Annotated in this window: 57 protein-coding genes (1 of these 57 only partly in view); 29 read left to right on the plus strand and 28 right to left on the minus strand. The window is 62.5% G+C overall.

Annotation, left to right across the window (positions count from 1 at the left end; all coding sequences use genetic code 11):
• Positions 1–63 precede the first annotated feature (63 nt).
• A complete protein-coding gene (locus ACF8RA_RS17290; protein WP_176682569.1) occupies positions 64–966 on the minus strand; it encodes a DMT family transporter in 903 nt (300 codons plus the stop codon).
• 185 nt (positions 967–1151) lie between these two features.
• Here ACF8RA_RS17290 and ACF8RA_RS17295 point away from each other — a divergent pair, with 185 nt between their 5' ends.
• Positions 1152–2027, plus strand: coding sequence for a helix-turn-helix domain-containing protein (locus ACF8RA_RS17295; RefSeq protein WP_176682568.1), 876 nt, complete (start codon positions 1152–1154; stop codon positions 2025–2027).
• A gap of 30 nt (positions 2028–2057) precedes the next feature.
• Here the strand turns inward: ACF8RA_RS17295 and ACF8RA_RS17300 are convergent, their stop codons facing one another.
• From ACF8RA_RS17300 to ACF8RA_RS17325, 6 genes are all read right to left on the minus strand, one after another.
• Positions 2058–4448 carry a TonB-dependent receptor gene (locus ACF8RA_RS17300; RefSeq protein ID WP_176682567.1) on the minus strand — a complete coding sequence of 797 codons (2391 nt, stop codon included), beginning with the start codon at positions 4446–4448 and terminating at the stop codon, positions 2058–2060.
• Positions 4449–4641: 193 nt separating this feature from the next.
• The gene (locus ACF8RA_RS17305) at positions 4642–5622 is read right to left on the minus strand and encodes a FecR domain-containing protein (protein ID WP_176682566.1); all 981 of its coding nucleotides are present in this window, start codon (positions 5620–5622) and stop codon (positions 4642–4644) included.
• Positions 5619–6194, minus strand: coding sequence for an RNA polymerase sigma factor (locus ACF8RA_RS17310; protein WP_108191314.1), 576 nt, complete (start codon positions 6192–6194; stop codon positions 5619–5621). Before ACF8RA_RS17310 ends, ACF8RA_RS17305 begins: the two co-directional genes overlap by 4 nt.
• A gap of 5 nt (positions 6195–6199) precedes the next feature.
• Positions 6200–6526, minus strand: a complete 327-nt coding sequence (locus tag ACF8RA_RS17315; protein WP_176682564.1) for a DUF3325 domain-containing protein — start codon at positions 6524–6526, stop codon at positions 6200–6202.
• On the minus strand, positions 6526–8103 hold the full coding sequence (locus tag ACF8RA_RS17320) for a PepSY domain-containing protein (RefSeq protein WP_176682563.1): 1578 nt from the start codon (positions 8101–8103) through the stop codon (positions 6526–6528). Before ACF8RA_RS17320 ends, ACF8RA_RS17315 begins: the two co-directional genes overlap by 1 nt.
• Positions 8100–8405, minus strand: a complete 306-nt coding sequence (locus ACF8RA_RS17325; RefSeq protein WP_176682562.1) for a DUF3649 domain-containing protein — start codon at positions 8403–8405, stop codon at positions 8100–8102. The genes ACF8RA_RS17320 and ACF8RA_RS17325 overlap by 4 nt, the downstream gene beginning before the upstream one ends.
• A gap of 256 nt (positions 8406–8661) precedes the next feature.
• Between ACF8RA_RS17325 and ACF8RA_RS17330 the strand changes: the two genes are divergently transcribed.
• Positions 8662–9009 carry an HPF/RaiA family ribosome-associated protein gene (locus ACF8RA_RS17330; protein WP_176682561.1) on the plus strand — a complete coding sequence of 116 codons (348 nt, stop codon included), beginning with the start codon at positions 8662–8664 and terminating at the stop codon, positions 9007–9009.
• A 55-nt stretch (positions 9010–9064) separates the two neighbouring features.
• On the opposite strand, the gene ACF8RA_RS17335 is transcribed toward ACF8RA_RS17330, so the two are convergent.
• Together ACF8RA_RS17335 and ACF8RA_RS17340 are read right to left on the minus strand one after the other, a co-directional pair.
• Positions 9065–9478, minus strand: a complete 414-nt coding sequence (locus ACF8RA_RS17335) for a response regulator (RefSeq protein WP_176682560.1) — start codon at positions 9476–9478, stop codon at positions 9065–9067.
• A 22-nt stretch (positions 9479–9500) separates the two neighbouring features.
• Positions 9501–9671, minus strand: coding sequence for a Flp family type IVb pilin (locus tag ACF8RA_RS17340; RefSeq protein ID WP_176682559.1), 171 nt, complete (start codon positions 9669–9671; stop codon positions 9501–9503).
• Between the two features lie 293 nt (positions 9672–9964).
• Here ACF8RA_RS17340 and cpaB point away from each other — a divergent pair, with 293 nt between their 5' ends.
• From cpaB to ACF8RA_RS17380, 8 genes are read left to right on the plus strand one after another with little or no spacing between them, the layout of a single operon-like run.
• Positions 9965–10918 (plus strand): Flp pilus assembly protein CpaB, encoded by a 954-nt coding sequence (gene cpaB, locus ACF8RA_RS17345; protein ID WP_392519384.1) that lies wholly within the window; start codon positions 9965–9967, stop codon positions 10916–10918.
• Positions 10919–10936: 18 nt separating this feature from the next.
• Positions 10937–12175 (plus strand): type II and III secretion system protein family protein, encoded by a 1239-nt coding sequence (locus ACF8RA_RS17350; RefSeq protein ID WP_392519385.1) that lies wholly within the window; start codon positions 10937–10939, stop codon positions 12173–12175.
• The gene (locus ACF8RA_RS17355; protein WP_176682556.1) at positions 12172–13362 is read left to right on the plus strand and encodes a pilus assembly protein; all 1191 of its coding nucleotides are present in this window, start codon (positions 12172–12174) and stop codon (positions 13360–13362) included. Before ACF8RA_RS17350 ends, ACF8RA_RS17355 begins: the two co-directional genes overlap by 4 nt.
• Positions 13359–14615 carry a CpaF family protein gene (locus ACF8RA_RS17360; RefSeq protein WP_176682555.1) on the plus strand — a complete coding sequence of 419 codons (1257 nt, stop codon included), beginning with the start codon at positions 13359–13361 and terminating at the stop codon, positions 14613–14615. Before ACF8RA_RS17355 ends, ACF8RA_RS17360 begins: the two co-directional genes overlap by 4 nt.
• Positions 14612–15493, plus strand: a complete 882-nt coding sequence (locus ACF8RA_RS17365) for a type II secretion system F family protein (protein WP_392462149.1) — start codon at positions 14612–14614, stop codon at positions 15491–15493. The genes ACF8RA_RS17360 and ACF8RA_RS17365 overlap by 4 nt, the downstream gene beginning before the upstream one ends.
• Positions 15494–15495: 2 nt before the next feature.
• Entirely contained in the window at positions 15496–16383 is an 888-nt protein-coding gene (locus ACF8RA_RS17370) for a type II secretion system F family protein (protein ID WP_176682553.1), read from the plus strand.
• Positions 16384–16393: 10 nt separating this feature from the next.
• Positions 16394–17095, plus strand: coding sequence for a tetratricopeptide repeat protein (locus ACF8RA_RS17375; protein WP_176682552.1), 702 nt, complete (start codon positions 16394–16396; stop codon positions 17093–17095).
• Between the two features lie 15 nt (positions 17096–17110).
• Positions 17111–17374, plus strand: a complete 264-nt coding sequence (locus ACF8RA_RS17380; RefSeq protein WP_176682551.1) for a DUF3613 domain-containing protein — start codon at positions 17111–17113, stop codon at positions 17372–17374.
• Positions 17375–17444: 70 nt separating this feature from the next.
• Here the strand turns inward: ACF8RA_RS17380 and ACF8RA_RS17385 are convergent, their stop codons facing one another.
• A complete protein-coding gene (locus tag ACF8RA_RS17385; protein ID WP_392462150.1) occupies positions 17445–17867 on the minus strand; it encodes a prepilin peptidase in 423 nt (140 codons plus the stop codon).
• A gap of 75 nt (positions 17868–17942) precedes the next feature.
• Here ACF8RA_RS17385 and ACF8RA_RS17390 point away from each other — a divergent pair, with 75 nt between their 5' ends.
• Entirely contained in the window at positions 17943–18386 is a 444-nt protein-coding gene (locus tag ACF8RA_RS17390) for a TadE/TadG family type IV pilus assembly protein (protein WP_392519386.1), read from the plus strand.
• Entirely contained in the window at positions 18383–21028 is a 2646-nt protein-coding gene (locus ACF8RA_RS17395; protein WP_392519387.1) for an ATP-binding protein, read from the plus strand. The genes ACF8RA_RS17390 and ACF8RA_RS17395 overlap by 4 nt, the downstream gene beginning before the upstream one ends.
• On the opposite strand, the gene ACF8RA_RS17400 is transcribed toward ACF8RA_RS17395, so the two are convergent.
• Positions 21013–22968, minus strand: a complete 1956-nt coding sequence (locus tag ACF8RA_RS17400) for a TadG family pilus assembly protein (protein WP_392519388.1) — start codon at positions 22966–22968, stop codon at positions 21013–21015. The two genes, ACF8RA_RS17395 and ACF8RA_RS17400, sit on opposite strands and share 16 nt — an antisense overlap.
• Before the next feature lie 143 nt (positions 22969–23111).
• On the opposite strand from ACF8RA_RS17400, the gene ACF8RA_RS17405 reads away from it, so the two are divergent.
• Positions 23112–23402, plus strand: coding sequence for a DUF3509 domain-containing protein (locus ACF8RA_RS17405; protein ID WP_176682547.1), 291 nt, complete (start codon positions 23112–23114; stop codon positions 23400–23402).
• 3 nt (positions 23403–23405) lie between these two features.
• Here ACF8RA_RS17405 and ACF8RA_RS17410 read toward each other — a convergent pair whose 3' ends face one another.
• The gene (locus ACF8RA_RS17410; RefSeq protein WP_003251685.1) at positions 23406–23876 is read right to left on the minus strand and encodes a phosphate-starvation-inducible protein PsiE; all 471 of its coding nucleotides are present in this window, start codon (positions 23874–23876) and stop codon (positions 23406–23408) included.
• A gap of 449 nt (positions 23877–24325) precedes the next feature.
• On the opposite strand from ACF8RA_RS17410, the gene ACF8RA_RS17415 reads away from it, so the two are divergent.
• The 3 genes from ACF8RA_RS17415 to ACF8RA_RS17425 all read left to right on the plus strand — a co-directional run bounded on the left by ACF8RA_RS17415 (position 24326) and on the right by ACF8RA_RS17425 (position 25634).
• Positions 24326–24568 carry a hypothetical protein gene (locus ACF8RA_RS17415; RefSeq protein ID WP_176682546.1) on the plus strand — a complete coding sequence of 81 codons (243 nt, stop codon included), beginning with the start codon at positions 24326–24328 and terminating at the stop codon, positions 24566–24568.
• Positions 24569–24730: 162 nt separating this feature from the next.
• On the plus strand, positions 24731–24994 hold the full coding sequence (locus ACF8RA_RS17420) for a DUF3077 domain-containing protein (RefSeq protein ID WP_176682545.1): 264 nt from the start codon (positions 24731–24733) through the stop codon (positions 24992–24994).
• A 376-nt stretch (positions 24995–25370) separates the two neighbouring features.
• On the plus strand, positions 25371–25634 hold the full coding sequence (locus tag ACF8RA_RS17425) for a YebG family protein (RefSeq protein ID WP_176682544.1): 264 nt from the start codon (positions 25371–25373) through the stop codon (positions 25632–25634).
• 57 nt (positions 25635–25691) lie between these two features.
• Here ACF8RA_RS17425 and ACF8RA_RS17430 read toward each other — a convergent pair whose 3' ends face one another.
• Positions 25692–26711 carry a Glu/Leu/Phe/Val dehydrogenase gene (locus ACF8RA_RS17430; RefSeq protein WP_176682543.1) on the minus strand — a complete coding sequence of 340 codons (1020 nt, stop codon included), beginning with the start codon at positions 26709–26711 and terminating at the stop codon, positions 25692–25694.
• Positions 26712–26835: 124 nt separating this feature from the next.
• Between ACF8RA_RS17430 and ACF8RA_RS17435 the strand changes: the two genes are divergently transcribed.
• Positions 26836–27642 (plus strand): SirB1 family protein, encoded by an 807-nt coding sequence (locus ACF8RA_RS17435; RefSeq protein ID WP_392488677.1) that lies wholly within the window; start codon positions 26836–26838, stop codon positions 27640–27642.
• Here the strand turns inward: ACF8RA_RS17435 and maiA are convergent.
• The 3 genes from maiA to hmgA are packed head-to-tail and all read right to left on the minus strand — an operon-like array spanning position 27636 to position 30878.
• A complete protein-coding gene (gene maiA, locus ACF8RA_RS17440) occupies positions 27636–28268 on the minus strand; it encodes a maleylacetoacetate isomerase (protein ID WP_392519389.1) in 633 nt (210 codons plus the stop codon). The two genes, ACF8RA_RS17435 and maiA, sit on opposite strands and share 7 nt — an antisense overlap.
• Positions 28269–28280: 12 nt before the next feature.
• Entirely contained in the window at positions 28281–29573 is a 1293-nt protein-coding gene (gene fahA / locus ACF8RA_RS17445) for a fumarylacetoacetase (RefSeq protein WP_176682540.1), read from the minus strand.
• Positions 29574–29576: 3 nt separating this feature from the next.
• Complete coding sequence (hmgA, locus tag ACF8RA_RS17450; RefSeq protein WP_019436969.1) at positions 29577–30878, minus strand: homogentisate 1,2-dioxygenase; 1302 nt, start codon at positions 30876–30878, stop codon at positions 29577–29579.
• A gap of 112 nt (positions 30879–30990) precedes the next feature.
• Here hmgA and ACF8RA_RS17455 point away from each other — a divergent pair, with 112 nt between their 5' ends.
• Positions 30991–31824, plus strand: coding sequence for an IclR family transcriptional regulator (locus ACF8RA_RS17455; protein WP_176682538.1), 834 nt, complete (start codon positions 30991–30993; stop codon positions 31822–31824).
• Here the strand turns inward: ACF8RA_RS17455 and ACF8RA_RS17460 are convergent.
• From ACF8RA_RS17460 to ACF8RA_RS17475, 4 genes are all read right to left on the minus strand, one after another.
• Positions 31755–34979 (minus strand): hypothetical protein, encoded by a 3225-nt coding sequence (locus ACF8RA_RS17460; protein WP_392519390.1) that lies wholly within the window; start codon positions 34977–34979, stop codon positions 31755–31757. The genes ACF8RA_RS17455 and ACF8RA_RS17460 overlap by 70 nt on opposite strands.
• A 391-nt stretch (positions 34980–35370) precedes the next feature.
• Positions 35371–36276 carry an alpha/beta fold hydrolase gene (locus ACF8RA_RS17465; RefSeq protein ID WP_252459620.1) on the minus strand — a complete coding sequence of 302 codons (906 nt, stop codon included), beginning with the start codon at positions 36274–36276 and terminating at the stop codon, positions 35371–35373.
• Between the two features lie 176 nt (positions 36277–36452).
• Entirely contained in the window at positions 36453–37139 is a 687-nt protein-coding gene (locus tag ACF8RA_RS17470) for an LrgB family protein (protein ID WP_392519391.1), read from the minus strand.
• Complete coding sequence (locus ACF8RA_RS17475; protein ID WP_101196255.1) at positions 37129–37515, minus strand: CidA/LrgA family protein; 387 nt, start codon at positions 37513–37515, stop codon at positions 37129–37131. The genes ACF8RA_RS17470 and ACF8RA_RS17475 overlap by 11 nt, the downstream gene beginning before the upstream one ends.
• A gap of 97 nt (positions 37516–37612) precedes the next feature.
• On the opposite strand from ACF8RA_RS17475, the gene ACF8RA_RS17480 reads away from it, so the two are divergent.
• Positions 37613–38494: a LysR family transcriptional regulator gene (locus ACF8RA_RS17480; protein WP_392519392.1), complete on the plus strand. Its 882-nt coding sequence runs from the start codon at positions 37613–37615 to the stop codon at positions 38492–38494.
• A 21-nt stretch (positions 38495–38515) separates the two neighbouring features.
• Here the strand turns inward: ACF8RA_RS17480 and ACF8RA_RS17485 are convergent, their stop codons facing one another.
• Complete coding sequence (locus ACF8RA_RS17485; RefSeq protein WP_392519393.1) at positions 38516–38971, minus strand: flavodoxin; 456 nt, start codon at positions 38969–38971, stop codon at positions 38516–38518.
• Positions 38972–39086: 115 nt separating this feature from the next.
• Here ACF8RA_RS17485 and ACF8RA_RS17490 point away from each other — a divergent pair, with 115 nt between their 5' ends.
• Both ACF8RA_RS17490 and ACF8RA_RS17495 read left to right on the plus strand, forming a co-directional pair.
• Entirely contained in the window at positions 39087–39515 is a 429-nt protein-coding gene (locus ACF8RA_RS17490) for a PAS domain-containing protein (protein ID WP_176682531.1), read from the plus strand.
• Positions 39516–39574: 59 nt separating this feature from the next.
• Positions 39575–40192 (plus strand): hypothetical protein, encoded by a 618-nt coding sequence (locus ACF8RA_RS17495; protein ID WP_392514577.1) that lies wholly within the window; start codon positions 39575–39577, stop codon positions 40190–40192.
• Here ACF8RA_RS17495 and ACF8RA_RS17500 read toward each other — a convergent pair.
• Positions 40177–41112, minus strand: a complete 936-nt coding sequence (locus tag ACF8RA_RS17500) for a MerR family transcriptional regulator (protein ID WP_392519394.1) — start codon at positions 41110–41112, stop codon at positions 40177–40179. The genes ACF8RA_RS17495 and ACF8RA_RS17500 overlap by 16 nt on opposite strands.
• A 219-nt stretch (positions 41113–41331) precedes the next feature.
• Between ACF8RA_RS17500 and ACF8RA_RS17505 the strand changes: the two genes are divergently transcribed.
• From ACF8RA_RS17505 to ACF8RA_RS17520, 4 genes are read left to right on the plus strand one after another with little or no spacing between them, the layout of a single operon-like run.
• Positions 41332–41892 (plus strand): antibiotic biosynthesis monooxygenase, encoded by a 561-nt coding sequence (locus ACF8RA_RS17505; protein WP_176682528.1) that lies wholly within the window; start codon positions 41332–41334, stop codon positions 41890–41892.
• Between the two features lie 33 nt (positions 41893–41925).
• Complete coding sequence (gene folM, locus ACF8RA_RS17510) at positions 41926–42663, plus strand: dihydromonapterin reductase (protein WP_176682527.1); 738 nt, start codon at positions 41926–41928, stop codon at positions 42661–42663.
• Positions 42664–42672: 9 nt separating this feature from the next.
• Positions 42673–42969, plus strand: a complete 297-nt coding sequence (locus tag ACF8RA_RS17515) for a DUF1244 domain-containing protein (protein ID WP_010955294.1) — start codon at positions 42673–42675, stop codon at positions 42967–42969.
• Complete coding sequence (locus tag ACF8RA_RS17520) at positions 42962–43303, plus strand: HopJ type III effector protein (RefSeq protein WP_003251646.1); 342 nt, start codon at positions 42962–42964, stop codon at positions 43301–43303. The genes ACF8RA_RS17515 and ACF8RA_RS17520 overlap by 8 nt, the downstream gene beginning before the upstream one ends.
• Positions 43304–43347: 44 nt before the next feature.
• Here the strand turns inward: ACF8RA_RS17520 and ACF8RA_RS17525 are convergent, their stop codons facing one another.
• Positions 43348–44256, minus strand: a complete 909-nt coding sequence (locus tag ACF8RA_RS17525; RefSeq protein WP_176682525.1) for an alpha/beta fold hydrolase — start codon at positions 44254–44256, stop codon at positions 43348–43350.
• 143 nt (positions 44257–44399) lie between these two features.
• The gene (fabV, locus tag ACF8RA_RS17530; RefSeq protein WP_176682524.1) at positions 44400–45611 is read right to left on the minus strand and encodes an enoyl-ACP reductase FabV; all 1212 of its coding nucleotides are present in this window, start codon (positions 45609–45611) and stop codon (positions 44400–44402) included.
• A 301-nt stretch (positions 45612–45912) separates the two neighbouring features.
• Here fabV and ACF8RA_RS17535 point away from each other — a divergent pair, with 301 nt between their 5' ends.
• Complete coding sequence (locus tag ACF8RA_RS17535; RefSeq protein ID WP_392462180.1) at positions 45913–47091, plus strand: acetyl-CoA C-acetyltransferase; 1179 nt, start codon at positions 45913–45915, stop codon at positions 47089–47091.
• A gap of 436 nt (positions 47092–47527) precedes the next feature.
• On the opposite strand, the gene ACF8RA_RS17540 is transcribed toward ACF8RA_RS17535, so the two are convergent.
• Complete coding sequence (locus tag ACF8RA_RS17540) at positions 47528–48352, minus strand: 5-methyltetrahydropteroyltriglutamate--homocysteine methyltransferase (protein WP_176682522.1); 825 nt, start codon at positions 48350–48352, stop codon at positions 47528–47530.
• A 277-nt stretch (positions 48353–48629) separates the two neighbouring features.
• Here ACF8RA_RS17540 and ACF8RA_RS17545 point away from each other — a divergent pair, with 277 nt between their 5' ends.
• Positions 48630–50117, plus strand: a complete 1488-nt coding sequence (locus tag ACF8RA_RS17545) for a methylenetetrahydrofolate reductase C-terminal domain-containing protein (protein WP_392519395.1) — start codon at positions 48630–48632, stop codon at positions 50115–50117.
• On the opposite strand, the gene yjiA is transcribed toward ACF8RA_RS17545, so the two are convergent.
• The 3 genes from yjiA to ACF8RA_RS17560 form a co-directional block, all read right to left on the minus strand.
• Positions 50077–51054, minus strand: coding sequence for a GTPase (yjiA, locus tag ACF8RA_RS17550; protein WP_176682520.1), 978 nt, complete (start codon positions 51052–51054; stop codon positions 50077–50079). The two genes, ACF8RA_RS17545 and yjiA, sit on opposite strands and share 41 nt — an antisense overlap.
• A 77-nt stretch (positions 51055–51131) precedes the next feature.
• The gene (locus ACF8RA_RS17555) at positions 51132–51329 is read right to left on the minus strand and encodes a YbdD/YjiX family protein (protein WP_003251633.1); all 198 of its coding nucleotides are present in this window, start codon (positions 51327–51329) and stop codon (positions 51132–51134) included.
• Positions 51330–51346: 17 nt separating this feature from the next.
• Positions 51347–53413: a carbon starvation CstA family protein gene (locus ACF8RA_RS17560; RefSeq protein WP_176682519.1), complete on the minus strand. Its 2067-nt coding sequence runs from the start codon at positions 53411–53413 to the stop codon at positions 51347–51349.
• A 176-nt stretch (positions 53414–53589) separates the two neighbouring features.
• Here ACF8RA_RS17560 and ACF8RA_RS17565 point away from each other — a divergent pair, with 176 nt between their 5' ends.
• Positions 53590–53952, plus strand: a complete 363-nt coding sequence (locus ACF8RA_RS17565) for a PilZ domain-containing protein (RefSeq protein ID WP_176682518.1) — start codon at positions 53590–53592, stop codon at positions 53950–53952.
• Between the two features lie 263 nt (positions 53953–54215).
• Positions 54216–55440, plus strand: the 5' portion of a protein-coding gene (locus tag ACF8RA_RS17570; protein WP_392519396.1) for a nucleobase:cation symporter-2 family protein. The gene runs 293 nt beyond the window's last position; only the first 1225 of its 1518 coding nucleotides appear in the window; the start codon lies at positions 54216–54218; its stop codon lies beyond the right edge, outside the window.

A 55440-nucleotide genomic window follows, 5' to 3' on the forward strand; every position in this document is an offset into this window, starting at 1 on the left:
GGGTGTGCACTGCCCTGTAGGAGCGGGTTTACCCGCGAAAGGGCCGGCCCAGGCAACCATCATCTATTTGGCGACCACAACACCCTCAGCCCCCCTGGCCCGGGGCTTGCGAAACACCAGCACATTCCCCGCCATCACTGCCACCAAACCGAGCAAGGCCGGCGCCGTCCACTGATAACCCTCGGCCACCGCCGACACATTCAACGCCACCAACGGGAACAGCACCGTGCAGTAAGCTGCCCGCTCCGGCCCCATGCGCCCGACCAGGGTCAGGTAGGCAGTGAAGGCAATCACCGACCCCGGCACCACCAGGTACAGCAGCGAACCGATGTAGCGCGCGTTCCACTCCATGCTGAACGGTACGCCGCTGACCACACAGAACACCGCCAGCATCACCGCCCCATAGACCATGCCCCAGGCATTGGTCGTCATCGGCTTGAGGCCGGCCTTCTGCTGCATGCTCGACAGCATGTTGCCGGCCGAGAAGCACAGCGTGCCCAACAGGGCCAAGCCAAGGCCGTACAGGGTTTCGCGGCTGGCTGCGTGATGCGACAGCTCCGGCCAGAACAGCAGGCCCAGGCCAAGCAGGCCCAAGGCACCACCGCCAAGCACATTGGTGGCGATCTTCTGGCCGAAGAAAATTCGGGCGTTAAGCGCGTTCCACAGTGTGGCAGTTGAGAACACCACCGCGATCAGGCCGCTGGCGATCCACTGGCTGGCGCTGAGGAAGCAGATGAAGTTGACGCAGAAAAGGCACAGGCCCTGGGCCAGGCAGATCTGGTGGCCGCGGCGGTTCATGGGTTGCAACTGGCGGGTAATCAACAGGAAAGCAAACAGGATCAGGCCGGCCAGGGCGAAGCGGTAGACGATCGACACCGGGATCGCGACCACGCCTAGCTGGAGTTTCAGGGCGATCCAGGTGGTGCCCCAGATCAGGACGGTGAGCAGGTAGAGTGACAGGTTCATGGCGGCAGTTCCTTGGGCCTTTGGAAATCGGTGCCCGGCGCTTGGCGGGTATACCCGCCCCCACAGGGATGACCAGTGTTCTTTCGATCGGCCTCTGTCAGCTTGCATAAACTTGCGCTTTTCTTGCGCCGGTAGATGTCACTCGATCCAGTGCGCAGTAGGATGGCAGGCAAGAGGACCCGCCAATGACGCCACTCAACCAGCTGCAAGTGTTCAACGCCATGCATGCCTCGCCCCACGCCAGGCTGGAGCTGAGCGCGCACCTGGGTGACGGCTTGGCGGCGGCGTTGTGGAGCAACCGTGACGATGCCCGCGACTACCAGGCGCCCAGCCATCACACCCTGTCGTGCTACATCGCCGACGGCACCGGCACCTACCGCCGCCAGCGCCCGGCCGACAAAGGTGCACCCGACAAGCTGTGCGTGATGCCGGCCGGGCAGGAATCGAACTGGGTCGTCAATGGCGCGATCCGCCTGGCGCACCTGTATGTCAGCGAGGCGCAGTTCGCCTTGGGCTGTGTGCGTCTGCTCGACCGGGAACCGCGCGAGCTGCAACTGCAGGAAGCGACCTTTCTGGACGACCCGCAGCAAGCTGCACGCTTTCGTCAATTGATCCAGTTGGACTGGGACGAGCCCAGTGAGCGCCTGCTGGCCAGCAGCCTCGCGCACGAGATCGTTGACCATGCGCTGCTCAGCCAGGTCGGGTTGCGCCAAGGCCTGCGCCTGAAAGGCGGGCTGGCGCCAAACCTGCGCCGGCAAATGGTCGACTACATCGAGGCACACCTGGACCAGCCCATCACCCTGGGCGAGCTGGCGCTGCGCTGCAACCTGTCCGAATACCACTTTGCGCGCATGTTCCGCGCCAGTTTCGGGCTCCCGCCGCACCAGTATCTGCTGGCCCGGCGGCTGCACCGGGCGTGCCAGCTGTTGCGCCTGGGCGTGTTACCGCTGGGGGAGATTGCCTTGTTGTGCGGGTTTGCCAGTGCCAGCCATTTCAGCAACCGATTTCGACAGGCCCTGGGTGCCACACCTGGCGAATACCGCAGCGCCTTTGTCATCTGAAACCGGGTCCGCTCTGCAGCCCCCGATGACCTAGAACTCGAAGGTGCTCGACAAACTTACCTGCCGCGCATCGCCTACCGCCACAAAGTACTGGTTCACCGCCGAGCTGTAATAAACCTTGTCGAACAGGTTCTTCACGTTCAGCTGCAGGCGCACGTTGTGTTCGTCGAGTTTGGTTTCATAAGTGGCAAACGCATCGGCAACGGTATAGCTCGGCAGGTCGAAGGTGTTGGTCGAGTTACCAGAACGTTCGCCTACATAACGGGCGCCGGCACCGAAGCGCAGCCGGTCCCCCCCGAACAGGCTGCCAAAGTCATACACCGCCGACAGCGAGCCGCTGTGCCGGGCCACGTTCTGCAGGCGGTTGCCCTGAAGATCAGGGTCCTTGGTTACCTTGGCATCGGTCAGTGCATAACTGCCGATCAGGCTCCAGCGCTCGCTGAGCTGACCGGTCATGTCGAGCTCCACACCGCGTGAACTGACCTCACCCGCATTGCTGTAGACCGTCTCGCGTGTGATGGCGTCAATGTTCGAGACCAGTACATTGCGTTTGGTGATATCGAACAACGCCAGGGTGCCCGTGATGCGGCCCGGCATGTCGAGCTTGGCGCCCAGCTCCCACGACTTGCCCTCCTCAGGTGCCACCGAGGCGTCGAGCACAACATTGCCGGTCAGCGGCGCGATGGTCGAGTTGGGCTTGAACGACTCGCTGTAGCTGCCATAGAACGAGAGCTGGTCGTCCACTTTGTAGACGATACCGGCGTGGGGGACCCAGGCCTGGCCACTGATGTCGGTATTGGCCTTGAACGGGCGACCGCGGCCAGCGTACTGGTCGTACTGCTGAAAACGCGCACCAGCTACAAGGATCCAGTGCTCATCGAGGTGCAGCGCATCCTGCACGAACAGCGCATCGGTGCGCAGCTTGTCGGTCTGGTCGCTGTCGCTGGCGCGTACGTTGGAACCCTCCACTTCCTGTCCGTAGACCGGGTCCAGATAACTGAACGTGGACTGTGGTGTCTGGCGGATCAGGTCACCGCGAAAGATCTTGCGGTCTTCATGGTCGATGCCGAACAGCAGGTCATGCTGCATCCCCGCCAGCTCGACATTGCCATTGAGGCTCAGGGTCACGAACTGGTCACGGCTCATGGCATTGTGGGTGCCGTCGATGCTGCGTGTCAGCGTGCCTTGGGTTTCGTTGACGCCGGTCACGCGAATCTGGCTGGCATCGTAGGTCTCACGATTGAAGCTGTAGCCGAAGTGCAGCTTCCAGTCATCGGCCAACTGATGGTCGACTTCCAGGCGATACAGGTCGGAGCGCCCTTCCATGTCGTTGAACGGCTCGTCCAGGCGGCGCGTGGCGGGGATGTTCAGCGGGTGGCCGTTGTTGCCGAACGCGGTGCCACGGTCGAAGGGGTAGAGAAACTCACGGTGCTCGTAGGCCAGCACCACCTGGGTGTCTTCGCCCAGCCAGGCCAGCGACGGCGCCACCAGCGATTCGCGGTGCACGCCATAATTGCGCCAGTAGTCCTCGTCTTCGTGGTCGACGATCAGGCGGTAGGCGAAGTTGCTGTCACCCAGTGCGCCCGTGCTGTCGAGCCCGCCACCGCTGCCGTTCTTGCCGCTGCCATAGGTCGAGCCGCGCACAGTCAGGGCGTTGTACTGCTGCAACTGCGGACGCTTGCTGACCACGTTGATGACCCCACCCGGGTCCTGGATACCGTACAGCAACGAGGCAGGCCCCTTGAGCACTTCGACCCGTTCGGTGCTGGCGTTGAGGTTGCGACCCTGCACCACGGGCATGCCATCGCGCATGATCGAGCCGTCGCGGTTGTCGCCGAAGCCACGCTTCATCACCGTATCGGACGTGCCGCCGAAGTTGTTGCCCTGGGTAATGCCGCTGACGTTGGTCAGGGCGTCATCGAGGTTGCGCGGGGCCTGGTCGCGGATGACCTGTGCCGGTACCACGTTGATTGCCTGGGGGATGTCCTGGTTCGGCCCCTGCCCGCGCATGATCGAAGCGCTGGCCTGGGGCTGGTAACTGTAGTCGTCCAGCTGCGAGGTCACGGTGGTGGCCTGTAGGTTGAGGGCGGCGGAAGTGTCTACAGGTTCGAGGGTCAGGGTACGTGCGTCGACGCGGCGCCAGGCCAGCCCAACGTTGCCCAGCAGTTGTTGCAGCGCCTGCTCGGCGCTGAACCGACCATTCAGCGCTGGCGCTTGCACGCCCGGCAGTTCGAGGGTGTAGACCACGCTCTGGCCGGTGGTGCGGCTGAAGGCGTTCAGGGCCTGGGCCAAGGGTTGGGCCGGCTGGGCGAAGGTATAGGCCTGCAACTGCTCGGCAGCGCTTGCCAAGGGGGCGACAGCGAAGGCCGGGAGCGCAGCAAGGCCGAACCAGAGAGGAACGCAACGCGGGGAGAACTTCATGGACGCTGACCTGTGAGAGGGTGATTATTGCGAATCAATCGCACTTTCACTCATTACACGGATGCCACGTGCTGTTACCTCACCTGTGCCTGGAAATATTTTTGCTGTGCCGGCCTCTTCGCGGGTAAACCCGCTTCTACAGGGGGGTGGACGCTGTAGGCGGGTTCACCCGCGAAGAGGCCGGCACAGGCAACTACCGAATCAGGGTCAAACGCCCCAACACGGTCTGCCGTGAAAAACCCATCACCTTGCCCAGCGAATCCAGCGCCAGCAGCGGCTCGGCCACCGGAAAGCTGCCGCTGACCTTGCGCTGCCCCAGGTCACCATCGAGCAACAGGATGCGCCCTGGGTAATAACGCCCAAGGTCTTCGATCACCTGCGCCAGCGGCACCTGATAATAGTTCAGCCACCCTTGGCGCCAGGCCAGACGGTTGTCACTGTCCACCGCCAGGGTGTCGCTTACCCTGCCCGCGCTGTAGGTAGCCTGCTGGTTGGCAGTCAGTTCTCGCGCCAAAGTGCCCTGCGCGGGGCTGACGCCCACACGCCCGCTGCGTACCGTCACCTGGGCACCCTCGCCTTGCTCACGCACCTCGAACTGGGTGCCGAGCACCCGCACTTCGCCGCCGGCAGCTTCCACCAGGAACGGCTCACCGGTATGGGTAACCTCGAAGAACGCCGCGCCATGCAGCAACCGCACACGGCGCTCACCCTGGGCGAAATCGACCGCAATGGCGCTACCGGCATCAAGCGTCACCTGCGACTGGTCGGCCAAGGTCACCTGGCGAATCTGCCCGGCACTGCTGTAGTCCGCCTGCAGGTCCTGCAACCAGTACCCCGGGTGCCAACCACCAGCGACGCCCACGGCCAGCACCAGGCAGGCTGCCAACGCCAACCCTGCCACCCGCCGCCAGCCGCCACGCGCCGGTGGTCTGGCCATGGCATCGAGGTAGCGCTGCAGGGCGTCCTGCTCTTCGTCCGCCAGCCGCGCCGCCGGGGCGGCGCTTTTCTGCCACAGCACCTGGGCCTGTTCGTAGGCTGCGCGGTGCGCGGGGTCGGCCAGCAACCAGCGCTTGAATGCCGCCCCTTCGGCTTGCCCGGGTTGCCCGTTGATCCGGTTGAACCATTGCAGGGCAGCCTGAAACTGCGCCTCGGTGATCGGCGGTAAACGGCTCATCGACGGGCGCTCCCTGGCCGGCGTGGGGTGGACGCGGGCTCGGCAACACTCGCCTTGCACGCTTCAAGGGCGCGCATCATATGCTTTTCCACGGCGCTCTGTGACAGCTGCATGGCTTTGGCGATCTCGCTGTACTTGCAGCCGTGAATGCGGTTGAGCAGGAAGATCTGCCGGGTGCGCTCGGGCAAGGCACGCAAGGTGGCCTCGATACGCTGCAAGTCATGGTCGACCTCCACGGCCTGCTCAGGGGCCTGGGCCAGGCTCGCCTCGTTCACCGGCACAGCGGCTTCGGCCACGCGTTCGCGGCTACTTTCGCTGCGCAGGTGGTCTATGGCCAGGTTGCCCGCACAACGCAACAGGTAAGTGTCCAGCGCCTCGACCTTGACCTCGGGGCGACGCCAGAAACGCAGGAACAACTCCTGGACCAGGTCCGAAGCGGTGGCGCGGCAGCCGACCCGACGGCTTACCAGCGCCTCCATACGCGCACGCTGGGCCTGGAACACCTGAACGAAACGTGCACGTGCGCCTGCGCTGTCAGCGTGAGGCTCGATGATATCCCCTGGCTCACTCACGGGGGTCACACGGCAAACACGGCGAGCATCGGGCCCAGCACCACGCTGACGGCGGCCAGGCCCAGCAGCAGACGAGGCTGGTACGGCAGGCCGAACACCCACAGTGTTACCCCGGCCATCATCACCGCGGTCCACTCCACCAGGCCGAGGGCCCAGCCACGCTGGTGCACGCTGAGCACCAGCGACAGTATCAGCAGCAGCCAACCTGCGACACGCAACAGGTGCAAGTGGCGCGGGCGCGGCTTGCGCCCGAGCAAGTCGCTGAAGTGCTTTTCCATCGCCAGGCACAGGGCAACGAAGCCTGCAAAGGCGATCAGTGCGTTACCCAGCATCAGCTCGCCCCCACCGTTTCAATGCTCGGCTTTTTTGTCGCACGCGCGGCGCGCTTGGCTACGGGCGTGGGGCTGGCCAGCATCTTGCGGGCCAGCCAGGCCAGAAACAGGCCGGTCCCCAGGGCTGTCAGATCGAAGCCGGCCATGGCCCAGTCACCCTCCAGTACCGAATGGTTCAAGCCCCGGTCAGTCGTCAGGCCATTGAGCAACGGCAGCAGGGCGAAGGCCAGCGCACCCAGCGCCAGTTGCTCGCCCCAGGCCTTGCGCCCGCTACGCAGCACGGCGTGCACCAGCGACAAGCCCCAGACGATGAAGAAAGCATTCACTTCCCAGTCAGCCCGGCCTTCGACAGCCAAGGGCACCAGGCGGTTGGCCCAGAAGAAGCCCGCCACCGCCAGCAACAAGCCACTCATGCTGGCAATATTGAGCACCTCGACCAAACGCAGCTCACCTGGCATATGCCCGTTCCTGGCGTGCTTGAGCTGGCGCTTGCCCAGCCACATCACCAACCCGGTACCAATCACTGCAGTACCGGCCACGCCAAAGAAGAAATACAGCCAGCGCAGCCAAGGCCCGGCGAAGTTACCCATGTGCAGCCCGGCGAAACTGAAGGCGGTCATCATTACTCCGCTCTCTGGCTTGCCCTGGCTCAACAGCGCACCACTGGCCCCATCGAATGTCCAGTTGGCACTACGCCGATAGGCCACGTGGTCGGCTGCCGATTGGGTGAAGGTGACGCGGGCATTGCTGTCGCCCGGGTTCTGCACCTGGATGTTGCCGACACGCGCCCCCGGCTGCAGCTCCTGCACCTTGGCGTACAGGCTCGGCAGCGCTACCAGCGGCGTGGCCACCTGGGCCGCCTTGGGCGCATCGTTGCGGCCAAACAGGTCGTTGAAGTACTTGTCGGTGTCATTGCCGTAGCTGGCCATGATGCCCGCCGGCATCACCATGTACATGAACAGCACCAGGCTGCTGTAGCTGATCATCAGGTGGAACGGCAGCACCAGCACGCCGATGGCGTTGTGCCCGTCCAGCCAGGAACGCTGCCCCTTGCCAGGGCGGAAGGTGAAAAACTCCTTGAAGATCTTCTTGTGGGTAATGATGCCGGTGACCAACCCCAGCAGCATGATGAAAGCGCAGAACGTCGAGAGCCAACGGCCAACCGGGTAAGGCATCTGAAGCTGGAAGTGAAAGCGGTAGAAGAACTCACCACCGCGGCTGTCACGTGCTGCCACCGGCTGGCCGGTCTGGGTATCGAGGGTTTTTCTGACAAAGCCACGTGGGCCGCCGCTGGGGTCGCGGTAGCCCACACTCAAGGCGGCCTCCCGTTCGTTCGGCAGGCGAATGAACCAGGTACGCGAATGCCCTGCATTGTCCTGCAGGTAACGTTGAGCGACAGCCAGGCTATTGATCGGGTCCAGGGCATGGCTGCGCACTTCAGGCTGCGACCAATGAGTGATTTCTTCCTTGAAGTACGACAGCGTGCCGGTCAGGAAGATGGCGAACAACAGCCAGCCGAAGATCAGGCCAGTCCAGGTGTGCAGCCAGGCCATGGCCTGGCGGAAGCCTTCTTTCATGCGTTCTTCATCCAGTAGGCAACGCCGCTGATCAGGCCCAGCAGCAGGCTTGGCGCCAATACGCCCAACCAGGCGCGACAGGCGCTGCGGCAGGCAAAACACCAGATAAACGCCAGCAGGTAGAAGACGAATGACAGCAGCAGGCCGGTGAGCGTGGCATCGACCTTTGGCAGTGGGGCCAGCAAGGCAATACAGACGCTCGCGAGGGACGCCAGCAGGTAGCCACCCAGCAACGCGGCAAGGCTACGGGAGGTCACGGCCAGGCGATAGCTGAGGGGAAGGCCGGCGGTTTTGCGCGTCATGGCGGGGTCCGGGCGTTTTAAAGGCTGCAATAATAATGATTTCAATTCTCATAAGCAAAGCCCAGAATCCTCTCCCCGTTTGGCCACGATAGCGGCACGTCGCAGCCCGCCAATCTGCAACAAGAAATTTATTTTCCAAAAGGGCTTGAATTCGTCTCGCGCTTGCCTGACCTTAGAGTCAAGAGGCGCAGAAATTCCAAGGGTCTCAAGGACCTGAGCGCGTCTCCATGCGAGCAAGCTGAATAAGGATTGAATCATGCAAATCCAGGTCAACAGCAGCAACGATTTCGACGGTAACGCCCGGCTCGACCAGTGGGTCCGCAGCACACTGCAGAACTCGCTGGAACGTTACGAAGAAGACCTCACCCGCATCGAGGTTCACCTGCGCGACGAGAACGGCGTCAAGCCCGGACCGCATGACAAACGCTGCCAGATGGAGGCTCGCCCGAAAGGCCACCAACCGATTTCCGTGACCCACACCGCCACTTCGCTGGACCAGGCAGTCGACGGTGCCGCCACCAAGCTCAATCACGCGCTGGAACACTTCTACGGCAAGCTGCGCAGCAAGCGCGGCGTCTTGGAACTGAGTGACCCGGACGCCTGATCGCACCAATGAAAACGCCCGGCCAAGTGCCGGGCGTTTTCATTCAAGGCCTCCCTCAATTCACTATCCTCAGCTTGGGTACGGGGAACAGGTTCTCCAGTGTATTCAGCAAGCGCGCGTGATAAAGCGGCTTGCGGAAAAAATCCACCACCTGCAAGTGCAGTAATTCGCTGACGTCATCCAGCTCAGCCTGCCCGGACACGACAATCACTGGCAGGTGCTGGCGGGCCGTATGGTCGCGCATGCGCCTGATCAAACCGATACCACTTTCCTCCGGCATACGCAGGTCGGTGATGACCAGAGCAACGTCCGGATGACGGGTAAGTTGTTGCAAGGCAGCTTTTGCCGATGTCGCGGTCAAGCAAGCGAAGCCTTCGTTCTCGAGAAGTTCGGTCAGCTCCAGCAAAGCGTCCTGCTCGTCATCCACCAAGAGGATCTGCTGGCGCGGGAAAGCGTTCGAGTTCGACATGGCGTTGGCTCCTGCTCACCGGTCAAAGGGCATCTTTGATCGTGGTGAAGGTGGTGTTGACGGCCGTGGAGATGTCCCCGACGAAGGCGGCAAGCACCACTGCGACCATCGTCGCGATGACCGCATATTCGATACCGGACGCACCGTCCTTGCGATGCAGGAAGTTCATGCAGTGCAGAATGAACAGTTTCATGTCTCAGCTCCTTGCGGCACATGCCGGCGATTGCGATATCAAAGTGACACCCATTTGCCATCAAAGAATTGCCAAGCTGAGGCGGACTGCAAATGTATTAAAGGATTAATTACAAAGTATTAGCTCAAGAGGATTAACACCCGCAAAATTGCTAACTGTCTGTATTGCCTCGACTTAATCACACGCCCCCCAAAAAAAACCTCTCACGCATGGCAAATGGCGATGACTGCGCTACCGTTCTATAGCGAAATGATGACTTTTTGACATCAGTCGATGCGTGCAGGGAGGCCGAGATGAGCAGTCGCTTGACCCTATGCCTGGCTGCGTTCTTCCTGCTGGCAGCACTGTTGGCAGGCTACTGGGGTGTGGTGCTGAGCCGCCCTGCGACTGCGCCCGCACCGGCTACCCCTACGCCCCAACAACCGATTGCAGCCATCGCCCCACCGCCCACCACCCCACCGGAGCCACCGCGTACTGCCGTTGTCGTACTGCGCAAGGCTTTGCCAGCCAATACGCCGGTCACTCAAGACGATGTGCTGATCGAACGCCTGCAGGTTGCCCCCGCAGGGGCCTACCAGCAAACCGCGCAGGTAATCGGGCGCACCAGCGCCAGGCCGCTTGCAGCAGGCACCTGGCTGGATGAGTTCAGCTTCCAACCCGGCGGGCCGCTAGCGCGGATGATCCGCACCAGCGAGCGGGCCGTGGCAGTCGGAGTGGACGAAGTGGTCGGCGCCGCCGGCCAACTGCGCCCGGGCGACTACGTAGACGTATTGCTGTTCCTGCGTGAAGAGCCGAACAACCCGCAATCCTCCGCCCAGGTGGTGCTGCCGGCCTTGCGCGTACTCAGTGTTGGCGAGCAGACGGGCCTGGCCAACGACGGCCGCCCGGCGCAGACCGCCGAAGAGCAAAAGGCCCGGCGCGAACAAGCCAGCCTGAGCCATGGCATGGGGACGCGCACCGTGGCGCTGGCAGTGCCCGAGGCCTTGGTCAGCCGTTTGATGCTGGCTGCCCAGGCCGGTACGTTGCGCCTGGCCGTGCGCAGTGCCGATGAACAACGCCTGGCGCGGTACTGGAACGAACCCGATGCCAAACCGCAGGTCGACGCCGCCAACCGCGAACTCTACCGTTTCAGCCAGCTATCCCAGTCGCCGGTGGCCAACGCTGCCAGCCTGGCGACCAGTAAACCCAAACCCGCCATGCACATCATCCGTGGCGCACAGGCTGACGATACGAATAAAAACCCCTGACCTGGCAAGGATGCAGCGATGCGTAGTTCCTTTTTGAGACAAGCATGTTGTACCGGGCTGCTGGCCGTGCTGTTGCCCCAGGCCCAGGCATCCGGCAAAGCCTGCGAGGCGTTCAATCAACTGCCCTCGGTCATCGAGATAGACCAGGGCCTGCAGCAGGAACTGCGCCTGCCACTGGCGATCAGCCGGGTTGCCGTAGGCGAACCCAAGGTGGCTGATGTGCAGGCCAGCGGAGAGCGCGGCGTGGTGATCACCGCGGTGGGCCAGGGCAATACCACCCTGATGCTGTGGACAGCATGCGCCCCGTCACCGCACCGTGCCATGGTGTTCGTCAAAGGCCGGGCCAGTGCCGACATGGCGCAAGACAGCTTTTTGCCGTCGCAGGATGCGCAACTGATCAGCCAGGTGCAGGCCGACATCCGTTTCGTGGAAGTACGCCGCACCAAATACAAGGAGGCCGGTGCACGGCTGTTCTTCAAGGGGTCGAACAACAGCCTGATCGGCTCGCCGGGTACCGTACCCGGCACTTCCGTCACCCCCGGTTCGGTCCCGATCGCAACCCCATCTATCCCCCTCGACGACACCGTCTTCAACATCGTCTGGGGCGGCGGCAGCAGCCGCTTCCTGGCCATGATCAACGCTCTGGAAAACAGCGGCTTCGCTTATACCCTGGCGCGCCCGAGCCTGACCGTGCTCAGCGGCCAGACAGCAAGCTTCCTGGCAGGCGGTGAAATTCCGATCCCGGTGCCCAGCGCAGGCAGCGACAACGTATCGATCGAATACAAAGAGTTCGGCGTACGTCTGGCGCTGACACCAACCATCATTAGCCCAGGCAGGATCACACTCAAGGTGGCGCCAGAGGTCAGCGAACTGGACTACAACAACGTGGTAACCATCGCCGGCACACAGGTGCCGGGTTTGACGGTAAGGCGCACCGACACCAGCATTGCCCTGGCCGATGGCGAAAGTTTCATCATCAGCGGCCTGGTCAGCAACAACACGCGTTCCGCAGTAGACCGGCTACCCGGCCTGGGCAGCCTGCCGATACTGGGTGCGTTCTTCCGCAACTCGGCCATGCGCCGCGAAGAAACCGAACTGCTGATGATCGTCACTCCACACCTGGTCCAGCCCCTGGCGGCCAACGCACGGCTGCCAGAACTGCCGGGCGAGAACCTGCGCAACTACGACCCCAGCTGGGGGCGCCTGTTTTTCCTCGAGAACGGCAACTTCGATGGCAAGGGCGGATTATCCCAATGAACGAGAGCCTGAACCCCACCTTCCTCGCCATCACCCGCAACGAAGAGGACCTCCACTGGCTACAGGGCGCACTGGCGCCGCAAGGCCAGGTAATCGGGGCCAGTGCCGGCAGCCTCGACGAGTTGCTGGCACTGGTCAATGCCACCTACAGCAACCTGATGTTCATCGGCCTGGACCGCGAACAGCTGGTCAGCCAGTGCGCCTTGATCGAGGGGGTGCTGGAGGCCAGGCCGATGTTGGCAATCGTCGCCCTCGGCGATGGCATGGACAACCAACTGGTGCTGCATGCCATGCGCGCAGGCGCCCGCGACTTCGTCGCCTATGGCTCACGCGCCAGCGAGGTGGCCGGGCTGGTGCGGCGCCTGGGCAAGCGCATGCCGACGGTGGCCAGCAACCCCAGCCTTGGCGGGCTTACGGTGCTGTTCGGCATACAAGCCAATGCGGACGGGGCATTGCTCACCACCCACCTGGCTCGCGTGGTGCAGGAAAGCGGCCAGCAAACCCTGCTGCTGGACCTGGGCCTGCCGCGTGGCGACAGCCTGGCGCTACTCGGCCTGGAGGCTTCGTTCTTCTTCGGCGACGCCCTGCGCCACTTGCGCCGCCTCGACACCACACTGATCGACAGCGCATTCACGCGTGACAAGAAGGGCTTGCGCCTGCTGACCTACGCCGAGGCCGATGAACCGCTGCAACAAACCAGCGCCGCCGAGCTGTACATGCTGCTGAGCGCTTTGCGCCAGCACTTCCAGCACATTGTCGTGAACCTGACCGGGCATGCCGACAGCGAGGCCCTGCGCACGTTGGTGAGCCATTGCGACAAACTGATTGTCTACACCGACCAGAATATCCTCGACTGCCGGCGCAACCTTGAAGTGCTCGACCTGTGGCGTGACAACGGCATGAAGCTGGAACACGCCAGCTTGCTGGTCGACCGCTACCTGGGCAACGTTGCCCCCGACGCCGACACCCTGGCCAAACGTTACGGGCTGCCCTTGCTCAAGGCCATCCCTTGTAGCCCCGAAGTACGCCTGAACGTGAAAAACCAGGGCCTGAGCCTGTTCGAACTGGCCCCGCGTGAAAGCCTCACTCAAGCCCTGCGCAGCCTGGGTGAGCGCCTGGCACGGCGCTCGGAAAACCTCGCACCACCAGGCTTCACCTGGCTGCGTCGGCTTTGGGGCAACAAATGAGCAATGACCAACCCTTTGGTGGCCAGCAACACGCCTCGGGCGACCCCTACGCGCTAAAGCGTGCCCTGCACCGCTTTGCCATCGACGCCATCGAGGACAGCGGCCGCAACCTGCTGGAAGGCGCGCGGCCAGCGCTGACCCAGTTCGTGCTGGAGCAGGTGGGCGATTACGTCGCGCGCCTGCACCTGGCCATGTCGCGCTACGAAATGGAGCGCCTGGCCGAGGAGCTGGTGGATGAGCTGACCGGTTTCGGCCCGCTGGAAGTGTTGCTGCGTGACCCCACCGTCACGGAAATCCTGGTCAACGGCCCCCACCGGGTGTTCGTGGAGCGGGCGGGCCTGCTGCAACAGACCGACCTGCGCTTTATCGACGCTCACCATGTGGAACGGGTGATGCAGCGCATCCTCGCACCGCTCGGCCGACGCCTGGACGAATCCTCGCCAATGGTCGACGCGCGCATGCCCGACGGCAGCCGGGTGAATGCGATCATCCCACCTGTGGCATTGGACGGCCCGTGCCTGTCGATCCGCAAGTTCCGCCAGGACATGCTCAAGAGTGCCGACCTGCTGGCCACCCGCGCCATCGACCAGGCCATCTTCGACTTCTTCGAGCGCGCCGTGGGCAAACGTTGCAACATCCTGGTCAGTGGCGGTACCGGCACCGGCAAGACCACCCTGCTGAACATCCTCAGCCAGATGATCGCGCCCCGCGAACGCCTGGTGACCATCGAAGACGTCGCCGAACTGCAACTGCACCACCCCCATGTGGTGCGCCTGGAAACTCGCCCGCCGAATGCCGAAGGGCATGGCGAAATCAAGGCCAGCGAACTGATCCGCAACGCCCTGCGCATGCGCCCCGACCGCATCATTCTGGGCGAAATCCGCGGCAGCGAAGTGCTCGACGTGCTCACGGCGATGAACACCGGCCACGATGGTTCGATGAGCACGGTGCACGCCAACTCCGCGCAGGATGCGCTGCTGCGCCTGGAAACCCTGGTCGGCCTGAGCGGTCGGCAGATTGCCGAAAAGACCTTGCGGCAAATGGTCTGCGCGGCGCTGGATGTGGTGATCCAGCTGACCCGCCTGCCCGATGGTCGACGTTGCGTCAGCGAGGTGCTGGAAGTGATCGGCGTGCGCGATGAGGTGTACGTGACCAACACCCTGTTCCGCCTCGATCGGCGCGGCGGCGATACCTTTCTGCGCGAAGCACCTAACCCGGCGGGCAGCAAGCTGCGCGCAGAGGGCGTGCTGTGACCGGCCCCCTGCTGCTGGCGCTGTCCCCGCTGTTGATGGGCGTCGCCCTGCTGCTGTTGCGCCGCGGCCTGTACAAGCGGCAAGAAGAGCGCATCCTGCAACGCCTGGGGCGGGCGTTCAGCATCGTGCGCAATGGCACCGCCCGGCGCGAATGGCTCGACGCGCTGCTGCAGCGCGCTGGCTTGGGGGCTGGCGACATCGAGCCACAGCGCTGGTTGCTGGCGTGGCTGGGCGTGGTGGTGCTGGCGCTGATCACCGCCGGCTGGGTGGCCGCCTTGATGCTGCTGGTCGGCCTGCCAACCCTTGCGTACCTGATCCTGAGCTGGCAAAGCCGCCGGCAGATGCGGCAAATCGTCGACCAGTTGCCTAGCCTGCTGGACTACAGCGTGCGCAGCCTCAAGGCCGGCCGCACGCTCAATGATGCAGTGCTGGGCGGTATCGACAGTAGCCGCGATCCCCTGCGCTCAGCCATGGCGCGTGTGCGTCGCAACGTACAGTTGGGCGTGACGCTGGAGGATGCTGTGAGCGAGCTGGCCGAACTGCACAAACAGGACGAACTGCGGCTGTTCGCCCTCGGCTTGCGCATCAACCAGCGCTACGGCGGCAATGCCAGCGAGCTGATGGAAAACCTGATCAAACTGATCCGCGAGCGGGAACAAGGGGCGCGTCAGCTCAAGGCGATGACCGGCGAAACCCGCATCACCGCAATCATTCTAGGCTCGTTGCCGCTGGCGATGGTCGGTTACTTCCTGATGGCCAACCCGCATTACCTGCTGACCATGTGGCGGGACAGCAGCGGCCAGATGATGCTGTTGCTGGCCTTTGCCCTGCAGGTGCTCGGCTGCCTGGTGCTGTGGCGAATGATGAGGAGCCTGTGACCATGGCCTTGCTGATCTGCACTTTGTGCCTGTTCATCGCTGCCTGCCTGTTTGGCCTGCAGGCTGTTCGCCAATGGCGCGCACGAGTACTGGTGGCCCGACGGCTGCAAGGGCGGCTGACCCGCGACGAGCGCCTGGGGGACTGGTTGCACTGGCTGGGCAGCAGCCCGTGGGGGCAGCGCCTACAGAGATTTGACGGCGAAAGCCAGGCCCTGCTCGAACGTATCGGCTGGCGCCGCAGCCGCCAGCGTGCCCTGTTTGCCGCTGTTCAGCTGGGCCTGCCGCTGCTGGCCGTGGCAATGACGCTGCTGCTGCAACAGGTGTTCAAGGGCAGCGCCGCAGCCGGCTGGCTGGTCTGGCCATCGTGCGCGCTGGGCGTAGGTTACCTGCTGCCCAAGCGACTGCTGGCCGTGGCTGCGGCACGTCGCCAGCAGCGCATTGCAGAAGAAGTCAGCCTGCTGATCCCCTTGCTGCGGATTTTATTCGAGACCGGCCTGGCCGTTGAACAGGCACTGCGCGTGCTGAGCCAGGAAGGCCGGACGCTGATCCCGCACACCAGCGCAGAGTTGCGCCAAGTGCTGCAGCGGGTGGACTCAGGCATGGCGCTGGGCCCGGAGCTGGAAAAGGTCGCCCAGTTGCTGGCTGTGGATGAGTTCACCGATACCTGCGTGATCCTGCGCCAGTTGCTGACACAGGGCAGTGGCGCGATGAAGTCGTTGCAGGCACTGAAGGCGCTGCTCGACGACCGTCGCCTGACCCGCCTGCAAGAACGGGTGTCGATGATGTCGGCAAAGATGTCGGCAGTGATGATGGTGTTCCTGTTCCCGGCCTTGCTCATTGTCCTTGCCGGCCCGGGTTTCTCTGCATTGGCGCGGGCGTTAAGCCCATGAGGACTGATTGATGAAGACAATCCTGTTGTGCGCAAGCCTGGTGTTGTTGACCGGATGCGCCGGGCAGCAGCCGGAAGGCCTGCGCCAGTTGTTCGCTACCGCCAGTTGCAGCAAGCCAGACGCCGACCAGCAACTGTCACTGAACCTGGCAGACGAAATGCTCAACGACGGGCGCCCGCACGCCAGCCTTGCCCACTTGCAGCAACTGCCGGACACCTTCGAACAGGTTCGCCTGCGCAAGGCCAAAGTGTCACGGCTGCTTGGCCTCGGCGAAGCCGAGCCCTTGTACCGCAGCCTGCTTGGCGGTTGCCTGGCCGCCGAAGGCGAACATGGCCTGGGCCAATTGGCCTCAGCCCGGGGCGACGACGTCCAGGCCCTGCAGCACCTGCAACGCGCAGTACGGCTTGCGCCTACCGACGAACGGGTGCGCAACGACCTTGGCGTGGTCTTGATGAACCTGGGGCGCTATGAGCAAGCTCGCTTCGAGTTGCTGACGGCCATTGAACTGAAGGACGACAACACGCTGCCTGCGGTCAACCTGGTGACCTTGGCGCTGGTGCAGGACAACTGGCAACAGGCCACCGACCTGGTATACCGGCTGCAGCTCAAAGCTGGGCAGTTTGCCGAAGCCCAGGCGCGGGCCAGCAAGATCAAGGCCGGCGGCCGAGGCCCGATCGCGTCGACCAGGGCCCAGGACATGATGGTCAATTGATACGCGGAGGTGATCATGATCAGGTATGTGATGGTACTGGCCTGCTGCGTTGGCAGCGCGACGTTACTGGCCGAGGAAAACCCGCACCATCCCCCTCTGGACGAGACGGCGACCGAACGGCTGCTGCGCTTGCAGTCCAGCGGTGAGCAGGCATCCAGGCACCTGCAGGTGCAAACCGCGCGGGAGCGTGACCAGTCCATGCAGCGCTGGCTGGATACCTACAAGTACGAAATCCCCGACTTCTACCGCTGGACAAAGATGGCAGAGCGAAACAACTGACTCGCTGACTTAGCGGGGGCTCTGTGGGCTGGGCAATCGCCTACAGATTCTTTGCATACCTTGAAGATGTTTAGCCAACCCAGGCCAGCGAAACGGCAAAGCCTGCCAGCAAGCAAGGCGCAAACGGCCTTTTCTCCCCTGGCTGGCGTGACCTGCGCCGTACCATTTGCCATACAACCATTGCCACACCAGCGCCAATGAACGTGCCGAGTACGTGGTCCAGGCTGGTGGCCAGGGCAAGCGCGCCGAGCAGCTTGACGTCGCCAGCCCCGAACTGGCCGAGCATGTAGCCGGGCAGCGTCAGTAGCAGGACGATGACGAAAGCAAGCGCTGCATCGCTGCCCTGAGCACCTAGCCAACTGTGCCCGGTGGCCAGCAACCAGGCCAGCGCACAGGCAGCAACCCCCAGCGTCAGGACATTGGAAATCTGCCGCTCCCAGGCATCCTGCCCAGCGCACAAGACCAGCCAGACAAGCACTGCAAGGCTATGCATAGGCAAATGGCCATCCCTGTTCGACGATCGGTTCTATGCTGTTACTCAGGATTCATGGTCAGGGTAGACGCAATCATGAAAGCAGGCCCGGCAAAACGGCAAAAAGGCGCAGCGGCCATTGAGTTCGCGGCCGTATTCATGATCTTTTTCGCGGTGTTCTACGGCCTGGTCAGCTACACCCTGCCCATGCTAATGCTGCAGTCATTCAACCAGGCCAGCGCCGAAGCCGTGCGCCGCTGCGTGGCCCTGGACCCGGACAGCGCCAGCTACAGCGCCGATGTGCAGACCCTGGCCCACCAGGTCATCAGCCAACAGTTGCAGTGGATGCCCGCCGCGTTCGACTTCCAGCCCGCCAGTGATACCGAGGTGACCCTGGGCGCCGACAAATTGCTGACCGTGACCATCAACTACCCCAAAACGAAACTGAACAACGTGCTGCCTATGCTGGTACTGCCGCTGATCGGTGAGGTGCCGCGCCTGCCCGATCGCCTAAGGGCCGAAGCGAGCTTGCAGCTATGAGCGGCTTGTTCGATCGCTGGCTGGGTGACCAGGCCACCGCGCAGGTAGCGCCCACCCCGCAAGCGGTGGGGCTGCAACTCTGGCTGGATGACCTTGGGCATGTGTTGCGCCTGGCCGGTCCCCTGCGCACGGTGCTGCCTGCGAGTTCGCACAGTGCCCCCCGTGTGCATGACTACCTGCAACGGCACAGCTGGCTGGTACTTGAAGGCCCCCCTGCCGACTGGCAGGGGCAACCGCTGGACCTTGACTTCACGACCGTGCACGGCCCTGCCCTGCACACCCGCGGCTGGCTCCAGCGGCAGGGCGACGGCTGGCTGCTGCAGCTGTTCGATATCGGTGACCTGCTGGGGGAACTCGAGCAACAAGACCATCGCCTGACGCAACAGGCGCTGGCAGCGGCGCTTGGCCGCGCCCTACGTGACTGCGACGAAGAACGTCTGATGCTGACGGCCACCGAACAACTGAAGCGCCTGGCCGAGCACTGGCATGCCGGCTCCCTGCGCCTGATGCTGGCGGGCGATTGCGGCTGGTACACCTACACATGCAGCGACAACGACTGGCCCTGGGCCGATGACGAGCGCTTGCGACCCTGGCTGCAAACGCTACCGCCACGGGGTCGAGAAGTGGCTGCTGGAAACTCGCTGTTGCAGCCATCATGTGCCGGCTTGCCATTGCTGGCCGTGCCCTACCTGCACGGCCATACCGTGCAGGCCTGGTTGCTGTGCGCAGGCGCGCAACGGCCACCGGCGAGCGAAACGGTCGCGGCCCTGCTGCAAGCGCTGATCGAACCCCTGCTCAGTCGCCTGCGCCAGCACCAGTTGCGGGAACGTTCACGCCACCTGGATGAACTGCAACAGCAACTGGGGGCAGGCTGGTGGTCATGGCCACTGCAAGGGCCGCTGCAGTTCGACCCGGCGCTGGCCTTGCGCCTGGGCATACCGGCTGAGGCCACCGCCGAGCAATGGTTGGGCCGGGTGCACCCGGCCGATCGTGAAGCCGCACGCATGGCGTGGGAACAACTGCGCGCAGGCATTGCTTTGAACCTGAACCTGCGCCTGCTGCCAGCCAACAGCCTGGCAAGCCCGCGCTGGCTACAGTGGGCAGGCCAGTTGCAAGGCCATCAGGTTCAGGGGTTTGTGCTCGATATCAGCGCGTTGAAGGATCAGGAACTGCAGGCCGGAGCCGCGCGCGCCCGGCTCGAAAACCTGATCGCCAGCTCGCCCGCGGTGATTTACATCCAGCGCTATGCCGAAGGTGCACTGCACAGTGAATTTTTCAGCGCCAGCCTGATGCCATTGCTGGGCTGGCCCAGAGACAGTGACCTGGCGCGCCACCCTGCTCAGGCAGTGCATCCCGACGACCACCCGACGTGGCTCGAACGCACCCGCACCCTGCTGCGCGATGGCCAGGTGCGCAGCCGCTACCGCCTGCGCGATCACCTTGGCGCCTACCACTGGATACTGGACGAAGCCCGCCTGCTGCGTGACGACCTGGGCCAGCCTGTGGAGGCTGTGGGGCTGTGGCTGGACGTCAGCGAATTGACCGAAACGGCCGAGCGGGTGCGCCAAAGCGAAGAGCGCTACCGGGTGCTGGTAGAAGACTCGCCGGCCATGATCTGTCGCTATCGCCCAGACCTTGAGCTGCTGTTTGGCAACCACCCGCTTGCCGAACAGCTGGAATGCACGCCGCAACAATTGACGGGCATGAACCTCGGTCAGTGGCTGTCCGACAGCCAGCGAGCGGCCTTCCTCCAACGCCTCTCGATGTTGACGCCGACCCAGCCGTTGGCCAGTGCTGAAATCTGCCTGCAATTGCCCGGGCGCCGAACATCCTGGTGGGTGTGGGCCGAGCGTGGCCTGTTCGATGAGCACGGGCAGTTGCAGGAAGTGCAGGCGGTGGGACGCGACAACACAGCAGTACGCCACAGCCAGCAACAACTGCTACAAGGGGCCAAGATGGCCACGCTGGGCGAATTGGCTACGGGCTTCGTGCATGAAATCAACCAGCCGTTGACTACCATGCGCCTTGCGCTGGTCAATACTCTCAAGCGCCTGGAAAGTGGCGTGGTCGATGCCGAGTATGTGGCGGGCAAACTGCAGCGGATCGATGCCCAGGTCGATCGTATTGCGCGCTTGGTCGAGCATCTGCGCACCTATGGGCGCCGGTCCGAGGTCGAACAGCAAGTGTTCGCCGCCTGGGTAGCGGTGCAGGGTGCGCTGGGGTTGCTGGCTGAGGGGTTGGGCAGCAAAGGTGTAGCCTTGCATATCGAAGAGCCAGACCTGTGTCCGGAAGTACTGGGCCATGAGGACCAGCTCGAACAGGTCCTGATCAACCTGCTGGTCAATGCCCGTGACGCGCTGCTCGAACGGCGGGTTGCCAGGCCGCGGATCAGCGTGAGCCAGCGCGTCGAGGAAGGGCACCTGTGCCTGGTGGTGGAAGACAACGGCGGCGGCATCGAGCCACGCCTGCTCGAACGCATCTTCGAACCATTCTTTACCACCAAGGCCGCCGGAGCGGGCACCGGCTTAGGCTTGTCGGTAAGCCACAGTATCGTCGAGGCCATGGGCGGCAGGCTGGAAGCACACAACAGCAACGAAGGTGCGTGCTTCCAGGTTTGGTTGCCCGTCTACAGCGCCAACTGAGCACGGCCGCCGGAGCAACTGAGGTTGGCCCCGACCTCGGCATTGACCAGGTCTATGCCGAGGACCTTGAGTAACACATTGACCAAGGGGTCGAGCAACGGGCTGAGCAGATTTTTGATCAGGGGTTCGACGATGCCTTTGACGCCGCCAAGGACGTTGCCGACGATTACCAGTACTTCGCCGAGGCCACTGTTGGCAGTGGGCTTGTAGGCTTCCAGCTGTATTCCCAGCAGCGTGTCGGTGAGGCTGCCGACAACGTTGTTGTTGGCGGGTTGCATGCTCTGGTAAGCCGAGGGAAGGCCAATGTTCGGTGGCGTGCTGTTGGGGGCCTGGAATACCAGCGGGCGTTCGACCGCTCCGCTGCCCAGCACCGTGCTGTTGACGCGCAGGCCGAGACCGCCTGCGGCAAAAGGTATACGAGCCAGGCAAGTGCCGATACCCAAGATCTGGCTACAACGCTTGGTACCGATATCTACCAGCGGCAGCGGTTTGACCACAGTAGTGCCACCAGTGAAGAACGCATCCACCGACTCAAAACGCCCCACCGCCACCTTGGCGGCTGAACTCTGAGTCTGTGTCGTCAAACGCTTGGGTGAGCAACTGAAGGTTTCTGGCGATAACGGGTTGAGCCTCGTCGTCGCTTCTGCCACCTCAAGACCGATGTCCAGCGACAACTTATCCGGGACCAGGATTATATCGGTGACCGTACATGGCACGCCGACCAGGCATAGCACCGATTGCAATGTACTGGCGAGGTTCAGGCTGAGCAGATTGTTAAGCACACTGGTTATCGGCCCGACGAGGTCCAACACTGCATTGAGCAACCCAAGCACCGAGTTGAGCAAAGGCAAGTCCAACGAGATCATCGCCCGCACCTGAGCGGTATGCACCCGCAACTCATCTGTACGCGGGTCTCCCACCGCAGAAATCTGCTGGGGTTCGATCACCTTCAGCCGCACCCGACCATTGACCAGCCCCAGCACGTTGATTGGCAAGTCCACCGTTGCTGCACTTTCGCTGACCGCCAGCTGGATTACCCCCTGCACCAGTTGCAGCAACTGAATACTGGCATCCAGCCCGGCCTGCGCCGTGCCGTTCTGAATATCGAGCAAGTCCCCAAGTTGCAGCAGCGTACTGTTGCTGGCGCCCAGTGCCACCTTGCCCAGATTGGTTACCACATCTGCCGCCGCACCGCTCTGCTGCAGTACCTTTACCGCCGCTTGCAGCAACTGCGTAGCAGTGGCGTCGGCAGTGAGCAGTTGCTGATAGTCGCCTGCCTTGAGGTCAAGTTCGACGGCCAGTTGGTCAAGGTAGCTGAGCAGATTCAGCTGAGTACTGGCGATGCCTTGCCAGCCGGCCACATCAAGCTGAACCGCACCGCCCAGTGCGCTGAGCAGTGCATTTAGCAGAACCGACTGCCGCGAGTCGACGGTCGCCAGCGTGGTACGAATACTCAACATAGCCTGCGGCGGCAGGGGCGACGATGCCACCGCATGTGCATGCAAGGTTGTGGTCAACGGCAATCCACTGCCCTGCGCCAACGTGTAGACCCCCGCAGCAACACTGGTGGGCACCGTGTTGCTCACATCCACCCGGATGGCTTCATTGCGATCGTTGTCACTGGTGAAGGTACGCAAGCTGTTGGCGCCGGTCTGCAGGTACCCGCAACTGGCCGTGAGCGGGTTGCTGGCCGCATGGCCGTTGCGTGTGGCGGCAGTCCGGGCAATCACGGTGGCTTGGGGACCGCTGCCGGTACACACGGCAAACTGGCCTGCCGCCTCCAGCGCCGACATGTCGGCAATGCGCTGCAGCTTGCGCTGCTCAAGAAAAAGCCGGCCGCTGTCGATCACCACCAGCATGAACAACAAGGCCAGGCCCAAGGTAACCACCGCCATGAGGCCGATTGCGCCACGCTGGCGGGCTGCAGATGAGGGAACCACGGGCACTCCTTTGCCGGCCATTGGCCATGCGTCGCGGCTGCGATTCCAGGAGTGTAGTTGCGATAATGGCCAATTGCCTGCCAGGAACCAACCTGATGGTGGCCGGTCAACTTCAGCAGATACCTTTTTACAGGCACCCAGCCATGAACAACCCTTTCGACCGAATCAGTGCTGCATTCGCCCCCGAATACCGGGTCAACCTGAGCATTACCAACCTTGACGGCAGCATCATGCTAACCCTGTCCGACGACGCCGGCGTGGTCGCCAAGCGCCTCATCACCCAGGCCCAACGCAACGACCCGGTGCGCCTGCAACGGGTGATCGACAGCATCCGCCTGGGCCTTGCGATCGAACTCGGCCAGAACCCCATGCAAGTGCTGGCCGCGCTGACCCGTGACGTCCGTCACGAGCCGCGCCATTCCGTTGCCAACTGAGGGCTACTTGCCCTCCTCCACTGCCTTGCCGTTGGCGTCCAGCACCTTGGTCGAGGGGTAGCGGTACGAGGCGTAGCGCACCACCAGGATCGAGAACGCCAGCAGCAGGATGCCGCCGCACAGGTACAGCAGCCCTTCGTCCGGTGCCTTGTGGTGCGAAACATCGCCGATCAGCAGGCGAGTGAGCGCGGTGATTGCCACGTACAGCAGGAAGCGGATCGGCATGTGGTTGGTCTTGAAGTAGATCCCCACCATCGCCCCCAGCTCCAGGTAGATGAACAACAGCAGGATGTCATCGACACTGATCCCGCCCTTGCCCAGCATGTCCAGGAACGTCACCACCGCCGCGTAGGCGGTGATCGCGCCAATGCCGAACAGCGCCAGGTAATGGAACGCCTCGACGCAAAGGTTGCCCAGCGAGTCGGCCGAGCCGTGCAGGCCCTTGCGCAGTTTTTCTGCCCATTTGATGTTCACGATGTTCCATTCCCCGATACGTCTTTAAGGATGATGCGTCGCTGATGTGACGCTTGTGCCATGCAGTTAAAGGGCCAAGCCCCTGTCTTGGAAGGCGACCGATTGCCGCAAGGCACCTTGAGGCATGGTCCATTGCAGAAATGTACGGCCGTGCTTGGGGAAAAATCAGATTTAGCCCCTTCCTTGTAGGGCATTTCCCAAAGATACTCCCTGCCATTGTGGCGTTCGGGCATGCGCACTAGTCTGGGGTCGTCGCTGCCAGTCAGCGATCGGCTTTGACAGGCCGCCCTGAACTAACCACATGGCTTTGCCTTTATGGCAGCTGTCATGGGGCACCTCGTGTGCGCCGGCTTTTGGTTCTGTTCACCGGTCTGTCAACCCATGTACAGCTGCCGCCTCATTGTTTGACAGCAGGAGGTGGTGGCCCCAACTTTGAACAGGCCTTCACCATGCTGAAAGTAGTTCCCGATCCACCCCATAACCTCCATTCCCTCGAAGACACCCTGATCCAGGCCACCGACTACGCGTTGTGCGCAGCTACCGTGGTGCATCAGGCGTTGCTGCTTCAGCCCAAGTCACCGGTTTCGATCCTGATGATGACCTCGATGCATGAGCTGGAGGCGCTGCGGGCTCTGCTTGAGTCGGCACTGGTTCAGGTGCAGATGCCCGCTGAGCCCAGGACTTCGCACTAAGGCTGGTTAATGCGCCGGGAGGTCGGCCTCTTCGCGGGCTCGCCCGCTCCCACAGGATCACCACAGCCTCAAGACTTGCACAGTACCTGTGGGAGCCTGGGGGAGCGGGCATGCCCGCGAAAGGGTCGGCCAGGCACTAGAGAAACTTCAGGGGATTGAACAATGACAACAGAAGACACCCAATTCACCGTCGGCAAGACCACTTTCTATCAAGGCGAAAACAGCACCCATCCACTGTTCCGCATCGAGCCCGGCATCCCCTGCAGGGACGCCCGCGAGCAGTCGTCGGAATTGATGGGCTATGTGCGTGAATTGACCATTACTGGCCTAATGGAGGAGAAACCCATGATGATCTGGGCCGCCCATTATCTGAGTGCCATGGCCAAGGCGCTGATGGATGATGCCGAGTTGGGTATGAAGCCGTGAGGATTTCGCTTCAGGTTGGATGAAGGCCTCTATGTGTTTGCCGCAGCAGTTTCAGCGCCTGTGAGATCGAGCGCCGCCCGCGCGGCGCTCGATCTACTACATCTACAGCGCATGTCTTGAGCCAGACTGCTCTCCTTGCGATCACGTGCCTGACGCAAAACCCAGCCGTTAACGCCCCCGTAGGAGCGGGTTCACCCGCGAATAGGCCGGACCTGCCGGCCAATATCCCCCGACCATTCACCGTCGCAGCCGCCACCGCATTCGCCCGGTCTATGCCACGCTACAATTTCTGCTTGCGAACCAACCAGCATTGCCATTACTGTATATAGATACAGTAAACCGCAACACAACCAGCAAAAAGGCATAGAGGTGATGAATGGCCGTCGAAGTGGTGTACCGCAGCAGCCGCGACCCGGAGCGCTTGTTCATGGATAAGGCCGAAGCAGACCGTCACGACAAAATGCTCGAACTGGCCGAGCGCCTGGCCGAGGTGCTGCACAAGGCGGTGCCGTCGCTGACCGAGCAGCAGGTCGAGGAAGCCGGTATCTACATGGCGAAGAACCGCGATGTGTTCGCCCGGGCGTTCAAAAGCCAGCCGGATGCGTTGTCCGAGTTGCTTGAGGATGCTGCTGCCGAGTGATCTGGAGGAGTGGGAGCGGGTTTACCCGCGAAGTGGCCCACAACGCCATCATCACCTTCAGCCATACAACAACCGTTCCGCCAACATCTGCGCCACCCTTGCCGGCGAACGCTTCTCCGCCTGCGCATGGCCAAACACTTCGGTCAACCGTGAAGGGATACGCGCCAGGTGCGCAGTAATTGTGCCCTGGTCTTCGCCACGGTGGGTGAGTGCCACATAGATCAGCCCACCGGCATTGATCACGTAGTCAGGTGCATACAATATGCCGCGCGACTCCAGCTGGTCTGCCACCTGCAAGGTAGTCAGCTGGTTGTTGGCCGCCCCCGCCACTGCCGCACAACGCAGTTGCATCACGCTCTGCCCGTTCAGTACCGGGCCCACGCCGCAGGGTGCAAAGATATCGCAAGGGGTACTGATCAACGCATCGTTGGTCACCGGTTTGGCATCGAACTGCTCCATCGCCAGCCGCACCCGCCCCGGGTCCAGGTCGCTGACCAGCAGTTCCGCGCCCACCGCATGCAATTGCTCCGCCAGTGCATAACCGACATTGCCCAACCCCTGCACCGCTACCCGCAAGCCTCTCAGGTCATCGCTGCCCAGCCGGAACGAGGTTGTGGCACGTATGCCCGCGAACACCCCCATCGCCGCATGTGGCGATGGGTCGCCCGACGCCGTAGTGCTGGTCACGTAGGGAGTACTGTGGGCAATGCAGTCCATGTCCAAGGTCGAGGTGCCACTGTCCACGGCAATGATGAAGCGGCCATGGAAGGTATCGATGAAGCGGCCAAAGGCCTCGAACAGCGCGGCGCGGTTTTCCACATGCGGGTTGCGCATGATCACTGCTTTGCCACCCCCCATCGGCAAGCCGGCCAGTGCTGCCTTGTAGCTCATGCCCTGGGCCAGGCGAATAGCGTCGGTCATGGCGCTTTCGTCATCGGCGTAAGGCAGGTAACGACACCCACCCATGGCAGGGCCCAACTGCTCACTGTGGATTGCCACAACGGCTTTCAGGCCCGTAGACGGGTCATTGAACAGGTGCAGTGACTGGGTACGGGTGCTTTGCATCAGCGCGAACATCGACCGGCTCCCCTACGAGGTGCTCCTTCCAGTATAGGCACGGCCTCGGCGTTGACGCCGCCGCCGGACCACTGGACGAAACCACGCGCCACGGCTAATACTCAAACGTGTGTGGAGATGCCCCATGAAGCCACGTCAAGCCTGCCTGGCCTGCCTGGAACGCGAGCCTGTCGACCTGCTGGAAGCCGCATTGTGGATTGCCGCCGAGCACGACCCTGGTGTCGAGCCCGCGGCCAGCCTTGCTGCGCTGCACGACCTGCAGCGCGAGATAAGCGCCAACCTGCCGATGCTGCCGCTGTGCGAACTGGCCCAGCCACTGCTGCGCCAGCTTAATGCGCTGGGCTTTCAGCAGGATGAATACCACCCCTTGCGCCCGCATGCAGCGATGATGGACAAGGTATTGCAGCGCCGCCGCGGCCAACCACTGACCCTGGCCATCCTCGCTTTGGAACTGGCCAGGCGCCTGTCCATACCGCTGGAGGGTGTGGGCTTCCCTGGCCATTTCCTGCTGCGCGTGCCGGGTGCAGACCACCTGCTCGACCCCTGCGGCGGCCGGCGCCTGTACCCCAGCGACTGCCGCGAGTTGCTGGCGCGCCAGTTCGGCCCGCACCAGGCGCTGACAGCAGAGCATCTGCGCAGCGCCAGCCCGCTGCAGATGCTGCAACGCCTGTCACGCAACCTGCGCCAACTGCACATCAGTAACGACAACCACCTGGCGGCGTTGATCGATGCAGAGCGGATCATGCAGTTGGGCCCGGTGCAGGTGAGCGACTATATGACCCGCGCCTCGCTCTACCATCATCTGGATTGCCCGCAGGCCGAGCGCTTCGACCTGGAGCATGCGTTGCTACTGACGGAAGACCCGGTCCAGCGCCTGAAGCTGTCCGAGCGAATCGGCAAGCTTCCGGCGGCGAACCGTTCACTTCACTGAGCCGGGCTGTCCGGCTGCCGGGCGGGATGGGCCATGGCGAACGCCGGGTGCGCGGCCGCCAGTGCGGCAACCCGCAGGATGCGTGGGAAGCTGTCGAGGTCGATGTTGAAGCGTTCGGCCGCGTACAACTGCGGGATCAGGTACACATCCGCCAGCCCTGGTGTGTCGCCAAAGCAGAAACCGTGATCGCCAATCAGTTGTTCCACTGCCGCAAGCCCCTGGGTGATCCAGTGGCCGATCCACTGGTTGACCTGCCCTTCGTCCTGACCGGCCTGGCGCAGCCGGTTGAGCACGCTGACGTTGTGTAGCGGGTGAATGTCGCATCCAATGATGGCCGCCACCCCCCGTACCTTGGCCCGTGCCTCGGCTGTGACCGGCAGCAACGCAGGCTGTGGATAAACCTCTTCCAGGTACTCGATGATCGCCGGCGACTGCACCAGCACCTCACCACCATCGGTGCGCAAGGCCGGTACGCGGCCCTGCGGGTTGACGGCTACATAGCCCTCACCGCGCTGCTCACCCTGCAGCAGGTTGACCGGCAGGGACTGGTAAGCCAGCCCCTTCAGCGCCAGGGCAATGCGCACCCGGTAGGACGAGGTGGAACGGTAATAGGTGTACAGCTCCATACCCCTGCCTCCTCAGTTGGCTGCGATGACCGTGCCGCGGCATTCGCCGAAACCGATGCTGGCCACGCCATCACGTGTGCAGCGGGCACGCAGGATGATTTCGTCGCCGTCTTCAAGGAATTTGCGCACCTCGCCGCTGGCCAGCTCGATCGGCAGTTTGCCGCCTTCGGTGATCTCCAGCAGGCTACCGAACGATCCCGGCGTGGCACCCGACAGCGTGCCCGAACCGAACAAGTCACCCGGCTGCAGCTGGCAGCCGTTGACGCTGTGGTGCGCCACCAGCTGTGCCACGGTCCAGTACATGCTGCGGGTGTTGCTCAAGGTCAGACGGTGCGGGGCAATGCCCTGTTCGCGCATGCGCTCGGTCAGCAGCAGCACTTCGAGTTCGATATCGAATGCACCGCTGGCCTGGTCGCGCTTGTCCAGCAGGTACGACAGTGGCTGCGGGTCGCCTTCCGGGCGGGCCGGCTGGGCGCAGCGGAACGGCTCCAATGCTTCGGCGGTGACAACCCAGGGCGAAATGGTGGTGATGAAGCTTTTGGACAGGAACGGCCCCAGTGGCTGGTATTCCCAAGCCTGGATATCGCGCGCCGACCAGTCGTTGAGCAGGCACAGGCCGGCTACGTGCTCGGCGGCATCGCCTACCGGAATTGCCTGGCCCATGTCATTGCCCTGGCCAATCCAGATACCCAGTTCCAGTTCGTAGTCCAGACGAGCGCAAGGGCCGAAGCTAGGCTCGGTGTGCCCGGCCGGCAGGGTCTGGCCCTTGGGCCGGCGCACGTCGGTGCCGGACGGGCGGATGGTGGAGGCGCGGCCGTGATAACCGATCGGCACGTACTTGTAGTTGGGCAGCAGTGGGTTGTCGGGACGGAACAGTTTGCCCACGTTCTTCGCATGCTCGATACCAACGTAGAAATCGGTGTAGTCACCGATCTGCGCTGGCACGTGCAGCTGGCAGTCGCTGGCCGGGAGCAGCGCCGGCTTCAGGGCTGCCTGGTGTTCGCTGTGCTCGCCCAGCAGCACCTGCAAACGCTCGCGCAGGGCTACGCGGGCGTTGCGGCCCAAAGCGAAGAATGCGTTCAGAGCCCCGCCGCGGGTGGCTTCAACGGCGGCCTTGGCCGCCCCGTCGAACAGGCCGGCGGCCAGCACCGCCTCCAGGTCGAGGATCGCGTCGCCGATGGCTACGCCACAGCGCCTGGCTTCACCCGGCCGGCTGAAGATGCCCAATGGCAGGTTCTGCAGGGGGAAGTCGCTGTGCCCGTTGGCGTGCTCGACCCAGCTACGGGCATTGGCAGAGTGGTTCATGGATTATCTCCGGTTCGGGTTGAAGGTGCTCGGCAAGGTTGCCCAGCAACTATCGTAGTCGGCCTGCAATTGCGGGCATTCAAGGGCTTGCAGGCTCGGGCGCAACACTTGGCTGGTCTCGAACATGAAGGCCATGGTGTTGTCGATCTTGTGCGGCGCCAGGTCAGCGGCAATGGCCTTCTCACAGGTTTCGGCGTCGGGGCCATGGGCACTCATCACCCCGTGCAACGAGGCACCACCCGGCAGGAAGCCCTCGGCCTTGGCGTCGTAGGCGCCATTGATCAGGCCCATGAACTCGTTCATCAGGTTGCGGTGGAACCATGGCGGACGGAAGGTGTTCTCGGCCACCATCCAGCGGGGCGGGAAAATCACGAAGTCCATGTTGGCCATGCCATGCACGCTGGTTGGCGAGGTGAGCACGGTGAAGATCGAGGGGTCCGGGTGGTCGAAGCTGACGGTGCCGATGGTGTTGAAGCGGCGCAGGTCATACTTGTACGGCACGTTGCTGCCATGCCAGGCCACAACGTCCAGTGGCGAGTGCTGCAGCTCGCAGGCCCAGTGCTCACCCAGGAACTTCTGTACCAGTTGCACCGGGCCTTCGGCTTCTTCGTAGTGGGCCACAGGCGTGAGGAAGTCGCGGGGGTTGGCCAGCCCGTTGCTGCCGATCGGGCCCAGGTCCGGCAGGCGCAGCGGCGCACCGTGGTTTTCCGCGATATAGCCACGGGCCTGGCCGTCGAGCAGTTCGACGCGGAACTTCATGCCACGTGGGATCACCGCAATTTCCAACGGTTCGACCTCCATCACGCCCAGCTCGGTGGCGATACGCAAGCGGCCCTGTTCCGGCACCAGCAGTAGCTCACCGTCAGCGTTGAAGAACACCCGTTCCATGGACCGGTTGGCGCGGTAGATGTAGATGCTCACGCCAGCCGGTTTTTCCGCTGCGGCGTTGGCGACCATGGGCAGCCAACCTTCGATGAAATCGGTCGGTTCAGCAGGAATCGGCTGCGGGCTCCAGCGCAGGCGATTGGGGTTGATGCCACCCAGTGGCCCGCCGAGCGGCTGGCGCGCCAGACGCTCGAAGCGTGGGTGCAAGGCAGAAGGCCGAATGCGGTATAGCCAGGTACGGCGCAGCTCGCTGCGGGTCATGGTGAACGCCGTGCCCGACAGCAGCTCGGCATACAGGCCATACGGGGCCTTCTGCGGGGAGTTCTGCCCGACAGGCAGCGCCCCGGGCAATGCTTCGCTGGCGAATTCGTTGCCGAAGCCGCTCAGGTAGTGAAGGTCGGGCGACGTGTCGCGGTTCATCGATGCCTCCGGATTTTGTTTTTATCGTAATCAGATTACGAATAACGTAATTTGCTCCGCTCAAGGCGTCAAGCTATAAAGGCGACACGATAAATCCGGAACCTCCCCGCCCATGGCCAAAGCCAACTCCCCCACCGACACCGGCAAGCAGAAGGTCCGCTCGGCGGAAGTCGGCACCGATATCCTCAAGGCCCTCGCAGAACTCTCACCCTCGACTTCACTATCACGCCTGGCCGAGCACGTGCAGATGCCTGCAAGCAAAGTGCATCGCTACCTGCAGGCGCTGATTGCCAGTGGTTTTGCCGAACAGGATGCCGCCACCAACCATTATGGGCTGGGGCGTGAGGCACTGCGGGTGGGGCTGGCGGCGTTGGGCAGCATCGATGTGCTCAAGGTGGCGGCAATGCCGTTGTCGCAGTTGCGAGATGAACTCAACGAAAGTTGCTTCATCGCCGTGTGGGGTAATCAGGGGGCCACGGTGGTAAGCATCGAACCTGCCGTGCGCGCGGTCACCGTGGTGACCCAGATCGGTTCGGTGCTGCCATTGCTCAGTTCGTCCACCGGGCTGGTATTCGCCGCCTATCTGCCCGAGCGAGAAACCCAGGAGCTGCGCGACAGGGAACTGGCCGTTTTGCAACAAACCGCCAGTGACTACCACACACTGCTGGCCGGCATCCGCAAACAGGGCCTGCACCATGTGCATGGCCTGCTGATGCCGGGGGTGGATGCGCTGTCGGCGCCAGTATTCAACGCCATGGGGCAGATCGCCGCGGTGATGACCGTGGTCGGGCCGACGTCGATCTTCCATGCCGATGAACATGGGCCGGCGGCGCAGCGCCTGCTCACGGCCGCACGAACCGTGAGCTGGCGCATGGGTTACGCGGGCAACCCACACTGCGCTTCGACGTCTAGCGTTTCCTCCTCGACGAGCCAGAGCAGTTCCTGAGAGAAGCCATCATAAAGGGCGGGCGCCACCTCGCTCACCAAATCGCCGTAGTCATCGCATAGCCGCCCGATGACACGCGAGAATGCCGTGGGCTGCGATACCTCTGCCCGGGAAAGCACGGTGATGTATTTCTGCGCGGCACCGAACAGCCGTACCAAGCCCCCCGTGGAAGCCACCGTTCCTGCCACCCCCGCCGCGAACGACAGCAAGGCGGCAGAACGGTCGCCATCGCTCCATGCGATGGCCCCGGTGACGAAGGACCTGGCCGCACAGAACAGCCCGACGGCCATGGCCGCCGGTGGAAACGGCACCGTGAGGATGCCGGCCAGTACGATCCCCCACTCCACCACCACGGCCGAAATACGCTCGGCAGCGCCTGCGCTGTCTTCAGCGGCTTCGTTGATCATCCGCCTGATCCGCTTTTCAAGGTCCTGGACAGGATCCCCGATACGCCCGGTCTCCCCTATCGGCGCCCGCACGCCCCTGCCTCGGGCAACGGCGTCCAGCACCACCTCAATGCCATCTCCGGCGCGCAGTTGCTCTTCGATCAATGCGTTCATGCGCGACTGGCTCGATAACGGCACGCGGTCCTGGCAATAACCTGCCAAGTCGTGCTCACGCCAGGTCCTTGCCAGCTCACTGAGGGTCCGCAGAGTGGGCCCTTGCTCGATTTCTGGCAGATAGACCAGAGGCTCAAGTTCGCGGTCCCGAGCAGGTTTCAGCAGGTAGGCACCCTGGACGGGGCAATCGTCCATCCATAACGGATAAAGGTTGCACGCCGCGTCGATCGAGGTCCCGGAAAAGCTGTCGATCACTGACGCCAGCCACTGCGCATGGCGACCCGACAAGCTGCCCTGAAGTTTCTCGCTGAGCACGGCACGCCTGATCTTCAAAGCGAAGAGCATGCGATAACACTGCCTGAGCCTTTCATATTCAGGCCTGGAGCGGTCGAGTAACTGCGCTTTCGCTTCTTCGATGTACTTGTTGCCCAGGTCGGCAGCGCGGATGTAGCTCCCCAGCAGCGCCGGGCTCAGGTGCGAGATATCCTGGCCCGTAGCCGAGGTGATGCGGGCAAAGCCGGAAAAATTGTAATACGTGGGATACCCTTTGATGACGGTCTGCGTCAGTGTGCGAAAAGCATCCTCTTCCAGCGCTATCAATACCTGATCCGGGTTGATTGGGCCGCCGCGATTGCCCGGGTATGAATTGACCTTTTCCGTCACCTGTCGATGAGCGAAGGTGCGAAAGCTCGGCATCTTCATCAGCGACTGATACCTGGCCTGTGCCAGCTTGAGCAGTTGGTCGATATCAACCAGTGCCTGCTGCTCGGTACGACTGGCTTTGATGAACCAGCTTGGCGTGGTGGCCTGCTGATCCTCGATCAGGGCAGTGATCTTGCGCTTGGCCAGGGCATTGAGCACATCCGGCCACTGCTGCGACTTGACCGGCGCGAGCGTCACGCTGTGCATGGACCAGTCGGTGGGCAGCATCCCGACCTTGCGCAAATGGCGCTTGAGCGAATCATGCTGGGCCCGCGAGCATTGCCCCAGCAGGTACTCACTGCCTACCGGCAACAAGGTCCAGCTACCGATTTCGAGCGCCATTTTTTCGAGTGAGTCGAAAAGATGAAAATCGCCTCCCGGTGCCCCAGGGGCATAGAGCAGGTACTGATCGCCCTGTACCAGGCACAGCAGGTCCTTCAAGGGCGTTGGCGCACCATTGAGGCAAACCAGACCGGCGCTGATGCCATTGGCCTGCATTTCCCCCCGGCGTGCGTGGTGCAACAGATCGAACGCCGCCGGGTGAAAACCTTGATGACGAGCGGCCTGATTGGCCAGCGCCAGCCGCGCATCAAGAACCTCACACAGTGCGGCCATGGTCAACGTGTCGTCATAGAGCGTACGGATCTGTTTGACGTAGCTGACGCGCAAATCCAGTTTCTCGATCACCCGCTGGACAGAGGTGCCCCCCAACAATGAACGGTGCCGCTCACCCAGGACTTCGACCTTGAGCTGGCACCCGCTGTAGCCACCACTCAACGCCCAATCGAGCAGGGTGTGTTTCATCGCCTGCTCAGGGTCATCGACGTGACTGACTCGCAGCCGCACCTGCTCGGGGTCGATATTCAGCCCAAGGGCTTGCTTGACCTGTTTCTGGGCGAAGCTGCGCAGGTCGCGCCATTGCGCCAGACGCTCGGTGCAACGCTTCTCCTTCACCTGCAGATCATCTTCCAGTTGTCGATAGGCTTGCAGTTCATCGCCCTGCATGAACCGCCGCCATTCGGGCAGCAGGCTGGTGCGGTACGCTCGCACATGCCGCGTCGCACGTTTCTGCAGCGCAGCCACCAGAGGCTCAAGCCGGGCCGCACTGTCGAGCTGGGTGAGACGCCGGGCGTCATCGACCTTGATCCGCAGGCTGCGCCGGGTGGCTTCAAGCTGGATAGCCTGCAGATCACGGATGAAATACCTGTGAAGTGGCACCTGCAGCGGCACGAAATCGAGTGTCAAACCCTCCGTAGACAACGCCGCCCGCTCTTGCGAAGACAACAGCCAACGCAACGGGCTGCCTTCAGCAAAGGCAGGGGCGAGTTCACGGGCTGCGCGCGCGCGTTCAGTGTCGAACCAGCAACCGCTGGCCAGGCTGTAGATCAGGAAATCCGCAGGTGCGTCCGGGTTCTGTTCGAGGTCATGACTGCTGGCAACGACACCCGGCAAACGAAAACGCAAATCGCCGGCAACCAGGTGCACCTCATGCTTGTTTACGTCCCCGCCCTGCTCGAGGGCCTCGATACCGGCTTCCCAGGCCTTGAACGTAAGGGCCTTGAGGCGCGTTTCGGCAAACATCAGCTGGATCAAATGGGACGCCAGGGTAAGTGATTTCGAACTTAACCTGGACTGTTGCTCCCACCACTGGTCAAGAACCGCCTGCCTTTGCGGCACAAGCGACTCGACAACCGCCAACGGCAAACGCTTCTGCTCGGTGAACTGTTGTCGATGAGCCTCCGGGATCAGGCTGGCCAGTTGCGCAACCGTAGCCATCAGCTGTTGCAGCTCCTGGGCGTGAGCCATCATGGCCTTCACCTGTTCTTTCACAGAGCGTGCATCCGGGCACCCTTCACCGAAATTGGTGATACCAAGATTGAAATCGAAAGACATGAACTGCGCTCCAAAACAAGGGAGCAGCAGAGTGAACGGATGACAAAGGCAATAGCGCAGGGAAGCTTATCCAGCACTTGGCACTGTTGCCTGAAACGTAAAGGTGAATGTCGACAGAAGCTATTTTTCCAGACGGATCAAGCGCTTATTCTTAACTCACTGGCCGGCTTGAAGGGCTCTCCCCCCCGCTTTTCAAGCCTGCGAGGTTCACCGACGTAGATTTTGAAGCTCCTTGATCTGACGTCTCGATTGGCCGCTGCGGCTTGCAGCGGCCTTTTTTTTGGGCGACTGAAAATGCACGCTGCCTGTCACGTGGCCGTCGATATTTTCAGCGTCGATGAGACCGAGCGCCGCACGGACAGCGCTCTATTCCATTTGCGCAAAGGCCTCGTCATGACCACGCCACTTTCGGCGGGTAAAAGCTCAGCGGCCGCTCACGAAAGGCCAGGTAGTGGCGCAGTACCTGCACTGGCGCTTCCGTATGCGGGTAATGGCCAATGCCCAGTAACTGCACGGTGTCTGGCTCCGGCACCAGTTGCCGGTAGCGCTCAAGCATGTGCGCGCCGGAAAGCGGGTCGACAATGCCATTGATCAAGCGCAGCGGCACGCCTCTACATTGCATCGCCCCTACCCAGCGTTCGCGGTGCAACCTGCGCTCCGGCATGTAGCCCACCAGCTTGTGCAGGATGCGCGTGCCCCGGTTGGCAGCGATCAGGCTCCAGAAGTCATCCAGCGCGCTTTCACTGGGATGGGTGCAGGGGCCGTAGACCTGCATCACATTACGCACCAGGTCGTCACGCCCGAACGAGCGCCCGACCAGCCAGCCAAACCGGCTGAGCAGCAGCTTCTGGATCAGTAGCATGCGGCAGCTTTCGGGGAACAGCCCGCTGTTGAGGAACACACAGCTGCCAATGTCGGCACGCTGCTCATGGTGTCGCGCCAGCAGTTCCTGCGCGACGCTGCCACCGTAGTCGTGAGCCAACAGGTGTACCGGCTCTGTGACCTGCAGGTGGGCAAGCAATGCCTGCTGCAGGTCTGCTTGCTCCATCAGGCTGTAAGTGTGATCGACGGGCTTGTCCGAATCACCAAAGCCGAGCATGTCGCAAGCGATCACCCGGAAACGTTGGCTCAGAGGGCCCCACAGGTAGTGCCAGTCCCAACTGGCGGTGGGGAAACCGTGTAACAGAAGCAGAGGCTCTCCTTGCCCTGCGGTCCAGTAGCGGATGCTCTGGCCCCGGAAGATGAAACTCTGTGCCCGGGTACGCCAGACGCACAATGGAATCTCGGCCATAGGCATCAGAAGTGTCCCGGTGTTGTGGTGTTGGCGGAATAGGGCAAGGCTGCGTTCATTGCATGTCACCTCGGCACTTACATGTGCTCTCTATGTCGAGGCAAAGTCTAGCCAGCAGCCCATTGGCTGGAACTTGCGTTGCCAGCCAGCTTGATGACTGAGCGAGTCAGTGGCACGAACGGTCAGAGGAGCAAGGCCAACAAGGGGGCCGCGAACAGGTTGAGTAGCCCGGTCAGGACCATCACCAGGCCGGCCATCGAGCCTTCCTCACGGCCCACTTCCTGCGCCCGGCTGACCCCGGCACCATGCGCGCCAACACCGAACAGCGCACCTCGTGCCAGCGGCGTACGCAGCGGCAACCAACGCAACAGCACACCGCCGAACATGGCACCGAGCACGCCGGTGAACATCACGAACACCGCTGTCAGCTCTGGCACCCCACCCAGGTCATGGGCCATGGGCATGGCAAATGGCGTGGTGATCGAGCGCGGCACCAGCGACAGGCTGGTTGCGCTGTCCAGCGCCAACAGGTGCGCCAGCCCCCAGGAGCTGGCGATCGAGGCACTGCTGCCAGCGACCATGCCCATCATCAAGGCCGGCCAGTGGCGCGCCAGCATGGCCCGCTGCTGCCAGATCGGCACCGCGAAGGCTACGGTCACCGGGCCGAGCACGCTCATCAACCAGTGGGTGTTGCGCGCATACTCGGCATAGGCTGTATGCAGTGGCACGGCCACAGCCAGCAGCAACACCGGCACCAGGATCAACGGTGACAGCAGGTAGCGTTTGCTACGCCGGTACAACCAGCGGCTGCCCAGGTAAGCCAGCAAGGTCAAGGCCAACCAGAACAGCGGCATGGGTTCAAGGCTCATGGCGCAACCTCCAGCGGCACACCAGCTCAACGGTCATGGCGGTCACTATCATCACCATCAGCGTGCTCACGGCGATCACCAGCAAGATGCGCCAGCCCTCATCACGGATCAGTGAGCCATAGTCGAGCAGGCTCATCAGCGCCGGGATGAAGAACAACAGCATCTCAGCCATCAGCCAGCCAGCACCCAATTGCAGCATGGCCGGTTTGAGCACACCCGAAGCGAACAGTATCAACAGCAGTGCCAGGCCCATCACACCACCGGGGATCGGCCAGCCCAGCCAACTGGCAATCTGGCCACCAAGCAGGAACAGCGCACAGAGAACCGCCAGCTCGACAAGCAGGCGCAGGGCTTTTTTCAATAATGCAGGTTTCATGGCGGGGTTCCTCGACAGGCCCTCATTTTAAGATTTGGCTGCCTAGGCCAGAAGCGAATTGTTAGACTGCTCACCATTCCAAAATGGAATCCAAAGCATGGAATTCAAACAACTGCGCAGCTTCATCGAAGTGGTCCACCGCGGCGGTTTTACCCAGGCGGCACAGACCCTGCACATCAGTCAGTCGGCCGTGAGCAAGCAGGTGGCCCAGCTTGAGCAAGATGTGGGCCAGCCGCTGCTGGAGCGCCAGGCTTCGCAACTGCACTTGACCGCTGCCGGCCGCATCGTGCTGGAGCGTGGCGAAGCCTTGCTGCGTCAGCGCCAGGCGCTGCTCAACGAGCTGGACGATCTCAGCCAGATGGAGCGTGGCGAACTACGCCTGGGCTTGCCGATGCTTGGCAGCGACACGCTGTTCGCCGGCTTTTTCGCCGAGTACCGGCGGCGCCATCCGAACATCGCCATCCAACTGCTGGAAGGCGGCAGCCGCAGCATCGAACAGGCCGTCAGAAGTGGCGAACTGGAACTGGGCGGCTGTTTGACGCCCACCGACGAGGCATTCGACTACCAGCCCTTTTGCAACGAACGGCTGGATGCGTTGCTGCCGGCTGGCCATGCCTTGGCCGGCCTGGACGCCGTGGGCCTGGAGCAACTGGCCGATACACCGTTTCTGCTGTACCAGCGCAGTTTTGTGCTCAACGACCGGCTGCTGAAGGCATGCCAGCAGCAGGGCTTCACCCCCAAGGAAGGCGGGCGCAGCGGCCAGGCGGATTTTTTGGCGGCGCTGGTGGCAGCCGGCCAGGGCGTGGTGATGCTGCCCCGGGTGGTGGCAAAAGCGCTGGAACGCCCCGGGGTGGTGCGTGTGCCGTTGAATACGCAGGAGGATTTGCGTTGGGATATCGCGTTTATCTGGCGACGCGGCGCCTACCTGTCACGGGCAGCGCAGGCGTGGTTGGCCTTGTTGCGCGAGCCGCACAGCTAACACGCCTGCACAGGTGCCGGGTCAGGCGTTCAGTGCGCTCGCCAACTCAGCCAGCCAAGGCTCGGCATCCGCTTCCGGGGTCACCGTCTCGCTCGCATCCAGGCGCAGCATTGGCTGCACTTCGCGCACGCCCAGTTCGGCGAACAGCTCACGCATCTGCTCGCCACCACCGCAATAGGTATCGCCATAACTGGAGTCGCCCAGCGCGATCACCGCGCCAAGCAGGCCACGCCAGGCCGCGGGCAGTGTGTCACGAAGGGTGCTGTACAGCGGCACGAGGTTGTCCGGCAGCTCACCCATCCCGGTGGTCGAGGTCACGGCCAGCAAAGCGTCGGGGGCAAAACCCTGAAGATCCTGAAGGGTGGCACGCGCAGCATGCCAAGCCTCGAAACCCGCCGCCTTGAGCAGCGATTCAGCGTGACGGGCGACTTCTTCGGCGGTGCCATAGACCGAGCCGGAAATAATGGCGACTTTCATCGAGTAGAGGATTCCGAAACTGAGTGAAAACGTAGGATACTAGCATTCAACGCTGGCAAAAGGCCGCCCTTACCAAAGTCGCCATCTTCCGTTTTCCTTCACCTATGGCCCGGACATGATCAACGCGCAATTGCTGCAATCGATGGTCGATGCGTCCAATGACGGCATCGTGGTTGCCGAACAGGAAGGCGACGACACCATCCTGATCTACGTGAACGCCGCTTTCGAATGCCTAACTGGCTACAGCCGTGACGAGATTCTCTATCAGGATTGCCGGTTCCTGCAGGCTGACGACCGTGACCAGCTTGGCCGCGCACGCATCCGCAAGGCCATGGCCGAGGGCCGCCCATGTCGCGAAGTGCTGCGTAACTATCGCAAGGATGGCAGCGCCTTCTGGAACGAGTTGTCGATCACGCCGGTGAAGAGCGACTTTGACCAGCGCACTTACTTTATCGGCATCCAGAAAGACGTCAGCCGCCAGGTCGAACTGGAACGGGAGCTGGCAGAACTGCGCGCTCGTCCGAAACCCGACGAACGCGCCTGAACCAAGTCCGCCACGCACGGTCAATTCCGTTGAAGAAATCGCCACCACCGAGTTCGATCATGCAAGCAGACGCGCTCCTGACCCAGGACGAGCTGGATTTCATACAGAACATGCAGCATTCGCCGCAACTGAACCTGGCTGACACCATGTCGAGCCTGCTGGTCAATGGCGACCGCCGCATACAAAGCTTGCTCACCCGGTTGGTGGCTAACGAGCAGGTGACCTTGCAGGCCCAGTTCAACAACCAGCAAATCAGTTTCCCGCTGCAGTTGGTAGAGGACGAGTTCCACGCCCTGCACCTGCAACTGGGTTCACCGGAAATCTACGAAGACGGCCCCATGCTGCGCCCATGGCGCCTGGCGATGGACCAGCCGAGCGCACTGCTCGATGCCCATGACGAAACAAGCGGCCTGTGGGTACGCGAGATTTCCTTCAAGGGTGTGCTGCTGGAAGTCCGTGATTTGCCAGCAGCACCCGCCCGCTTCGCGCTGCGCTTCGCCCCGGGCGGCATCAACCCGATCGAACTGCATGGTGTGTTGGGCCGGCGCATCGGCTCGGACCTGGCTGCCTACGACCTCAGCCAAAGCCCAGCCGAAGAAATCGAACGCCTGCGCGACTACATCCTCCAGGCCCACCGTCAGGCCCACCCCGAGTTGCACACTCAGGTATCGAGCTGACGGGCCAGAAACTGCCGCAAGCGCTGGCGCATCACACTGCCCTGCGCGCCCAGGCAGGCTACAGGGCTGCCAGCCAGGCTGTCCTGTACCGCTTCAGCCGCTTCGCCGGCCAGTAACAACGGACACTCCAGCATCGACGCCAGGCGCTTGAAGTGCCGCGTGAGTTCTGCTGTGGGCGACTGATGGGAAAACAGCACCAGGGCGTCCGGCTTCAGCCGTTCGCAGACCAGCGCAAGCTCTTGCAGCGGCTGCCCGTTCGCCAACGGGATCACGCGAACTTCGTCGCTATCCAGGATCAGGCTGGTTACCAGCAACTCAAGCTCATGGCACTGCCCCGGCAATGGCGCCAATAGCACGGTGCGGTTACACGGTACACGGGCCAGCTGCAAGCGGGCGAAAACCCGACCGCGCAGGAACTGGTCATAGAACAGCCATTCGCTGGCCTGCCCGTAGCCGCCTTGCCGGACTACCATGTCATGCCACACTGGCATGAACACATCGGCGAACACCTGGTCCAGGGTGCTGGCCGCGAACACCTCGTCATAAAGGCGATTCAGGCCCGCCACGTCGAAGTGCTGTACCGCCAGGCGAATCTGGTTTTGCCAGCGCAGGCTAGTGTCCACCGCGCCGCCAGTCTGCCCGGAGAGGGCATCGCCGCGAGCCAGAATACTGCCGACCTTGCTGACCGCCACGCCGCGCTCCAGCCACCCGAGGATACGGCGGATTTCATCGATATCAGCCTGGGAATACAGGCGGTGACCACTGCCGGTACGGATGGGCTGGATCAGTCCATAACGGCGCTCCCAGGCGCGAAGGGTCACGGCGTTGACACCGGTCAAGCGTGACACTTCCCGAATCGGAAACAACTCCTGCTGCTCGAAGCTTGCATCGATCAACGGTTTACGTCCCTGTTCGTTCATCTGCACGAAGTACCCTGAGTGCGAAAAACTGGGCACATAGCTTACTACGACTGTGTCGGTCTGTTGGTGCCACCGTTTAACTGCCGATATTTGCCGAAGATCGCAACTGCGCGATAATGCGCGCCCGATTCTTGCATGCACGACTGCGTCGCCCATCACCCCGGGCCACACAGCCAAAGGGGCCAGCTACCCGCCAGCCCCGTTGCCAGGAGATACACGATGTCTACCCCACCCGTTACCCTCATGGTGTCGCGCCGCGCCGCCCATGGCCGCTACCAGGACCTGCTGGCCTGGCTGCACGAAGGCGAACAGCTGGCCACCGACTTCCCTGGCTACCTCGGCTCGGGCATCCTTGCCCCGCCTCAGGATAGCGACGAATTTCAGATCATCTTCCGCTTCAGCGACGAGCCGACCCTGCATGCCTGGGAACACTCCGCCTCTCGCCGCGCATGGTTACAACGCGGCAACGGCCTGTTCGAGCGCCCCAAAGAGGCGCGCGTCAGCGGTATCGACGACTGGTTCGGCACCAACAGGGTGCAAAAACCGCCACGCTGGAAGCAAGCCGTGGCCATCTGGCTGGCGTTTTTTCCAGTCTCGCTGGCCTTCAACCTGCTGTTCGGCCATTGGTTGACGGCGCTCGACCTCATACCCCGGGTACTGCTCAGCACCCTGGCCCTGACGCCGGTCATGGTGTACCTGTTCATCCCGCTGTCCACCCGCCTGCTAGCCAGTTGGCTGCAGGCCTCCCCACCCACTGCCGGCGCCTTGCGCAGCCGCTGAGGCCAGGCCATACAACAGGGAAACAGTTCGGGTATGCTGGGTGGCAACCAAAGGACAGACAAGTTGACCACCCCGAACATGAACAGCCCCATTCTCGTTACCGGAGCCAGCCAGCGCGTCGGGCTGGCCCTGGCCCTCGAACTGGCACAGGCCGGCCATACGGTGGTCAGTGCCAGCCGCAGCATCCAGCCGCAGGCAGCCCACCCCAACATCGTGCAGTTTCAGGCCGACCTGTGCCACGCGGGCGACCGCCAGGCGCTGATCGATCACCTGCACGATCGTTACGACGGACTGCGCGCCATCATCCACAACGCCTCACTATGGCTCGACGATAGCCTCGACAACCTCGAGACCATGTTCCGCCTGCACGTCGAAGCGCCCTACCACCTCAACCTGGCCCTGGGCGACCTGCTGGCCAAGGTGGAAAAGGCCGACATCATCCACATCTGCGACGAAACCTCTTCGCGCGGCAGTAAAAGCCACATCGGCTATGCCGCCACCAAGGCCGCGCTGCAGAACATGGTGCTGTCATTCGCCGAAAAATATGCGCCCACGGTGCATGTGAACGGTATCCTGCCCGGGCTGCTGATCCTCAAGGAAGGGGGGGACGAAGCCTACCGCCAGCAAACCCTGAAAAAGGCCCTGCTGGAGTTCGAACCCGGCGCCGGCCCGCTGATCGAGACCGTCAAGTACCTGCTCGCCAGCCAGTACAGCACCGGCAGCCAGGTGGTCATCAACGGTGGCCGCCACCTGAAGAACCGCATGACTTGAGAGAAGACCATGACCCCACAACAACAGCTTGAGCTCGAGGCGGCCGCATTCCGGCGCCTGGTTGAACACCTGCAAAAGCGCACCGATGTACAGAACATCGACCTGATGAACCTGTCCGGTTTCTGCCGCAACTGCCTGTCCAAGTGGTACAAGGCCGCCGCTGACGAGCGTCAGCTGGACCTGAGCCTGGATGATGCCCGCGAAGCGGTGTACGGCATGCCCTACGCCGAGTGGAAAGCCCAATACCAGAAAGAAGCCAGCGCCGAACAACAAGCGGCGTTCGAAAAAGGAAAACCTCGTGACTGATCTGAATACCCTGCGCGCAAGCCTGGCCAGCGGCCAACATGTATTTGCCGATACCTTGGCGTTCATTGCCGACAATTACAGCTACCAGCCGCAGGCCTTCAACAACGGCGGCGTGGAGAATGCGGCAGGGCAGAACGAAGGTTCGTGCAAAACCCTGGGCCTGGCCTTGCTTGAAGGGCTGAGCGACCAGGAAGCACTGCTGGCCTTCGGCGAGCACTACCGTGATGTGGTGGCCACGCCTGAGGGTAGCGACCATGGCAACATCCGTGCGCTGATCAAACACGGTCTGGCGGGTGTGAAGTTTGCTGCGCAGCCGCTTGCGCGCAAGGCTTGAGATAGCCGGGGCCGCTTTGCGGCCCCACTGTCCTGCGCCCACCATCAACCCATGATGGTGCCAGGCCCCCCACCTTCCAGCCTCCCCTGCCGCAACCACTGCAAGGCCACCGGCCACAGGTTTTCGCGAAACCGGTCATGGAAGAACGCGAAATGGCCAATTTCCTCGGCCGAGATATCCACAGGTGCAATGCGCAGGTGCTGGCGCTCGCCCCCCTGTAGATAACCCAATAAACGCTCGGTCGCCGCCACGGTCCCAAAAGGGTCGTCAGTCAGACTGATGGCCAGCGTCGCCGCACGCACCTGGGCGAACGGTAGCGCCGCCAACGCCCGCCCGCTGGGGCGGTGCTCATAACGTGGGGTGCGTGTGGTCCAGTCATGCACCACGCCGGCTGGCGTGTCTTCCAGCCAACCCAGGCGCTTGCCGGGAAAGTAGCCGAATACCCGGGTCAGTAGCGGCATGACCACATGCCACTTGCCGAACAGTTGCCAGCGCTGGCTGGCCGCGTAGTCGCGCCAGTAGGCGAACTGCGCGCCAACCATCACGACCCGTCGGATCTGGCCAGCCGACGGTGCCAGGCCTACTGCACAACCGCCGAAACTGTGCCCCACCACGTCCACCGGCTGACCTGGGAAATGCGCTGCCGCATGCGCCAGCATGGCTTCGAAATCCAGCCGGCCCCAGTCGCTCCAGGAGGCCTGGAAACCACGCAGCGACGCAGGCCGGGATTCGCCGATACCACGGTAGTCATAGGTCAGCACATCGCAGCCGTGGGCGAACAGGTAGTCGGCAAAGCGGGCGTAATAGCGGCAGCGTACCGAAGTGGCAGCGTTGATGATCACCAGCGGGCGCTGGGGGTCAGGTTGGGCGTGGCGCCAGCAGAAGCCGCCGAGGCGGTAGCCGTCGGCCGCGGGGTGGTGAAATGGGGTAGCGGGTTGGGTGAGGCTACTCATGGCGCATTCCCTGTCGTTGTGCGCCAAAACTAGCAAAGATTTTGTAGCCTGTACCGGCCTCTTCGCGGGTGAGCCCGCTCCTGCAGGGGGAGAACCTGTGGGAGCGGGCTTGCCCGCGAAGAGGCCGGTACAGGCTTACCCGATTACAGCTCGACGCAGTCGAACTTCACATCGGTGGCTACGTCTTCGTCGTAGTTGACGTCAGCGCGCTCGAAGCCGAACAGGTTGAGGAACTGCTTCTTGTAACCGGCGTAGTCGGTCAGCTCGAACAGGTTCTCGGTGGTCACCTTGGGCCACAGGGCCTTGCAAGCGTTCTGCACGTCGTCACGCAGCTCCCAGTCGTCCAGGCGCAGGCGACCCTTCTCGTCGACTTCTGCCGGCGCACCGTCGGTACGGTACATACGGTCGCGGTACATGCGGTCAAGCTGGTCCTGGGTGCCTTCGTGAACACCTTTCTCCTGCATGATCTTGAAGACCATCGACAGGTACAGTGGCATCACCGGGATGGCCGAGCTGGCCTGGGTAACCACCGACTTGAGCACCGCCACATTGGCGCCGCCTTTCACTTCACCGGCCAGCTTCTGGTTCAGACGCAGGGCAGTTTCGTCCAGGTCCTGCTTGGCCTGGCCCAGTGCACCGTGCCAGTAGATCGGCCAGGTGATATCGCTGCCGATATAGCTGAAGGCCACGGTGCGAGCGCCTTCGGCCAGTACATTGGCGCCAGCCAGCGCATCGATCCACAGCTGCCAGTCCTGGCCACCCATGACGGTGACGGTGTCGGCAATTTCCTGCTCGGTGGCCGGCTCGATGCTGGCCTCGATGATGGTGTCCTTGTTGGTGTCGATGGCGGTCGACTTGTACGGCTGGCCGATCGGCTTGAGTGCCGAGCGGATGACTTCACCCGTCTGCGGCAGCTTGCGCACGGGCGAAGCCAGCGAATAGATGACCAGGTCGACCTTGCCACCCATTTCGTTCTTGATCAGCTCGATGACCTTGGCGCGGGCTTCGTCGGAGAAGGCGTCACCGTTGATCGACTTGCTGTACAGGCCCTCGGCCTTGGCGAACTTGTCGAAGGCAGCAGCGTTGTACCAGCCAGCAGTGCCGGCCTTGGTCTCGGTGCCTGGTTTTTCGAAGAACACGCCCAGGGTGTCGGCCTTGAAGCCGAACGCCGCGGTGATGCGGGCTGCCAGGCCGTAGCCGCTGGAAGCACCGATGACCAGGACCTTCTTCGGGCCATCCTCGCGTACGCCCAGCTTGCGGGTGGCTTCGATCTGGTCACGGACGTTGAGCTCGCAGCCCTTCGGGTGAGTCGTGGTGCAGATGAAACCGCGAACCTTAGGATGAATGATGGCCAATGTCTGTACCTCGTCAGGTTTATGCCGGGGAAGCGCCGCTTGGGGCGATTCCGATTGATCAGAGGGTGAGACTACCCCCGCAGGTTATCCGACACATATTACGGGGTGATCAGAGGGATGCAAAACCAGAGTTCTTCTGTGCAGGAGGGACATGGCAGCACGAAATCCAGATTGGCGGGTTAAAACGTCCGCCTTCCATTTATTTGCTTTTCACATCAATCCGAAAGAAAAACAAACTTAACAAATAAGCCAAACCCGCCGATGCTGGCGGCACTACGCCCATTGCACGGAGAACAACAACATGAACGACGTGGTGATCGTCGCCGCAACCCGTACCGCCATCGGCAGCTTCCAGGGCGCCCTGGCCACAGTGCCTGCGGTCGACCTCGGCGCCGCCGTGATCAAGCAACTGCTGAAACAAACCGGGCTGGACCCGGCGCAGGTCGACGAAGTCATCCTCGGCCAAGTGCTCACTGCCGGTGCCGGTCAGAACCCGGCACGCCAGGCGGCGATCAAGGCTGGCCTGCCCTTCAGCGTACCGGCCCTGACCCTGAACAAGGTCTGCGGCTCGGGCCTCAAGGCCCTGCACCTGGCCGCCCAGGCGATTCGCTGCGGCGATGCCGAGGTGGTGATTGCCGGTGGTCAGGAGAACATGAGCCTTGCCCCCTACGTGATGCCCTCCGCCCGTACCGGGCAGCGCATGGGCCATGGCCAACTGATCGACAGCATGATCACGGACGGCTTGTGGGATGCCTTCAATGACTACCACATGGGCATCACTGCCGAAAACCTGGTGGACAAGTACGGTCTAACCCGTGAACAGCAGGATGCCTTCGCTGCCGAATCGCAGCGCAAGGCAATGGCGGCGATCGAGGCCGGCCGTTTCGACGCTGAAATCACCCCCATCGTGCTGCCGCAGAGAAAGGGAGAGCCCAAGGTTTTTGCCCGTGACGAGCAACCACGCCCGGACACCACCGCCGAGTCTCTGGGCAAACTGCGCCCGGCCTTCAAGAAGGACGGCAGCGTCACCGCAGGCAATGCTTCCAGCCTGAACGACGGCGCCGCCGCCGTGCTTTTGATGAGCGCCGCAAAGGCCGAGGCTTTGGGCCTGCCGGTGCTGGCGAAGATCGCCGCCTATGCCAGTGCCGGGGTAGACCCCGCGATCATGGGTATCGGTCCGGTTTCGGCGACCCAGCGTTGCCTGGACAAGGCCGGTTGGCAACTGGCCGAACTGGACCTGATCGAAGCCAACGAAGCCTTTGCCGCCCAGGCGCTGGCCGTGGGCAATGCGCTGGCATGGGATGCCGCACGGGTTAACGTCAATGGAGGGGCGATTGCCCTGGGCCATCCGATTGGTGCTTCCGGGTGCAGGGTGCTGGTGACCCTGCTGCACGAGATGATCAAGCGGGATGCCCAGAAAGGCCTGGCCACCTTGTGCATTGGTGGCGGGCAAGGGGTGGCGCTGGCCATCGAGCGCTGATTGATTCAAGCAGGCCCGGCCTCTTCGCGGGTGAACCCGCGCCTACACTGATCGGTGATGGACACACATCGGTGATCGGGCGCAGGCCGTTGTAGGAGCGGGTTTACCCGCGAAAGGGCCGGGCCTGCTGGCCAATCTCCACCAGCCATTCACCGTTGCATTCGCCACCGTATTCGCGGGTAAACCCGCTCCTACACTGATCGGTGATGGACACACATCGGTGATTGGGCGCAGGCCGTTGTAGGAGCGGGTTTACCCGCGAAAGGGCCGGGCCTGCTGGCCAATTTCCACCAGCCGTTCACTGTTGCAGCCGCCATCGTATTCGCGGGTAAACCCGCTCCTACACCGATCGGTGGTGGACACACATCGGTGATTGGGCGCAGGCCGTCGTAGGAGCGGGTTCACCCGCGAAGAGGCCGGCACAGGCAGCAACCGTTCAAGCCGCGGCTCGGTCCTGCTCCAGCGAAGCAGCCAGCACCGCCACTTCCTGGCACTTCTGCACGGCCAGATCCACTGGGCTCTCCAGCAGCGAACAGGCCGGCGCCAACCACAGCCGCTCCCCCAGGCGTTCATGGGCCTCGTGCAGCAGCCCCAGGGTCTTGCCCAGATCGCAAGGCAAGTCGTTGCGACCGTCGACCAGGCCCAGCGACAGTATCTTGTAAGCCGGCAGGCGGTCGAGAATGCTCTGGTATTGCTCAGGGGCTTGAACCAGATCGACGTGCAAGCCATCCACTGGCAGGTTGGCGGCCAGGCCGAGGTTGCCGTCAAGGCCACCGAAGTACGTGGCGATCAGCTTCTTCAACGGTGCGCGTTGCAGGATGTTGTAGACGCGTTCATAGGCATTTTTCCAGTCCTGGGGCAGCGCCTGGGCGAGGATGGGTTCATCGATCTGCACCCATTCAACGCCCAGGGCGGCCAGGCGGTTGAGGAGCTGGTCATACACGGGCAGCAGGCGGTCAAGCAGCTCCAGCTTGTCGAAGTCACCGCCCAGGGTCTGGCCCTGCCACAGGTAGGTCAAGGGGCCGATCACTACCGGCTTGACTGCATGGCCCAGAGCCTTGGCGTGCTCCACTTCTTCGAACAGTGGTTCCCAGTTCAGAACGAACGGCTGATCGCCTGCGCTAAGCACGTGGCTGTCCCAGGCGAAGTCGCCGACCGGCAGCAGCTCGATGCCAGCGTCTTTCTGCACCTGCCAGTGGCGGGCACGCAGCTCGCGGTCACGGCCGATGTGTGGAAAGCCCAGATTATGTGCCAGTGCCATGTCTTGTCCCTTCAGCATGCTTTAATGAATGAGGGAGATTCTCCGGCTGGCGGGGTGTTGAGACAAACTCATTAAATTTGAGATGAACCCAAGAAATCTTCATGATCATGATTGTGCAGTGGCTGTGCCGGCCCTTTCACGGGCAAGTCCTACACGGCTCTCATGATCTTCCCGGCCCCCATGTCTCATTCAGATCACCACCTTGCGCATCCGGACATGACCCGGCTCGCCTTCTGCCGCACAATGCCACCCTGACCACACCAGGTGCCCGGCCAACATGAGCCTGCTGAAAACCGCCCTGCGCGAAAAGAACTTCGTCTGCGTCATGGAGTTCGTCCCCAAACCTTCCGCAGAACGCTTTGCCGCCATGGAAGCGATCATGGCCCGTGCGCACCTGTGCGGCTGGCCTATGACCGTGGCCATCGGTGATCGTGTCGGCAGCCCGCTGGACATGTCACCGCTGGACGCCCTCGCCTCGTTCAGCAACCCGGTGCCTGCCCTGCCGCATTTTTCAGGCAAGGATCGCGAGCGCCACCACCTGCTCGCCCAACTGCAGCGCATGGAAGCCGCCGGCCTCGACCAGCTGTTACTGCTGACTGGCGACCGCCTGCCCGGCCATGAACCTGGCCAGCGCCCGGTGCGTTATCTGGAATCGGTCGCTGCCCTGCAGATTGCCCGCCAGGCTTGCCCGCACTGGCTGCTGGGCGCGGCGCTGAACCCGTTCAAGTACCACGAGGAAGAAGGCGGCGCCCAGTATTTCAAGGCCGAGAAAAAGCTGGCAGCGGGGGCTGACTTCTTCACCTTGCAGCTGGGCTTCGATGCCGCCAAGCACCAGGAAGCCATACACTGGATGCGCCGCCAGGCGTCACCCAAGCCCATGCTGGCCTGCCTCATGAGCCTCACCCACGGGCGCGCAGCGATGCTCGACCACGTGGCCGGCGTCACTGTCACGCTCTCCATGCGCGACATGCTCGAAGCGGAGACGGCGCAGTCCAAGGCCTTTGCCCAGGCGCGCAGTGTTGACCGTCTGGCCTTGCAGATTATCGGTACAAAGCTGATGGGTTACGCCGGTGTGCACCTGTCAGGGGTTCACACACTCGAACAGCTGCTGGCCCTCGAGGCCCGTATCGAGCACTGGCAAACCCAGGTTCAGTCAATGGAGCAATGGACACCGGCCTGGCACGCCAGCTGGCAGATGCCCGGCCTGCCAGCGGTAACCTTCCATCCGCCACAGGCGGGCTGGCGCCTGGGCGAGTCACGGGTCGATGCCTCATTCAAGGAAAAAGCCCGCTATCACCTGATGCATGGCATGCATTCACTGCTGTTCAGCCGGCGCAACGGCCTGAGCAAGGCCTTCGGTTGGGCAGTGCGCCAGCCTCTATGGGCAACACGCGTTGGCGCACAAGTGCTGCACACGCTCGAGCGCAGTGTGAAGCGCCCGCTGGTGGGTTGCGACACCTGCGGCCGTTGCCGCCTGGAAGACACCTTGTACACCTGCCCGGAAACCTGCCCTAAAGGCCTGGCCAATGGCCCCTGCGGCGGAACCGCCCTGAACCGCTGCGAGTTCGGCGACCGCGAGTGCATCCACAGCGTTAAATACCGCACCGCCAAAGCAGTGCGGCAAACCGCTGTGCTGACCGAACGCCTGATCCCGTGCATCGAGGTCGAAACCCGACACCGCAGCTCATGGCCGCAGTGGTTCGCAGGGCAGGCGCCCCAGCGGCTCAGCCCGCAGCCATTGCCTCGAAGCCAGCCCGAATCGTAGCCTCGGGCAGTTCATCGGCAATGAACACCATCACGCTCTCGCGCGCTTCGCCTGCGGCCCACTCGGCGTCCCAGTCGAAGCCATAAAGCTTGAGCACGCCCTGGAACACCAGCTTGCGCTCCTCGCCAGCAATGTTCAGCACGCCCTTGTAGCGCAGCAGCTGTTTGCCGTGGGTTTCCAGCAGCTCGTTCATGAAGCTGCTGAGGCGGTCGATATCCAGCGGGGCTTCGGTGCGCAGCACCATCGTGGAGATGCGGTCCGGGGTGGCAGGCTTGAGCACGGGTCGCAACATCGGTTTCAGGTTTACCCCAAGGTCAGGGTTGAGGTTGAAACCGCGCACATCCAGTAGTTCAGCCAGGTCGATACAGCCGTGTTCGACCACACGGATCGCAGCCCTGCTATTGATGCGGCCCAGGCGTTCGCGCAGGGCTTCAACCGCAGCTGGCTCGACCAGGTCGGTCTTGCTCAGCAGCAGACGGTCGGCAAAGCCGACCTGGGCCTGAGCGATGGTCTGGGTCAGGTGCAGTTCGGCATGCGCGGCATCGACGAGGGTGATGATGCCGTCGAGGATGTAGCGCTCACGCAGCTCCTCGTCGATGAAGAACGTTTGCGCTACCGGCGCCGGGTCGGCCAGGCCGGTGCACTCGATCACCAGGCGGTCGAAGGCAATCTCGCCGGCATCCAGACGTTCAAGCAGCAGGTACAGGGCGCGGGTCAAGTCGCCATGGATGCTGCAGCATACACAGCCGTTGGCCAAGGTCATTACCTGCACCGGCTGATCACCCAGCAGTTGGCTGTCGATGCCGGCCTCGCTGAATTCGTTTTCGATCACGGCGAGCTTCAGGCCATGCTCGGCCTTGAGCATGTGCCTGAGCAAGGTAGTCTTGCCGGCACCGAGGAAGCCAGTGAGGACGGTTACGGGAATGGGCGTCTGCACGCAAAATACTCCTGAATCTGAAAATGACTGTGGGAGCCGGTTACCCAGGCTCCCACAGGTTCACACGTACCGCAGGCTCAACAGCACTTGGGGCCGGATTTGCCACCGTAACGTGCTTCCTGGCGTTCGCGGAAGAACGCCTCGTAGCTCATCACCGGCTTGTCCGGATGCGTTTTCTGCATGTGTTCGACATAGTTGTCGTAGTCGGGCATGCCGACCATCAGGCGGGCTGCCTGCCCCAGGTATTTTCCCAGTCGACCCAGGTCGTTGAACATGATTGCAGTCCTCTCTATTACGCGTCAGGCAGCGCCTGGAACGGGGTTTCCTTGTCGCTGCGCTCCTTGCGGCCCAGGGCGACGTAGCCGACCTTGATGGCGAAGAACAGGATGCTGAAGACCACCAGCAGGAACAAGACCGTCAGGCCCGCGTTGGTGTAGGCGTTGAAGATCACGTGCTGCATCTGCCCGATGTCTTTGGCCGGGGCCAGTACCTGGCCGGCGTCCAGCGCAGTGCTGTACTTCTTGGCCAGGGCCAGGAAGCCGACAGCCGGGTTCGGGTCGAACAGCTTGATCAGGCCTGCTGCAGTGGTGCAGATCAACAGCCACACGGCCGGCAGCAGGGTGACCCAGATGTAGCGCTGACGCTTCATCTTGATCAGCACCACAGTACCGAGCATCAAGGCGATACCGGCCAGCATCTGGTTGGAGATACCAAACAGCGGCCACAGGGTGTTGATGCCGCCCAGCGGGTCGATTACGCCCTGGTACAGCAGATAGCCCCAGAGTGCCACGCAGCCAGCGGTGGCGAGCAGGTTGGCCCCCCACGAGTCGGTGCGCTTGAGCGCCGGCACGAAGCTACCCAGCAGGTCTTGCAACATGAAGCGCCCGGCACGGGTACCGGCATCCACCGCAGTGAGGATGAACAGCGCCTCGAACAAGATCGCGAAGTGGTACCAGAAGGCCATGGTGTTTTCACCTGGCAAGACTTGGTGCAGGATCTGCGCGATACCGACCGCCAGGGTTGGCGCGCCACCGGCACGGGCCAGGACGGTGTGCTCGCCAATGTCACGGGCGACCGCTTCGAGCTGCTCAGGTGTAATCAGGAAGCCCCAACTGCTGACCGTCTGCGCTACCGACACAACATCGGAACCGACCACGGCAGCCGGGCTGTTCATGGCGAAGTACACGCCCGGCTCGATCACCGAGGCCGCAACCATGGCCATGATGGCGACGAACGATTCCATCAGCATGCCGCCATAGCCGATATAGCGGGCGTTGGTTTCGTTATCCAGCAGCTTCGGGGTGGTCCCCGAGGAAATCAGCGCGTGGAAGCCAGACACCGCACCACAGGCAATGGTGATGAACAGGAACGGGAACAGGGTACCCTTCCACACCGGGCCGGTGCCGTCGGTGAACTGGGTCAGCGCCGGCATTTTCAGCTCGGGTGCGATGATCAGGATACCGATGGCCAGGCCAAGGATCGTACCGATCTTGAGGAAGGTCGACAGGTAGTCACGCGGCGCCAGTACCAGCCATACCGGCAGCACGGCGGCGACAAACCCGTAGCCCACCAGCATCCAGGTGATCTGTACGCCGGTGAACGTGAACGCCGGGCCCCACACCGGATCCGCAGCGATCACGCCCCCCAGCCAGATGGAAGCCAGCAGCAGCACCACGCCAACCACCGAGATTTCGCCAATACGGCCCGGACGGATGTAGCGCATATAAATGCCCATGAACATCGCGATCGGGATGGTCGCCATCACCGTGAACATGCCCCACGGGCTTTCGGCCAGGGCCTTGACCACGATCAGCGCCAGCACCGCAAGGATGATGATCATGATCAGGAAGCAGCCGAACAGGGCGATGGTGCCCGGGATTTTGCCCATCTCCTCGCGCACCATGTCGCCCAGCGAGCGGCCATTGCGGCGGGTAGACATGAACAGGACCATGAAGTCCTGCACCGCACCGGCCAGCACCACGCCGGCGATCAGCCACAGCGTGCCGGGCAGGTAGCCCATTTGCGCGGCGAGTACCGGCCCGACCAAGGGGCCTGCGCCGGCGATGGCGGCGAAGTGGTGGCCGAAAAGAATGTGTTTGTTGGTCGGAACGTAGTCCAGGCCATCGTTGTTGAGCACCGCCGGGGTGGCACGGCGCGGGTCGAGTTGCATCACCTTGGTGGCGATGAACAGGCTGTAGTAACGATAGGCGACCAGGTAGATGGCCACCGCCGCGACCACGATCCACAAGGCGTTGATCGCCTCGCCGCGACGCAGGGCAACCACACCCAGTGCGCAGGCGCCTATGACTGCCAGCGCCAGCCACGGAATATGGCGTAGCAGGCTATTATTGTTGTTCATGGTTAGCTTCCAGCTGGTGGATTGGAAAGACCGCCCACCGAGTCTAGGGCGAGTCAAGCGGCATTGCCACACTTGCTTTGTTCTAGAGCCTCTGCGGCCAGATTGCAGTACCTGATGCACATGCAGTTCTAAATATAGTCAGGATGACACCTGACGACCTATTGAGGATCCATGCCATGAGCGATCACGACGAACGCCGCCGCTTTCAACGCATCGACTTCGATGCGCCCGCCGAGCTACACCAGGGACTGAAACGCTGGCCTGCAAAACTGCTGGACCTTTCACTCAAAGGCTTGCTGATAGAACGCCCGGCAGATTGGGATGCCGACCTGACGCAGGACTTCGACGCCATCATCCACCTGGGCGAAGATGCCCGCGTGCAGATGCAGGTCGAACTGCGCCACGAGGAAGCGGACCGCCTGGGCTTCATCTGCCTCTACATCGACCTCGACTCGCTGAGCCACTTGCACCGTCTTGTGGAACTGAACGTGGCTGACAGCACCGAAATGATGCGTGAGCTGCGCGAACTCATCGAATAATGAAATCTCTTAGCTAGCTAATAGCCTCCCCACAGAGTGTTTCTTGTCTACCCAGACAGCTTTAAGCCTGGGTAGCGTTGCTTTGTACACACCCTTCTAATACAGCTTCTGCCAAGTTGGTACGCCTTCTGCATTGGGTTTTAGCACGCCCTGCGGCCGGATCTGTTCGCGCTCCGATCAAAATATTGTATACAATTCTTGTAGCAATCAATTGAGTGAAGTGTCTACAGTAGCGGCACAACAATAAACAGAGAGCCTGCTCCATGACTACGTCCCCTAGCACGTCTCCCGCCAAGCGACCCGAGGATGAAAACCTCGGCCTTGGTGCCAACCTGGCCTATGGTCTGCAGCATGTGCTGACCATGTATGGTGGGATCGTCGCAGTACCCCTGATCCTGGGGCAGGCCGCGGGCCTGAATGGTGCCGAAATCGGCATGCTGATCGCCGCCTCGCTGTTTGCCGGTGGCCTGGCCACCCTTCTGCAGACCCTTGGTCTGCCGTTCTTTGGTTGCCAGTTGCCGCTGGTACAAGGCGTGTCGTTCGCCGGTGTGGCGACCATGGGGGCGATTCTGAGCAGCGAGGGGGGCGGTGGCCTGCCAGGCGTACTCGGCGCGGTCATGGCAGCGTCGCTGATCGGCTTTCTGATCACGCCGGTGTTCTCGCGCATCACCAAGTTCTTCCCGCCGCTGGTGACCGGTATCGTCATCACCACCATCGGCCTGACCCTGATGCCGGTTGCCGCACGCTGGGTGATGGGTGGCAACAGCGCCTCGCCGGAGTTCGGCAGCATGGCCAACATCGGCCTGGCCGGGCTGACCTTCGCCATCGTGCTGCTGCTGAGCAAGCTTGGCAACGCAACCATCTCACGCCTGTCGATCCTGCTGGCCATGGTGGTCGGCACGTTGATCGCCTGGGCATTGGGCATGACCGATTTCAGCAAGGTCAGCGAAGGCCCGATGTTCGCCTTCCCCTCGCCGTTCCACTTTGGCATGCCGGAGTTCCACATCGCCGCGATCCTGTCGATGTGCATCGTGATCATGGTGACCCTGGTGGAAACGTCGGCCGATATCCTCGCCGTCGGTGAGATCATCGACACCAAGGTGGACTCAAAGCGCCTGGGCAACGGCCTGCGCGCCGACATGGCATCGAGCATCCTGGCGCCGATTTTCGGTTCGTTCACCCAGAGCGCGTTCGCCCAGAACGTTGGCCTTGTGGCGGTGACCGGGGTCAAGAGCCGCTACGTGGTGGCTACCGGCGGCATGATTCTGGTGGTACTCGGCCTGCTGCCAGTCATGGGCCGGGTGATTGCCGCCGTGCCTACCCCGGTACTGGGCGGCGCCGGTATCGTGCTGTTCGGCACCGTGGCGGCCAGCGGTATCCGCACCCTGTCCAAGGTCAGCTACAAGAACAACGTCAACCTGATCATCGTTGCCGCCTCGCTGGGCTTCGGCATGATCCCGATTGCCGCGCCGACCTTCTACCACCACT

This window comes from Pseudomonas sp. FYR_5, assembly GCF_043106315.1.
GTDB lineage: Bacteria > Pseudomonadota > Gammaproteobacteria > Pseudomonadales > Pseudomonadaceae > Aquipseudomonas > Aquipseudomonas putida_Y.

Coding starts and splice junctions, on each gene's coding strand:
- ACF8RA_RS17290 (WP_176682569.1), bottom strand. CDS start 966: ATGAACCTGTCACTCTACCTGCTCACCGTCCTGATCTGGGGCACCACC.
- ACF8RA_RS17295 (WP_176682568.1), top strand. CDS start 1,152: ATGACGCCACTCAACCAGCTGCAAGTGTTCAACGCCATGCATGCCTCG.
- ACF8RA_RS17300 (WP_176682567.1), bottom strand. CDS start 4,448: ATGAAGTTCTCCCCGCGTTGCGTTCCTCTCTGGTTCGGCCTTGCTGCG.
- ACF8RA_RS17305 (WP_176682566.1), bottom strand. CDS start 5,622: ATGAGCCGTTTACCGCCGATCACCGAGGCGCAGTTTCAGGCTGCCCTG.
- ACF8RA_RS17315 (WP_176682564.1), bottom strand. CDS start 6,526: ATGCTGGGTAACGCACTGATCGCCTTTGCAGGCTTCGTTGCCCTGTGC.
- ACF8RA_RS17320 (WP_176682563.1), bottom strand. CDS start 8,103: ATGAAAGAAGGCTTCCGCCAGGCCATGGCCTGGCTGCACACCTGGACT.
- ACF8RA_RS17325 (WP_176682562.1), bottom strand. CDS start 8,405: ATGACGCGCAAAACCGCCGGCCTTCCCCTCAGCTATCGCCTGGCCGTG.
- ACF8RA_RS17330 (WP_176682561.1), top strand. CDS start 8,662: ATGCAAATCCAGGTCAACAGCAGCAACGATTTCGACGGTAACGCCCGG.
- ACF8RA_RS17335 (WP_176682560.1), bottom strand. CDS start 9,478: ATGTCGAACTCGAACGCTTTCCCGCGCCAGCAGATCCTCTTGGTGGAT.
- ACF8RA_RS17340 (WP_176682559.1), bottom strand. CDS start 9,671: ATGAAACTGTTCATTCTGCACTGCATGAACTTCCTGCATCGCAAGGAC.
- cpaB (WP_392519384.1), top strand. CDS start 9,965: ATGAGCAGTCGCTTGACCCTATGCCTGGCTGCGTTCTTCCTGCTGGCA.
- ACF8RA_RS17350 (WP_392519385.1), top strand. CDS start 10,937: ATGCGTAGTTCCTTTTTGAGACAAGCATGTTGTACCGGGCTGCTGGCC.
- ACF8RA_RS17355 (WP_176682556.1), top strand. CDS start 12,172: ATGAACGAGAGCCTGAACCCCACCTTCCTCGCCATCACCCGCAACGAA.
- ACF8RA_RS17360 (WP_176682555.1), top strand. CDS start 13,359: ATGAGCAATGACCAACCCTTTGGTGGCCAGCAACACGCCTCGGGCGAC.
- ACF8RA_RS17370 (WP_176682553.1), top strand. CDS start 15,496: ATGGCCTTGCTGATCTGCACTTTGTGCCTGTTCATCGCTGCCTGCCTG.
- ACF8RA_RS17375 (WP_176682552.1), top strand. CDS start 16,394: ATGAAGACAATCCTGTTGTGCGCAAGCCTGGTGTTGTTGACCGGATGC.
- ACF8RA_RS17380 (WP_176682551.1), top strand. CDS start 17,111: ATGATCAGGTATGTGATGGTACTGGCCTGCTGCGTTGGCAGCGCGACG.
- ACF8RA_RS17385 (WP_392462150.1), bottom strand. CDS start 17,867: ATGCATAGCCTTGCAGTGCTTGTCTGGCTGGTCTTGTGCGCTGGGCAG.
- ACF8RA_RS17390 (WP_392519386.1), top strand. CDS start 17,943: ATGAAAGCAGGCCCGGCAAAACGGCAAAAAGGCGCAGCGGCCATTGAG.
- ACF8RA_RS17395 (WP_392519387.1), top strand. CDS start 18,383: ATGAGCGGCTTGTTCGATCGCTGGCTGGGTGACCAGGCCACCGCGCAG.
- ACF8RA_RS17405 (WP_176682547.1), top strand. CDS start 23,112: ATGAACAACCCTTTCGACCGAATCAGTGCTGCATTCGCCCCCGAATAC.
- ACF8RA_RS17415 (WP_176682546.1), top strand. CDS start 24,326: ATGCTGAAAGTAGTTCCCGATCCACCCCATAACCTCCATTCCCTCGAA.
- ACF8RA_RS17420 (WP_176682545.1), top strand. CDS start 24,731: ATGACAACAGAAGACACCCAATTCACCGTCGGCAAGACCACTTTCTAT.
- ACF8RA_RS17425 (WP_176682544.1), top strand. CDS start 25,371: ATGGCCGTCGAAGTGGTGTACCGCAGCAGCCGCGACCCGGAGCGCTTG.
- ACF8RA_RS17430 (WP_176682543.1), bottom strand. CDS start 26,711: ATGTTCGCGCTGATGCAAAGCACCCGTACCCAGTCACTGCACCTGTTC.
- ACF8RA_RS17435 (WP_392488677.1), top strand. CDS start 26,836: ATGAAGCCACGTCAAGCCTGCCTGGCCTGCCTGGAACGCGAGCCTGTC.
- maiA (WP_392519389.1), bottom strand. CDS start 28,268: ATGGAGCTGTACACCTATTACCGTTCCACCTCGTCCTACCGGGTGCGC.
- fahA (WP_176682540.1), bottom strand. CDS start 29,573: ATGAACCACTCTGCCAATGCCCGTAGCTGGGTCGAGCACGCCAACGGG.
- hmgA (WP_019436969.1), bottom strand. CDS start 30,878: ATGAACCGCGACACGTCGCCCGACCTTCACTACCTGAGCGGCTTCGGC.
- ACF8RA_RS17455 (WP_176682538.1), top strand. CDS start 30,991: ATGGCCAAAGCCAACTCCCCCACCGACACCGGCAAGCAGAAGGTCCGC.
- ACF8RA_RS17460 (WP_392519390.1), bottom strand. CDS start 34,979: ATGTCTTTCGATTTCAATCTTGGTATCACCAATTTCGGTGAAGGGTGC.
- ACF8RA_RS17465 (WP_252459620.1), bottom strand. CDS start 36,276: ATGCCTATGGCCGAGATTCCATTGTGCGTCTGGCGTACCCGGGCACAG.
- ACF8RA_RS17470 (WP_392519391.1), bottom strand. CDS start 37,139: ATGAGCCTTGAACCCATGCCGCTGTTCTGGTTGGCCTTGACCTTGCTG.
- ACF8RA_RS17475 (WP_101196255.1), bottom strand. CDS start 37,515: ATGAAACCTGCATTATTGAAAAAAGCCCTGCGCCTGCTTGTCGAGCTG.
- ACF8RA_RS17480 (WP_392519392.1), top strand. CDS start 37,613: ATGGAATTCAAACAACTGCGCAGCTTCATCGAAGTGGTCCACCGCGGC.
- ACF8RA_RS17485 (WP_392519393.1), bottom strand. CDS start 38,971: ATGAAAGTCGCCATTATTTCCGGCTCGGTCTATGGCACCGCCGAAGAA.
- ACF8RA_RS17490 (WP_176682531.1), top strand. CDS start 39,087: ATGATCAACGCGCAATTGCTGCAATCGATGGTCGATGCGTCCAATGAC.
- ACF8RA_RS17495 (WP_392514577.1), top strand. CDS start 39,575: ATGCAAGCAGACGCGCTCCTGACCCAGGACGAGCTGGATTTCATACAG.
- ACF8RA_RS17500 (WP_392519394.1), bottom strand. CDS start 41,112: ATGAACGAACAGGGACGTAAACCGTTGATCGATGCAAGCTTCGAGCAG.
- ACF8RA_RS17505 (WP_176682528.1), top strand. CDS start 41,332: ATGTCTACCCCACCCGTTACCCTCATGGTGTCGCGCCGCGCCGCCCAT.
- folM (WP_176682527.1), top strand. CDS start 41,926: ATGCTGGGTGGCAACCAAAGGACAGACAAGTTGACCACCCCGAACATG.
- ACF8RA_RS17515 (WP_010955294.1), top strand. CDS start 42,673: ATGACCCCACAACAACAGCTTGAGCTCGAGGCGGCCGCATTCCGGCGC.
- ACF8RA_RS17525 (WP_176682525.1), bottom strand. CDS start 44,256: ATGAGTAGCCTCACCCAACCCGCTACCCCATTTCACCACCCCGCGGCC.
- ACF8RA_RS17535 (WP_392462180.1), top strand. CDS start 45,913: ATGAACGACGTGGTGATCGTCGCCGCAACCCGTACCGCCATCGGCAGC.
- ACF8RA_RS17540 (WP_176682522.1), bottom strand. CDS start 48,352: ATGGCACTGGCACATAATCTGGGCTTTCCACACATCGGCCGTGACCGC.
- ACF8RA_RS17545 (WP_392519395.1), top strand. CDS start 48,630: ATGAGCCTGCTGAAAACCGCCCTGCGCGAAAAGAACTTCGTCTGCGTC.
- ACF8RA_RS17555 (WP_003251633.1), bottom strand. CDS start 51,329: ATGTTCAACGACCTGGGTCGACTGGGAAAATACCTGGGGCAGGCAGCC.
- ACF8RA_RS17560 (WP_176682519.1), bottom strand. CDS start 53,413: ATGAACAACAATAATAGCCTGCTACGCCATATTCCGTGGCTGGCGCTG.
- ACF8RA_RS17565 (WP_176682518.1), top strand. CDS start 53,590: ATGAGCGATCACGACGAACGCCGCCGCTTTCAACGCATCGACTTCGAT.